Annotated in this window: 53 protein-coding genes and 1 pseudogene (2 of these 54 only partly in view); 7 read left to right on the forward strand and 47 right to left on the reverse strand. The window is 39.3% G+C overall.

The window, feature by feature from the left end:
* A protein-coding gene (locus ACH0AK_RS03425) for an HD domain-containing protein (protein WP_010734969.1) crosses the window boundary here: on the reverse strand, positions 1–310 show its 5' portion. 194 nt of this gene lie to the left of the window's left edge; 310 of the gene's 504 nt are visible here — the first part of the coding sequence; it begins with the start codon at positions 308–310; the stop codon falls past the left edge of the window.
* A 123-nt stretch (positions 311–433) separates the two neighbouring features.
* Complete coding sequence (locus tag ACH0AK_RS03430; protein ID WP_062804929.1) at positions 434–1,195, reverse strand: TrmH family RNA methyltransferase; 762 nt, start codon at positions 1,193–1,195, stop codon at positions 434–436.
* 108 nt (positions 1,196–1,303) lie between these two features.
* Between ACH0AK_RS03430 and ACH0AK_RS03435 the strand changes: the two genes are divergently transcribed.
* Together ACH0AK_RS03435 and yidC are read left to right on the forward strand one after the other, a co-directional pair.
* A complete protein-coding gene (locus ACH0AK_RS03435) occupies positions 1,304–1,579 on the forward strand; it encodes an acylphosphatase (protein WP_023519998.1) in 276 nt (91 codons plus the stop codon).
* 219 nt (positions 1,580–1,798) lie between these two features.
* Positions 1,799–2,737 carry a membrane protein insertase YidC gene (yidC, locus tag ACH0AK_RS03440; protein WP_010734966.1) on the forward strand — a complete coding sequence of 313 codons (939 nt, stop codon included), beginning with the start codon at positions 1,799–1,801 and terminating at the stop codon, positions 2,735–2,737.
* A 60-nt stretch (positions 2,738–2,797) separates the two neighbouring features.
* Here the strand turns inward: yidC and glyS are convergent, their stop codons facing one another.
* The 11 genes from glyS to ACH0AK_RS03495 all read right to left on the reverse strand — a co-directional run bounded on the left by glyS (position 2,798) and on the right by ACH0AK_RS03495 (position 13,806).
* Positions 2,798–4,867 (reverse strand): glycine--tRNA ligase subunit beta, encoded by a 2,070-nt coding sequence (gene glyS, locus ACH0AK_RS03445; RefSeq protein ID WP_023519999.1) that lies wholly within the window; start codon positions 4,865–4,867, stop codon positions 2,798–2,800.
* Between the two features lies 1 nt (position 4,868).
* Complete coding sequence (gene glyQ / locus ACH0AK_RS03450) at positions 4,869–5,786, reverse strand: glycine--tRNA ligase subunit alpha (RefSeq protein ID WP_010734964.1); 918 nt, start codon at positions 5,784–5,786, stop codon at positions 4,869–4,871.
* Positions 5,787–6,161: 375 nt separating this feature from the next.
* Positions 6,162–6,965, reverse strand: a complete 804-nt coding sequence (gene recO / locus ACH0AK_RS03455) for a DNA repair protein RecO (RefSeq protein ID WP_499796731.1) — start codon at positions 6,963–6,965, stop codon at positions 6,162–6,164.
* A 281-nt stretch (positions 6,966–7,246) separates the two neighbouring features.
* Positions 7,247–8,146, reverse strand: a complete 900-nt coding sequence (era, locus tag ACH0AK_RS03460; RefSeq protein ID WP_010734962.1) for a GTPase Era — start codon at positions 8,144–8,146, stop codon at positions 7,247–7,249.
* A gap of 13 nt (positions 8,147–8,159) precedes the next feature.
* The gene (locus ACH0AK_RS03465; protein WP_226075803.1) at positions 8,160–8,567 is read right to left on the reverse strand and encodes a diacylglycerol kinase family protein; all 408 of its coding nucleotides are present in this window, start codon (positions 8,565–8,567) and stop codon (positions 8,160–8,162) included.
* Positions 8,551–9,027 (reverse strand): rRNA maturation RNase YbeY, encoded by a 477-nt coding sequence (ybeY, locus tag ACH0AK_RS03470; RefSeq protein ID WP_010734960.1) that lies wholly within the window; start codon positions 9,025–9,027, stop codon positions 8,551–8,553. The genes ACH0AK_RS03465 and ybeY overlap by 17 nt, the downstream gene beginning before the upstream one ends.
* A gap of 20 nt (positions 9,028–9,047) precedes the next feature.
* The gene (locus ACH0AK_RS03475; RefSeq protein ID WP_010734959.1) at positions 9,048–11,237 is read right to left on the reverse strand and encodes an HD family phosphohydrolase; all 2,190 of its coding nucleotides are present in this window, start codon (positions 11,235–11,237) and stop codon (positions 9,048–9,050) included.
* A 21-nt stretch (positions 11,238–11,258) separates the two neighbouring features.
* Positions 11,259–12,230: a PhoH family protein gene (locus ACH0AK_RS03480; RefSeq protein WP_010734958.1), complete on the reverse strand. Its 972-nt coding sequence runs from the start codon at positions 12,228–12,230 to the stop codon at positions 11,259–11,261.
* Positions 12,231–12,563: 333 nt separating this feature from the next.
* Positions 12,564–13,010 carry a GatB/YqeY domain-containing protein gene (locus ACH0AK_RS03485; RefSeq protein ID WP_010734957.1) on the reverse strand — a complete coding sequence of 149 codons (447 nt, stop codon included), beginning with the start codon at positions 13,008–13,010 and terminating at the stop codon, positions 12,564–12,566.
* A gap of 26 nt (positions 13,011–13,036) precedes the next feature.
* Complete coding sequence (gene rpsU, locus ACH0AK_RS03490) at positions 13,037–13,213, reverse strand: 30S ribosomal protein S21 (RefSeq protein WP_002356740.1); 177 nt, start codon at positions 13,211–13,213, stop codon at positions 13,037–13,039.
* A gap of 164 nt (positions 13,214–13,377) precedes the next feature.
* Positions 13,378–13,806, reverse strand: a complete 429-nt coding sequence (locus tag ACH0AK_RS03495; protein ID WP_010734956.1) for a Fur family transcriptional regulator — start codon at positions 13,804–13,806, stop codon at positions 13,378–13,380.
* Positions 13,807–13,897: 91 nt separating this feature from the next.
* Between ACH0AK_RS03495 and ACH0AK_RS03500 the strand changes: the two genes are divergently transcribed.
* Positions 13,898–14,755 (forward strand): pyruvate, water dikinase regulatory protein, encoded by an 858-nt coding sequence (locus ACH0AK_RS03500; protein WP_010734955.1) that lies wholly within the window; start codon positions 13,898–13,900, stop codon positions 14,753–14,755.
* Between the two features lie 228 nt (positions 14,756–14,983).
* On the opposite strand, the gene ACH0AK_RS03505 is transcribed toward ACH0AK_RS03500, so the two are convergent.
* From ACH0AK_RS03505 to ACH0AK_RS03525, 5 genes are all read right to left on the reverse strand, one after another.
* Positions 14,984–15,283, reverse strand: a complete 300-nt coding sequence (locus tag ACH0AK_RS03505; protein WP_010734954.1) for an ArsR/SmtB family transcription factor — start codon at positions 15,281–15,283, stop codon at positions 14,984–14,986.
* A 65-nt stretch (positions 15,284–15,348) separates the two neighbouring features.
* Positions 15,349–17,076, reverse strand: coding sequence for a phospho-sugar mutase (locus tag ACH0AK_RS03510; protein WP_010734953.1), 1,728 nt, complete (start codon positions 17,074–17,076; stop codon positions 15,349–15,351).
* Between the two features lie 260 nt (positions 17,077–17,336).
* Positions 17,337–18,272, reverse strand: coding sequence for a thioredoxin-disulfide reductase (trxB, locus tag ACH0AK_RS03515; RefSeq protein ID WP_023520004.1), 936 nt, complete (start codon positions 18,270–18,272; stop codon positions 17,337–17,339).
* Positions 18,273–18,415: 143 nt separating this feature from the next.
* Entirely contained in the window at positions 18,416–19,849 is a 1,434-nt protein-coding gene (locus ACH0AK_RS03520) for a 6-phospho-beta-glucosidase (protein WP_023520005.1), read from the reverse strand.
* Between the two features lie 5 nt (positions 19,850–19,854).
* Entirely contained in the window at positions 19,855–21,255 is a 1,401-nt protein-coding gene (locus ACH0AK_RS03525; RefSeq protein WP_023520006.1) for a 6-phospho-beta-glucosidase, read from the reverse strand.
* Between the two features lie 305 nt (positions 21,256–21,560).
* Between ACH0AK_RS03525 and ACH0AK_RS03530 the strand changes: the two genes are divergently transcribed.
* The gene (locus ACH0AK_RS03530) at positions 21,561–22,466 is read left to right on the forward strand and encodes a MurR/RpiR family transcriptional regulator (RefSeq protein WP_023520007.1); all 906 of its coding nucleotides are present in this window, start codon (positions 21,561–21,563) and stop codon (positions 22,464–22,466) included.
* Between the two features lie 246 nt (positions 22,467–22,712).
* On the opposite strand, the gene ACH0AK_RS03535 is transcribed toward ACH0AK_RS03530, so the two are convergent.
* The 5 genes from ACH0AK_RS03535 to ACH0AK_RS03555 all read right to left on the reverse strand — a co-directional run bounded on the left by ACH0AK_RS03535 (position 22,713) and on the right by ACH0AK_RS03555 (position 29,961).
* On the reverse strand, positions 22,713–24,599 hold the full coding sequence (locus tag ACH0AK_RS03535) for a beta-glucoside-specific PTS transporter subunit IIABC (protein WP_023520008.1): 1,887 nt from the start codon (positions 24,597–24,599) through the stop codon (positions 22,713–22,715).
* Between the two features lie 102 nt (positions 24,600–24,701).
* Positions 24,702–25,547: a BglG family transcription antiterminator LicT gene (gene licT / locus ACH0AK_RS03540; protein WP_023520009.1), complete on the reverse strand. Its 846-nt coding sequence runs from the start codon at positions 25,545–25,547 to the stop codon at positions 24,702–24,704.
* Between the two features lie 445 nt (positions 25,548–25,992).
* Positions 25,993–27,771: an ABC transporter ATP-binding protein gene (locus ACH0AK_RS03545; protein WP_010734946.1), complete on the reverse strand. Its 1,779-nt coding sequence runs from the start codon at positions 27,769–27,771 to the stop codon at positions 25,993–25,995.
* The gene (locus ACH0AK_RS03550) at positions 27,771–29,522 is read right to left on the reverse strand and encodes an ABC transporter ATP-binding protein (RefSeq protein WP_023520011.1); all 1,752 of its coding nucleotides are present in this window, start codon (positions 29,520–29,522) and stop codon (positions 27,771–27,773) included. Before ACH0AK_RS03550 ends, ACH0AK_RS03545 begins: the two co-directional genes overlap by 1 nt.
* Positions 29,523–29,736: 214 nt before the next feature.
* Positions 29,737–29,961, reverse strand: coding sequence for a YneF family protein (locus ACH0AK_RS03555; RefSeq protein ID WP_010734944.1), 225 nt, complete (start codon positions 29,959–29,961; stop codon positions 29,737–29,739).
* Positions 29,962–30,205: 244 nt separating this feature from the next.
* Here ACH0AK_RS03555 and ACH0AK_RS03560 point away from each other — a divergent pair, with 244 nt between their 5' ends.
* Complete coding sequence (locus ACH0AK_RS03560) at positions 30,206–31,768, forward strand: Nramp family divalent metal transporter (RefSeq protein ID WP_023520012.1); 1,563 nt, start codon at positions 30,206–30,208, stop codon at positions 31,766–31,768.
* 83 nt (positions 31,769–31,851) lie between these two features.
* Here the strand turns inward: ACH0AK_RS03560 and ACH0AK_RS03565 are convergent.
* The 4 genes and pseudogenes from ACH0AK_RS03565 to ACH0AK_RS03580 form a co-directional block, all read right to left on the reverse strand.
* A pseudogene (locus tag ACH0AK_RS03565) lies at positions 31,852–33,149 on the reverse strand (MFS transporter).
* A gap of 94 nt (positions 33,150–33,243) precedes the next feature.
* Entirely contained in the window at positions 33,244–34,110 is an 867-nt protein-coding gene (locus tag ACH0AK_RS03570; RefSeq protein ID WP_023520016.1) for an aldo/keto reductase, read from the reverse strand.
* 73 nt (positions 34,111–34,183) lie between these two features.
* Positions 34,184–34,603, reverse strand: coding sequence for a MerR family transcriptional regulator (locus ACH0AK_RS03575; RefSeq protein ID WP_010734939.1), 420 nt, complete (start codon positions 34,601–34,603; stop codon positions 34,184–34,186).
* Positions 34,604–34,929: 326 nt separating this feature from the next.
* Complete coding sequence (locus ACH0AK_RS03580; RefSeq protein ID WP_010734938.1) at positions 34,930–35,829, reverse strand: deoxyribonuclease IV; 900 nt, start codon at positions 35,827–35,829, stop codon at positions 34,930–34,932.
* A gap of 261 nt (positions 35,830–36,090) precedes the next feature.
* On the opposite strand from ACH0AK_RS03580, the gene ACH0AK_RS03585 reads away from it, so the two are divergent.
* A complete protein-coding gene (locus tag ACH0AK_RS03585; protein ID WP_023520018.1) occupies positions 36,091–38,436 on the forward strand; it encodes a transglycosylase domain-containing protein in 2,346 nt (781 codons plus the stop codon).
* 225 nt (positions 38,437–38,661) lie between these two features.
* Here ACH0AK_RS03585 and ccpA read toward each other — a convergent pair whose 3' ends face one another.
* Positions 38,662–39,663: a catabolite control protein A gene (ccpA, locus tag ACH0AK_RS03590; RefSeq protein WP_023520019.1), complete on the reverse strand. Its 1,002-nt coding sequence runs from the start codon at positions 39,661–39,663 to the stop codon at positions 38,662–38,664.
* A 213-nt stretch (positions 39,664–39,876) separates the two neighbouring features.
* On the opposite strand from ccpA, the gene ACH0AK_RS03595 reads away from it, so the two are divergent.
* Positions 39,877–40,980 carry an aminopeptidase P family protein gene (locus ACH0AK_RS03595; protein ID WP_438725283.1) on the forward strand — a complete coding sequence of 368 codons (1,104 nt, stop codon included), beginning with the start codon at positions 39,877–39,879 and terminating at the stop codon, positions 40,978–40,980.
* 474 nt (positions 40,981–41,454) lie between these two features.
* Here ACH0AK_RS03595 and ACH0AK_RS03600 read toward each other — a convergent pair whose 3' ends face one another.
* The 19 genes from ACH0AK_RS03600 to cls all read right to left on the reverse strand — a co-directional run.
* Positions 41,455–41,883 (reverse strand): GNAT family N-acetyltransferase, encoded by a 429-nt coding sequence (locus ACH0AK_RS03600; RefSeq protein ID WP_023520021.1) that lies wholly within the window; start codon positions 41,881–41,883, stop codon positions 41,455–41,457.
* A gap of 94 nt (positions 41,884–41,977) precedes the next feature.
* Positions 41,978–42,541, reverse strand: coding sequence for a YtxH domain-containing protein (locus tag ACH0AK_RS03605; RefSeq protein ID WP_010734933.1), 564 nt, complete (start codon positions 42,539–42,541; stop codon positions 41,978–41,980).
* Between the two features lie 2 nt (positions 42,542–42,543).
* Positions 42,544–42,987, reverse strand: a complete 444-nt coding sequence (locus ACH0AK_RS03610) for a DUF948 domain-containing protein (RefSeq protein ID WP_010734932.1) — start codon at positions 42,985–42,987, stop codon at positions 42,544–42,546.
* A 124-nt stretch (positions 42,988–43,111) separates the two neighbouring features.
* Complete coding sequence (galU, locus tag ACH0AK_RS03615; RefSeq protein ID WP_010734931.1) at positions 43,112–44,044, reverse strand: UTP--glucose-1-phosphate uridylyltransferase GalU; 933 nt, start codon at positions 44,042–44,044, stop codon at positions 43,112–43,114.
* Positions 44,045–44,066: 22 nt separating this feature from the next.
* The gene (locus ACH0AK_RS03620; RefSeq protein WP_226075633.1) at positions 44,067–45,080 is read right to left on the reverse strand and encodes an NAD(P)H-dependent glycerol-3-phosphate dehydrogenase; all 1,014 of its coding nucleotides are present in this window, start codon (positions 45,078–45,080) and stop codon (positions 44,067–44,069) included.
* Between the two features lie 43 nt (positions 45,081–45,123).
* Positions 45,124–45,954, reverse strand: coding sequence for a prolipoprotein diacylglyceryl transferase (lgt, locus tag ACH0AK_RS03625; protein ID WP_023520023.1), 831 nt, complete (start codon positions 45,952–45,954; stop codon positions 45,124–45,126).
* A gap of 14 nt (positions 45,955–45,968) precedes the next feature.
* Positions 45,969–46,907 carry an HPr(Ser) kinase/phosphatase gene (gene hprK, locus ACH0AK_RS03630; RefSeq protein ID WP_010734928.1) on the reverse strand — a complete coding sequence of 313 codons (939 nt, stop codon included), beginning with the start codon at positions 46,905–46,907 and terminating at the stop codon, positions 45,969–45,971.
* A gap of 229 nt (positions 46,908–47,136) precedes the next feature.
* The gene (locus tag ACH0AK_RS03635) at positions 47,137–47,493 is read right to left on the reverse strand and encodes a phage holin family protein (protein ID WP_010734927.1); all 357 of its coding nucleotides are present in this window, start codon (positions 47,491–47,493) and stop codon (positions 47,137–47,139) included.
* Positions 47,493–47,798: a PspC domain-containing protein gene (locus ACH0AK_RS03640; RefSeq protein WP_010734926.1), complete on the reverse strand. Its 306-nt coding sequence runs from the start codon at positions 47,796–47,798 to the stop codon at positions 47,493–47,495. Before ACH0AK_RS03640 ends, ACH0AK_RS03635 begins: the two co-directional genes overlap by 1 nt.
* Before the next feature lie 153 nt (positions 47,799–47,951).
* Positions 47,952–49,523 carry a daptomycin-sensing surface protein LiaX gene (gene liaX / locus ACH0AK_RS03645; protein ID WP_023520025.1) on the reverse strand — a complete coding sequence of 524 codons (1,572 nt, stop codon included), beginning with the start codon at positions 49,521–49,523 and terminating at the stop codon, positions 47,952–47,954.
* Positions 49,524–49,634: 111 nt separating this feature from the next.
* Positions 49,635–50,393, reverse strand: coding sequence for a YibE/F family protein (locus tag ACH0AK_RS03650; protein ID WP_023520026.1), 759 nt, complete (start codon positions 50,391–50,393; stop codon positions 49,635–49,637).
* Positions 50,393–51,439: a YibE/F family protein gene (locus tag ACH0AK_RS03655; protein ID WP_226075637.1), complete on the reverse strand. Its 1,047-nt coding sequence runs from the start codon at positions 51,437–51,439 to the stop codon at positions 50,393–50,395. The genes ACH0AK_RS03650 and ACH0AK_RS03655 overlap by 1 nt, the downstream gene beginning before the upstream one ends.
* A gap of 466 nt (positions 51,440–51,905) precedes the next feature.
* Positions 51,906–52,592, reverse strand: coding sequence for a phosphate signaling complex protein PhoU (phoU, locus tag ACH0AK_RS03660; protein ID WP_010734921.1), 687 nt, complete (start codon positions 52,590–52,592; stop codon positions 51,906–51,908).
* A gap of 12 nt (positions 52,593–52,604) precedes the next feature.
* Positions 52,605–53,363 carry a phosphate ABC transporter ATP-binding protein PstB gene (gene pstB / locus ACH0AK_RS03665; protein WP_010734920.1) on the reverse strand — a complete coding sequence of 253 codons (759 nt, stop codon included), beginning with the start codon at positions 53,361–53,363 and terminating at the stop codon, positions 52,605–52,607.
* A 15-nt stretch (positions 53,364–53,378) separates the two neighbouring features.
* Positions 53,379–54,185, reverse strand: a complete 807-nt coding sequence (pstB, locus tag ACH0AK_RS03670; protein ID WP_010734919.1) for a phosphate ABC transporter ATP-binding protein PstB — start codon at positions 54,183–54,185, stop codon at positions 53,379–53,381.
* A 14-nt stretch (positions 54,186–54,199) separates the two neighbouring features.
* A complete protein-coding gene (gene pstA, locus ACH0AK_RS03675) occupies positions 54,200–55,084 on the reverse strand; it encodes a phosphate ABC transporter permease PstA (RefSeq protein ID WP_010734918.1) in 885 nt (294 codons plus the stop codon).
* On the reverse strand, positions 55,084–56,004 hold the full coding sequence (gene pstC / locus ACH0AK_RS03680) for a phosphate ABC transporter permease subunit PstC (RefSeq protein WP_034687410.1): 921 nt from the start codon (positions 56,002–56,004) through the stop codon (positions 55,084–55,086). The genes pstA and pstC overlap by 1 nt, the downstream gene beginning before the upstream one ends.
* A 115-nt stretch (positions 56,005–56,119) precedes the next feature.
* Complete coding sequence (locus ACH0AK_RS03685) at positions 56,120–56,974, reverse strand: phosphate ABC transporter substrate-binding protein PstS (protein WP_010734916.1); 855 nt, start codon at positions 56,972–56,974, stop codon at positions 56,120–56,122.
* A 347-nt stretch (positions 56,975–57,321) separates the two neighbouring features.
* Positions 57,322–57,671, reverse strand: the 3' portion of a protein-coding gene (gene cls / locus ACH0AK_RS03690) for a cardiolipin synthase (RefSeq protein WP_010734915.1). Its footprint extends 1,099 nt past the window's final position; only the last 350 of its 1,449 coding nucleotides appear in the window; its start codon lies beyond the right edge, outside the window — the gene reads right to left on this strand; it ends in the stop codon at positions 57,322–57,324.

The raw sequence follows: 57,671 nt of genomic DNA on the forward strand, positions 1-57,671 counted from the left end.
CAGTAATCTTTTCTGCATTTTTCACAGCGATCCTAGGATGCACATACGCATGTGTGCCTTCATCAAATTTTGTTGTACGCCAGTCATAATAGAATAGGTCATGTAAAAGTCCTGCACGTGCAGTAGCTCTTGCATCTCCACCCCATTTTTTTGCTAATTTGTAACTGTAATAAGAAACACTGATTGAGTGTTCCAATCTTGTCGAATGTACATGTTGGATATAATCAGCTAATTTTTGTACTGCTTCTGTTTCTAATAGATCTTCGATATAAGACATGTATTCTTCGTCTTCACGCCATTTTTCTGTCATAATTTTCGATCTGCCACCTTTTTGAATTTCATTTATCGTTGAAATTGTACATAGTATATCATTCATGTTCGGAATATTCTAGTGAGGTTGATTAAAAATCCAAAAAGCTTAATAGTTCCTTAATCAAGAAGAAAGATGGTACAACAATATGCCGGTAGCTACGCCGACATTCAATGACTCAGCATGGCCATTCATCGGGATGTAGATATTTTTATCAGTTAGCGCCAATAATTCTGATCGCACCCCTTGCCCTTCATTTCCCATAATGATCGTATAATTTTTTGTTGGTACGACGGTTGGAAGAGAAACAGCTTCTTCATTGAGTTCTGTTCCGTATATCGCAAATCCTTTTTCTTTCAATTCAGGAATGAGCGCGTCTAACTCTTGTGAGATAACTGGTAAATGGTAATTGCTTCCCTGCATGCTTCTTAAAACTTTGGTGCTATAAATATCAGCTGAGCCTTTCCCTAAGATCACACCTGCTAAACCAAACGCATCTGCTGTTCGGATCATCGTTCCGACATTTCCAGGATCTTGGACATTGTCTAAAAGCAACCAGCCTCCTGTATCTATTGACACTTGGCTAACTTCTAGCGGCATCACTGCCACGATTCCTTGTGGTGTTGGTAGATCAGAGATCACCGCCATCACCTCATCAGTGACTAAAAAGCAATCCAATGCGTGTTGTTCGACCCATGTCCCCCATTCTGACCAGCCTCGTTCTGTCAGAAAGATCTCTTTAGGTATGACTTTGGCATTCACAGCTTCTTCGATCAAGTGAAAACCTTCAAGCAGGTACTCCTGTCCTTCTTCGCGGTGCTTCTTTTTATGTAATTTTTTTATTTCTTTGATTCTAGGATTTTTTGCTGATTGAATTTTTTTCACGTTTTCCACCTCACTTTATTATAGCATGGAATCAATCGTTGGGCTTGTTAGTTTTATAAAAAATCGTTATCATAAATTTATCAAATAGAGGAAAGAGTGGTGCTTCAAATGAAAAAAGTTAAAATGAATGTGCAAGGGCGTGTCCAAGGTGTAGGTTTTCGTTATATGACAAAAATAGTAGCTGATCAATTGGGCGTGACAGGAACAGTTAAAAACGAAGAAGATGGTTCGGTGACGATCGAAGCCGCTGGTGAGGAGGAAACCATCGATCAGTTCATCAAAGAAGTCAAGCTATCCCCTAGTCCCAGTGGCCGTGTCCAATATGTCGACTTGCAAGAACATCCGATGATGGAAGAACGAAAGAAATTTGATGTGATCGGCTAAATGTTTCTTCTTGAAAGCACATATGAAGAAAGTCGTTGTTGCCGTCTACTGGAAGATAATCGTTTCAATTCTCTGTTCTTTTATGTGCGCTTCCCTGTCCTTCCCATGATCGGTTAAACTTAAGGGAATTATTTGAATTTTCTATGAAGTTCATTGAATTATTCTCATATTTTTAGTATAGTTAAGCTTGTGTAAAAATTTTAAAAGAGGAAGTATTTTATGAATAAATGGAAAAATTGGTTACTAGGTTCTGGTCTTGTAACACTCTTACTTTTCTTATCTGGTTGTGTCAGAATGGATGCTGAAGGAAACCCTGATACATCTGGAATCGTCTATCGCGTATTAGTACAACCTATGGGACAAGCGATTACATATCTCGTGCAGAATTTCAACTGGTCATACGGTTGGGCTGTTATCTTGATGACTGTGATCGTACGAATCATCATTTTACCTTTAGGAATCAGTCAATCGAAAAAGACAATGATCCAATCTGAAAAAATGCAAGCATTGAAACCTCAAGTCAGTGCCGCCCAAGAAAAACTAAAAGCGGCAACGACCCGAGAAGAACAAATGGCTGCACAAGCAGAAATGCAACAAGTGTATCGCGAAAATGGGTTAAGTATGACTGGTGGAATCGGTTGTTTACCTTTATTGATCCAAATGCCGATCTTCTCAGCGCTGTACTTTACTGCTCGCTATACAGAAGGTATCCGTGAATCGACTTTTTATGGTATCGACTTAGGAAATCCAAGTTTAGTCTTAGTTGCGATTGCCGGGATTGCTTACCTAATTCAAGGGTACATCTCAACGATCGGTATTCCTGAAGAACAGAAAAAAACGATGCGCACCATGTTGATCGTTTCACCTGCGATGATCGTCTTCATGTCGATCAGTGCTCCTGCAGGAGTGACCCTTTACTGGGTAGTCGGTGGTATCTTTAGTTGTCTACAAACATTTATCACCAATGTGATCATGAAGCCACGCTTAAAAGCTCAAGTCGCAGAAGAATTGAAACAAAATCCACCGAAACAAGTCGTGACACCTCGAAAAGATGTGACACCTGAAGAAGCGACGAAACCAACGAAAAAAATCAATACACAAGCAACCAAGAAAAATGCTAACGGTCGAAATGCCGGTAAACAGCAACGTAAAAAATAAAAGGTTTGGGATGTTCGCATCCCAAACCTTTTTTTGTTTCAAGCTTTTACTTGATCCGTCTTATTTTGTAATGATTTGATCCAGACTAGCAATACTTAATGCCATATCAGCAATTTGTTGCAACTGTGCTAAACGGTTGTTACGGACAGCTTCATCTTCGACCATGACCATCGTTTGATCAAAATACTGATCGATAACTGGTCTTAAGCTGACTAATTGCTCATAGTTCTCTTTAAGTGTACGTTCCGCAAACTGAGCTTTCACTTTCTCAACTGCTTCGTACAATGCTTGCTCTGCTTCATTTTCAAACAGGCTTGTATCAATCTCATTCGTTGTTCTTTCGGCTTTTTTCGCTAGGTTCATCACACGCGTCAAAGCTTCCATCGATGGTTTGAAGTTTTCATCTTGCAAACGTTCCTTCAACAGACGTGCAGCTGCAAAAACGGTTGTCAAATTACTTTCCTTCGCATTCAAGACAGCATCGATCACATCGTGGCGAATGGCTTTTGTCATCAATCGTTGGCGCAAACGACCTTTGATAAAGTCGATTACATCAGTTCCTTGAACGAAAGCTAACCCGAAACGCTCTTGATTTTCATTGATTGCAGCATTCACTTCTTGTTGTAATTGTGCCAATGGGAAAGCCCATTGTTTTGCTTCAATGATCCGAACGATACCATATGCTTGACGACGTAATGCGTAAGGGTCATTTGAACCACTTGGCACCATTCCTACAGTAAAGAAAGAGAAAATACTATCTAATTTATCGGCAATGGCTAAGACTGCACCAATCGTCGTTTCTGGCAATTCACCTTCACTAGCGATCGGTAAATAATGTTCACGGATCGCTGTCGCAACCGCTGGATCTTCTCCATGCAACAACGCATATTTTTCACCCATGATTCCTTGAAGTTCTGGAAATTCTCCAACCATGTTCGTCACTAGGTCAAACTTATAGATTTCGCCGGCACGTTGTAATGCAGCTAGTTCTTCCCCCGATAAACCGACAGATTTACCGATAACAGATGCAATCACTTGCACACGTTGCATTTTTTCATAAATACTACCGATCTTTTCATGGAAAGTCACTGATTTCAACTTATTGACATAATGCTCGATTGGGAATTTTTTGTCTTCATTGTAAAAGAATTCCGCATCTTCTAAACGCGCAGTCAGTACTTTTTGGTTCCCACGAATAACGTTATCTAGCTTCACACGATCGCCATTTCGTACAGCGATAAAATGTGGTAAGAGTTGACCTTCGGCATTTCGAACATCAAAATAACGTTGGTGTTCCTTCATGGAAGTCACGAGTACTTCTTCCGGTACAGATAGATATTTTTCTTCAAAATCACCAGCAAAGACAGTTGGATACTCCACTAGATTATTGACTTCTTCAAGTAGGTCTTCATCAAAATCGATGTGCCAATCATTTTTTGTTGATAATTGAGTCGCTTGTTCCATGATCATTGCTCTTCTCTTTTGTGGCGAAGCAACTACAAATTGTTCAGATAGCTTTTCTTCGTATTCTGCTGGATGAGCAAATGTCACATCTTCACCTAAGAAACGATGCCCACGAGAAGTACGTCCAGTTTTCACATCTAAAAATTCAAACGGGATCACTTCTTCTCCAAATAGTGCCACGATCCAATGAATCGGGCGAATATATTCAAAGTCAAAAGAAGACCAGTGCATTGTCACAGGGAATGTCATGCTTTTAATCACATCGATCAATCCTGTCAAGACTTCGATTGCTGGTTTTCCTTGAGTATATTTCGTCACATAGACATATTCCACACCTTTGATTTCTCGGAAGGTGATATCGTCTGTCGTCAATCCTTGCCCACGAACAAATCCTTGAGCTGCTTTCGACCAGTTTCCTTCAGCATCTAATGCGATTTTTTTCGCTGGTCCCTTCACTTCTTCTTCACTGTCAGCCTGACGTTCTGGTACATTTGTTACTTTGATCGCCAAACGTCTCGGAGTAGAGAATGTCTCGATTGCATCGTAAGTCAATTGATTGTCCGTTAAAAACGCTGCTGTTTTTTCTTCTAATTGTTTCATGCTTGGTGTCACAACATGCGCTGGCATTTCTTCCAAGCCAATTTCTAATAATAAGTCCTTTGCCATCTTATTCACCTTCCTTAACAGTCGTTGGATTTTCTGATTGATTATTTAGCAATGGGAATCCAAGTTTTTCACGTTCTGCAACAAAGATTTTCGCCACAGATTTCGCCATGTTACGAATGCGAGCCAAGTAACCAGCACGTTCAGTCACAGATACTGCACCACGAGCATCTAATAGATTGAAGGTGTGACTACATTTTAAAATGTAATCATATGCTGGATGGACCAGATTTTCTTCAATACAACGTTTCGCTTCTTTTTCAAAACGATCAAAATTACTTAATAATAATTCTTGATCACTCACTTCAAATGAATATTTTGAGTGTTCATATTCAGGCTGTTTGAAGATCTCACCATATTTGACACCTGCTGACCATTCAAGATCATACACACTTTCCACTTCTTGGATATAAGAAGCTAAGCGCTCTAACCCATAAGTGATTTCTGAAGTGACTGGTTTACATGGCAAACCGCCGACTTGTTGGAAGTACGTAAATTGCGTGATTTCCATGCCATCTAACCAGACTTCCCAACCAACACCGGCACAACCCATCGAAGGGTTCTCCCAGTTGTCCTCAACAAAGCGGATATCATGTTCTAACGGATCGATCCCTAACAAACGCAAGCTTTCCAAGTAAAGTTCTTGGATATTTTCTGGTGATGGCTTCATCACCACTTGGAATTGATGGTGTTGATATAACCGGTTAGGATTCTCACCATAACGACCATCAGCTGGTCGACGTGATGGCTCAACGTAAGCGGCATTCCAAGGTTCTGGACCGATTGCTCGTAAAAACGTGTAAGGGCTCATTGTACCTGCCCCTTTTTCTGTATCGTATGCTTGCATCAGCATACAACCGTTCGATGACCAAAATTTTTGTAATGTCAAAATCATTTCTTGAACTGTTTGCTTCTTACTCATATAATTACCCCTTTCATCTTAACCAAGAATCAAAAATAGTAACAAAAAAAGTCCCTATGTTTGCGTAAACAAACATAGGGACGAATATCTTCGCGGTTCCACCCTACTTCCGAGCGACTCGGCAGCTTCGTTGATCGTACTCACAAGTGCCTCTTCAAAAACCGTTAGCATTCGGCTCACACTCTCCCGAACTCGCTTGTGCCACTTGATTTTCTACTGATCTTGATCATCGTACGTATGTGATTATTGAATATCCTTTATAAATGACATTCGTCTATTGAAAAAACAATAGTTACTATCTAGGCTTTATAATAGACGTTAACCAAGTACTTTGTCAAATATTTTTGAAAAAAATCCATTGTTTCAAACATTTTTTCATTCTTCTGCAGGATTTTCCTTCGTTGTCTCATTGGTCGGTTTCATGATATGTTCCCAACTTTTCATTTGATCAATAAACTTTTTACTTTTCAAATGGATGCCTACGTATTCTTCATATAACAGATCAATCAATTGGCGAATCTTTTGTTTGGTTTCTTCTTTGAGGTCGATCCCGCTGATGCGATCATACGAGATTGCTGAGAAGAGCCGTACGAAGTGAACTGCACGTGGGTCCGCGTGATACCGATAATGATCTAACTCCCAGTGATTTTCACATAAGACGCCACCATATTTGGATGAATAATCAAATTTTCCTTGCGTCTTTCCACACACTGCACAGTGGGTCCAAACTGGCGAGATCCCGAAACGTTGCAATAATTGAATCTCAAAAATATTCGTAATGATCTCTGGGTCATCTCCTTGATCCATGCGTTGCAATGCTTGGTGTGTGAATTGAAATAGATTCGGATCATATTGCCGATCCTCGATCGCCGCATCCACTAAGTTCAACAAATAAGTCCCGTAACCGCTAAGAAAAATATCTTCTTGTATCTTACGAAACGAGTGGACATCTTTTACACTGTTAACAAAGGACAAGCCTTCATTATGAAAATGACCAATATAAATTGCTTCCGTAAAAGGCAACAATGCGGGTGCAATCGGTTGATTTTGACGATGGATCCCCTTGACATAAAACATCATTTTTCCTGCCGATTCTGTAAATATCTTGACTAATTTATCTTTTTCCTTGTAGTTGCGACTAGAAAGGATGATTCCTTTTGATTCTGCAAGCTGACTCATCGTCACCCCTCCTCTGACTTTAACGTAAATTGCTTTTTTAAATTGAAAAGAAGGAAAAAGTCATGCGAGCATCCGTGAAGTCGAGACAAAAGTAACTATTACTTTTATTCCAGACTCTTAATTGCTTCCATGACTTAGTTGTCCTCTAACTTCTGTAACTGGATAACCGGTGCTCAAGAGCAACTCTTCAATAGTAAGGCGAAACGTGAAAAAATATGGAAAGCTATTTTCCCACGTTTCGCCTTACTATTCGGAGCTGACCGGCTTTCTCACAACCTTGTTTAATACTCGTCTTGACGATATCCAAAGTCTTGTAAATAGACTCGTTTGTCTCGCCAATCTTTTTGGACTTTTACCCAAAGTTCTAGAAAGACTTTGTCCCCTAGCAGATTCTCAATATCTCTTCGTGCTTTTGTTCCGATGTCTTTCAGCATCTTACCGCCTTTACCGATTATGATTCCTTTTTGACTATCCCGCTCGACAATGATCGTAGCTTGGATATGGATTTTATTATTCTCATTACGTTTCATCGTATCGATGACTACTGCGACTGAATGGGGTACTTCATCTCGTGTCAAAAACAAGACTTTTTCCCGAATCAATTCAGAAACGATAAAATACTCCGGATGGTCAGTGACTTGATCGTCTGGGAAATATTGCGGGCCTTCAGGCATTTCGTCCACTAAGACCTCCATCAAACGTTCGACATTGTTTCCTTCTGTCGCAGAGATCGGAACAACTTGGGCAAACTCCATTTGTGAGGAATAATCTTCAATGATCCCTAATAACTCATCTGGATGGACTTTGTCGATCTTATTGATCACTAAATATACCGGTGATTGGACATTTTTCAAGCGTTCGATGATGAAATCGTCGCCTTTTCCTCTTTTTTGATCGGCGCTGATCATGAACAATACCGCATCAACTTCACGTAAAGCACTATAAGCTGTTTCTACCATAAAATCGCCTAAGCGATGTTTGGGTTTATGGATTCCAGGTGTATCAATAAAGATCAATTGTGCTTCAGGAGTCGTATACACTCCTTGGATCTTATTTCTTGTCGTTTGCGCTTTATCACTCATGATCGCGATTTTTTGACCAACGATCCGATTGAGCAACGTCGATTTACCAACATTTGGTCGTCCGACGATTGCTACAAATCCAGATTTATGTTCTGACATAATTACTCTCCTTTTAATTAAAAAACAGTTGATAGATTTTTGGACCAAATAAGATGATCCCCACGATTACAGCGAAGCAAGCAGTCAATAACACTGCCCCAGCTGCCATATCTTTGATTTTTTTCCCAATGGGATGAAAATGGAAGTCTGTGAACATATCCACTACATTCTCAAACACAGTGTTCATGATTTCGACGATCCATACGAGAAAGACTGAAAGGAGCAACCATAGCCACTCCATTCGATCCAATTGAAAGATGAACCCCATGATCAGAGCAATGATCCCAAGAGCCACATGTTTCTTCATATTTCTTTCTTCATCAAAAACGGTTTTGACTCCTTGTAAAGCAAACTCCACTGACATCAAAAAATGTTTGTTTTTATCTACTTTTTGTTCTTCTTTTTTATCTTTTAAGTCCATAAGCATCTAAAATCTCTTTCTGTAAGCCAAACATTTCCGCTTCATCTTCAGGTGTCATATGGTCGTAGCCGTTGATGTGTAAAAATCCATGGACGGCTAAGAAGCCTAGTTCGCGATCATAGGAGTGACCATATTCTTCAGCTTGTTCTTTTGCCCGATCGATTGAGATCATGATATCTCCCAATACACGAGGCATTGGCTCATCGTCCTCTTCAAAAATCACTGGGATCTCGTCTTCACCTTCATCTTCTAACGCAAAACTGATCACATCTGTTGGTGCGTCTTTGCCACGGTACGTACGATTGATTTCTTGGATAGACGGATTATCCATGAAGGTCACCGACATTTCCGTCTCATCTGATAAAGAAAGTTTTTTTGCCGCAAATTGAAGCAATTCTTCAATTTCTTTGATTTTCGTTTCAGATACAGTGTTTGTTTCATCGATAAATGTAATATCCATTAGTCATCGCTTCCTTCTTGCTATTCTTTTTCTTGTTTCATTTTTTCTGCTTCAGACTTCATTTTAGGGTATTTGATCCTTGAGTGGAAGGTACTGCTCAATCCACTAACAAGAGATTTTTCAACTTTGCGGATTTCTTTGAGTGTCAATCCACTATCATCAAGCTGACCATCAGAAATCCGTTCTTCAATCAAATTATGCACAAAAGCTTCGATTTTTTCACTGGTTGGATGATCCATCGCTCGCACAGCGGCTTCGCAACTATCCGCAATATTGACGATCCCAGCTTCCCGTGTTTGCGGTCTAGGGCCAGGGTAACGGAATTGTTCCTCTGTTACTTCGGGATTACGTTCTTTTGCTTTGATATAGAAATAACGCATCAAAGTCGTCCCATGATGTTGCTTGCAGATATCGATCACCATTTGTGGCATATCGTACTCTTCTAAAATCTTCGCACCGTCTGTCACATGCCCAAAAATAATTTGTTTACTATCTTCAGGAAGTAAAAAGTTATGGGGATTTTCCGCACCAGAAGGTAAGTTCTCCACGAAAAAGCTGGCATGTTTGATTTTGCCGATGTCATGGTAATAACAAGCCACACGTGTCAACAATGAACGCCCACCGATTTCAGCAACTGCATTCGCACTCAGATTCGCAACCATCATACTATGATGATACGTTCCCGGTGCTTCTTCTAACAATTGCTTCAATAATGGATGGTTCGGGTTACTCAATTCATTTAGAACGATCACACTGTCGTCATTCACTAATAGCTCAATATAAGGGTGCAGACCAATCGTCAGTAAATACGACAGAAATGCGCCCATGAAGCCACATACAAGTGTTAACCAAGTGGTGCCATCGCTAAAGCTCATGCCTTGATAAACCACTAAAACGACATCCATCAATAACGGAAAGACAACGACCCACATGATTGCTGGGAACCATTGTTCTGAAATACGTTGCCGTTTTAAAATGGCTGCTAAAAAGCCGGCAAATAGGTACGAGACCAAAATCACAGTCAAGAAATTCGTACCGATCGAATTGTAAAAAATGAATAGCGCTGAAACTGCTTGGAATAACGCAGCCATGATACCCGCTCTTCGATTCAAGAAAAAGTTTAAGACAAGCGGTACAAACGCTGCTGGGTAAAGTAACGGAATATACGTCGCTTGCTCTGTTTGAAAGACTTGGAAAAATTTCATCAATAAAATACTGATGGACATCGCTGTTACGTAGAAAAGAATATACTCTGTTCGTTTGAATAGATCTTTATACTGTAGTGAATTGTAGAATAACACACCAATTTGCAATAATACCGCTAGAATCATAGCGACAAGAGGAAAAATCGAAGTAGATTGACTCGTCAAACCTAACAACTCTAATTTTTTCATAGCAGCTGCATCGATTTGATTCCCTTCACGAACAATGATCTCCCCTTGGAAAATCATGACGGGTTGGATGGAGTCACGTGCCTCTTGCTTCAACTCTTCTGTTCGTTTTTCATTTAGCACATCATTCACAACAATGCCCTGATCGACTAAATAGCGGATCATTTCTTGTTGTTCTGCCGAAACATTCAAATACTGGATCTTATCATTTGCTTCTTGTTTAAAATTATCTAAATCACTTTCTCGAACTTGCTTACTCATTTGTTCGTCGATCAATTTCAAGCTTTCATCACGAACCGTCGTAATCTCGCTTTCTGACATATTCATGATCGTTGAGTAAAAACTATTTGGTAATTTTTGGTAGAACGCGACATCATCCGCATTTGAACTTTCGAATATTCGTTTCAATGCGGCTATCCGTTCTTCTACTGTTGGCTTTGGAACATTTTCATCTTCTTTTGCCTTACTGACTTTTTCTTCGTATTGTTTGTCGATCGTGTCATTCGCACGATCGATCAAAACAAACAGTTGATTGATCCGACGATCTTGTTCCGAAGCTAGGTCACTTTGGTAGGTGTACTCAGGTGTCACTGCTTCAGCTGCTAATTTCCTTTTTTGTTCGGTTTCTTCCGTGTTCTCAATCGTTTTATTGGCACGGATACTTTCTTCCGCTACTTGTCCCTCTCTAAAATCATTGGGCTTTTGCTTCACGCTGCTAAACGTGATCCCACACATCAATAGAAAGAAAAGCAATAAGAGAAAAGGTGCTGCAGCTTTCCCTAATTTCGCTTGAAGCTGCTGCAATATTTTGTTCAACATGTGGTAATCCTCCTAAAAAAGCTATTCTTGATGAAGATCCGCTTTTTCATAAGCTTTGATGATTTCTGCCACGACAGGGTGACGAACGACATCACTAGCTTCAAAATTCACAAAATCGATTTTTTTGATTTGTTTGAGTGTTCGTTCTGCATGGATCAATCCACTCATTGTCCCTTTTGGTAAATCGATTTGGCTCGTGTCCCCATTGACGATCATTTTTGACTGATAGCCAAGCCGAGTCAAAAACATTTTCATTTGGGCGACTGTTGTGTTTTGCGCCTCATCCAAAATCACAAAGGCATCATCTAACGTTCTACCACGCATATATGCAAGTGGTGCAATCTCGATGATTCCTCGCTCCATCAAACGATTGGTATGATCCAACCCAAAAATCTGGTACAGTGCATCATAAACTGGTCGTAAATATGGATCGACTTTTTCCTTCAGATCTCCAGGTAAGAATCCAAGATTTTCACCTGCTTCGACGGCTGGACGAGTCAAGATGATTTTTTGGACTTCGCCTTTTTTTAAGGCAGCAATCGCTAATACGACAGCCAAAAATGTTTTCCCAGTACCAGCTGGTCCTACGCCAAAGACCACATCATGTTTGGCGACAGAATCGACGTATTTTTTTTGTCCGCTGTTTTTGACACGGATCGGTTTGCCATTGCGATCTTTGACGATCTCTTGTTCATACATCTCAACAAAATAGTCCAATGTCCCTTTTTGAGCCATTTTCAAGGCAGTGACCACATCAGGCATACTGATATGGATCCCTCGTTTGATCAATTCTTGTAACGTTCGGATGACGGAAGCAGCCAAAGAAATATCGGTTTCTTCCCCGATGATCTGGATCACTTCACCTCTTGTGTGGATCGTCGTTTCAGTTGTTTCTTCGATCAGTTTGATATGTTTATCATGTGACCCTAAAAGCATACTGATATCATCAGTTGCTGTTAATCTAATATCCAAAGAACTAGACGCTTCTGTCAAAAATAGACATCTCCTTTATTTCAAATCGTTCTTACCTATTCTACCATAATCATGAAAAACTATATAGCGAATAAAATGAGACGACTTGAGAAAAAAGTTTTAATTTGGATTACTGAGACAAAACGTTCTTCAACTAAAACAACCTAATCATTTAGTAACTAGCAGAGATACCTGACTTTGATCATCAGTTGTCCGATTTATTTTAATCTATGAATCTTTTGTCAAGTAACAACAAACGTTTTTAAACAAAAAAATATTGATCAAAAAACTATTCTTTTAATGAACACAAAAAAACTACAGACACTTTCGCGTCCGTAGTTTCGTTTGCTAAGATTAAGACTGCAATAGTTCTTTTACGATAGCATTTACTTGATTTCCATCAGCTTTTCCTTTGACTTTAGGCATGATAACTCCCATGACTTTACCAAATTCTTTTGCAGATGAAGCACCTGTTTGCGTGATCGCATCTTGAACAAGTTGTCGAATTTCTTCTTCAGAAAGTTGCTCTGGCATATACTTTTCGACTATCACAATTTCACTTTTCACTTTTTCAGCTAAATCGTCACGTCCAGCTTCCTCGAATTCATGCAAAGAATCACGGCGTTGTTTCATTTCGCGAGACAACACTGTTAGTTCTTCTTCTTCTGTCAAGTCGTGACCTTCTTTAATTTGCTCGTTTTGTATAGATGACTTGATCATACGAATCACCTGTAAAGATTCTTTATCTTTAGCTTTCATCGCTGTCTTCATGTCATCGTTCAATCTACTTAGTAGTGACACACTACCAACTCCAATTCATCAAAGAACTAGAATTTTTTGCGTTTTCTAGCTGCTTCAGATTTTTTCTTACGCTTTACACTTGGTTTTTCGTAGAATTCACGTTTACGAGATTCTTGTAAAGTACCCGCTTTTGACACGGAACGTTTGAAGCGACGAAGAGCATCGTCAAGTGATTCGTTTTTGCGAACGACTGTTTTTGACATATTAATTCCCTCCCTCCGAGCTTAAAAAGTAACCGTAATTGTTATTGAAATGTTAATCTCAAGAAACAAGACTGTTCTATAAACATTATAGCTAAAGCAGTTTTGACCGTCAAGAGAATCTTATGATTTTTTTAAATAATCACCTGTTATTTTATTGAAAATTATTATTGACAGCTCTCACAGCGACCAAATATCTCAAAGCGATGCCCTTCAATGGTACACCCACTGAGTTGTTCTTCAAAATAATTCATTGGACACATATGGATTTCTTTTGTCGTCCCACAAACGGTACATATGAAGTGGTGATGATGCCCAATCTCGCCTTGACAACAATGAAAACGGAATTTCATTTCTCCATTTAGATCCGTTTCTTCCAAAAGATCTAACTCTGAAAAGTCATGTAAATTACGATAGATCGTATCATAGCTGACTCCTTTAAATTCCTGACTCATGTAGTCAAAGACTTCTTTTGCAGAGACGTAACGATTTCGTTTGATTAAATATGCGAGTAATGCTTCTCGCTTTTTCGTGTATTTGAACCCGTTATTTTTCAATGTTTCTAAAGATTGTTCGATCAATGTTTGTTTATTCATCATTATCCCCCAAATCAAAATGATTACGAAGTATGTACACTCGAGTATGGTATAATAAACCTAAAAAAAAAGCAAGCGAGGTTTTTTATTTATGACTGCCGAATCAAATGAAGTCGTCACCTTTTTTGTCATTTCAGACTCTGCAGGTGAAACAGCAACAAAATTAGCCCAAGCCACAATGGCGCAATATCCATCTATCGAATTTAGTTTATTTCGACGAACTTTTGTGACTGATCCAGAGACGTTGCAACGCGCACTAAATGATGCATTGTCAGAACAAGCATTAGTTCTCCATACATTGATCAACCAAGAATTGGTGGATTTAACAAATGAATTTTGTCAAAAAAACAAATTATACAGCTTTGATGTATTGACCCCGCCAATTGCAGAAATCGAGCGCTTGACTGGCATCAAACCGACACGTCAACCAGGGGCACTTCACTTATTGAATGAAAATTATTTCAAACGAATCAAAGCGATGGAGTTTGCGGTGAAATATGACGACGGAAAAGATCCTCGAGGTTTTTTGGAAGCCGATGTCGTCTTACTTGGTGTTTCCAGAACTTCTAAAACACCATTAAGTTTGTTTTTAGCCAATAAAAATTTAAAAGTAGCGAATCTCCCACTGATACCTCAAGCACATATCCCTAAACAGTTGTGGGAAATCGATCCGAAGAAGATTGTTGGATTAACAAATAACCCTGATATTTTAAATAACATTCGTAAAGAACGCATGCGTTCATATGGCCTGAATCCAGATACTGCGTACTCCGATATCGAAAAAATTCGTGCAGAATTGGAATTTGCCAATGAACTTTATGAAAAATTAGGGTGTGTCGTCATCAATGTTGCTTCTCTTTCCATTGAAGAAACAGCATCATTGATATTGAATGAGTTAGAGCTGGAAGACCATAGCTATTACGGCACAGAAACTTCGGAAGAGAAATAGCTTTTTATTATCTTTTTAAATGATAAAAATAGGAGTTGATCGAGGTCGGGACAGAAGTGTTCAACCTCGAGAAATAAGGCGCCATCCACGAAAATTGTTCTTCAAATTTTTGTGGATGGCGCCTTATTTCCGAAGTGGTTACTTCTGTTCCCGCCGTTTATTCGGTTTTAGGTGGTACAAGAGGACCAATGTCCCAGACACTTTCAAATCCTTTTTTAATGACTTTAGTTAGCTTTTTTGATGCTCTACATGTTTGATCGTTTGTTCTAAAATATCTAATACATGAAAGTCATCTAAACTGTAAAGGATCGTTTTTCCTTCACGTCGTGATTTCACCACGTGGTTTTCACGTAACAACCGTAATTGATGAGACACAGCCGATTGTTCCATTTGAACAGATTGACTGATCGACGTCACATTTTTTTCACCATCTTTTAAATAAAGTAAAATATTCAAACGTGTCGGATCACTTAATACCTTGAATAATTGACTCACTTTTTCTACTTTAATGTTTTGATTCCCCGACAAACGATTCACCTCCAAAAAAAGACTGACTACTAAAGTGTACCACTTTTTTCGTCAGTCTCAACTGTTTATTCTTCTGTCATTGATTTGATGCTAGCTTCAAGTGCAGCAATTTTTTCTTGTGCTGCTTGGTTTGAATCACCTTTGACACCAATATAAAATTTGATTTTTGGTTCCGTTCCAGAAGGACGGATCGCGATCCAACCGTCTTCTTCTAGTGTATATTTCAATACATCTGAAGGTGGAGTCGTTAGTTTTTCTACATTTCCTTGGTCATCTGTTTTTGTCAGTGCCTTGAAATCTTCTGTTTGTAAAACTTTTTCTCCGGCAAATTCAGTTGGTGCATCTTTTCTGAATTTCTCCATCAGTGCTGCAATTTTCGCTGAACCTTCTTGCCCACTCATTGTGACTGAAATTGTTTTTTCTGCATAATAGCCATACGTTTCAAAAATCGATTGTAACCCATCATAAAGGGTCTTACCTTGTTTTTTATAAAATGCAGCAACTTCTGCTAATAATAATAGTGCTTGAATCGCGTCTTTATCGCGAACGAATGGTTTGACTAAATAACCGTAGCTTTCTTCAAAACCAAACATGAATGTATGCGCCTTGGTTTCTTCAAATTGTTGGATTTTTTCAGCAATAAATTTGAAGCCAGTCAAAACGTTCATCATTTCTACACCATAATGTCTAGCGATTGCTGTCGGTAGTTCACTTGAAACGATTGATTTCAAGACCGCCGCATTTTCTGGCAGTGTTCCTTTTTCTTTGTGAGCTTCTAGGATATATTGGACAAGCAAAGCGCCGATTTGATTTCCAGTCAATACTTTGTATGAACCGTCTGGCAAGCGTACAGCTGCACCTAGACGATCGGCATCTGGATCAGTAGCAATCAATAGATCTGCGCCTTCTTTTTCGCCTAAACGGATTGCGTATTCAAAAGCAGAGTGTTCTTCTGGATTTGGTGATTTGACTGTGGTGAAGTCTGGGTCAGCGACTGCTTGCTCAGGAACCAAGACAAATTGTTCAAATCCCGCTTGAGTCAACGCACGCTCACCTAACATTTTGCCTGTTCCGTGTAACGGCGTGAAGACTAGCTTCAATTCTTTCCCTAATGTTTCTACTAATTCATGATTGATCGTCACTGCTTTGATTTCTTCCAAGTACGCTTGGTCGATTTCTTCGCCGATGATCGTGATCAAATCACTATTTTTTGCTTGTTCTTCTGCTAAAACTTCTACTTTTAATGGATTGCTGATGTTTCGTACATATTTTGTCAATGCGTCTGCATCAGCAGGCGGCATTTGTCCACCATCTTCGCCATAGACTTTATAGCCATTATATGCCGCTGGATTATGAGAAGCTGTAACCATGATCCCAGCGAATGCGTTAAGATGACGAACCGCAAATGAAAGCTCTGGGGTTGGTCGTAAGCTTTCAAATACAAAAGATGGAATACCATGTTGCGCTAAAGTTTTTGCCGCTTCCATTGCAAATTCTGGCGATTGATGACGTGAATCATAAGCAATCGCTACCCCACGTTTTTTTGTTTCTGCTCCTTGTTCATCCATAAATTGTGCAAGCCCTTCTGTTGCTTGACGTACAGTATAGATGTTCATTCGATTGATTCCAGGTCCTAAGATCCCGCGCATTCCTGCTGTACCAAATTCCAAAGGTGCGTAGAACGCATCTTCTAATTTTTCAGGATTTTCACTTAATTCTTTTAATTGTTTTTTTAAATTTTCTTCTAATGATTCTTCAGTTGCCCATTGCTCGTAAACTTGTTTCCAAGACATGAAGCTGACACCTCTTTCTAAAAATATATTCCTTTCTAAGTATAGCATTCTCTATTTAGATAGCAAAGCATAAGAAAAAGAGGTCAGGAAAGAAGTGTTCAGCCTCGAGAAATAGGCGCCATCCACGAAAATTGTTCTTCAAATTTTTGTGGATGGCGCCTTATTTCCGAAGAGGTTACTTCTGTTCCCGCCGTTTATTCGGTTTTAGGTGGCACATGAGGACTAATGTCCCAGACACCTTTCGTTTTTTAAATCATTAGTTATCCTTGAGCGTTTGGCGTTTCTTCTAATGCTTCCAAGTATTTATACACTTGTTGTCCAGCAATCCCGCCATCGCCTACTGCTGTGGTGATTTGGCGTAGATCTTTTTCTCGCACATCGCCAATAGCAAACACACCAGGCATATTCGTACGCATATCTTGATCTGTTGGAATCCAGCCAGCAGCATTCGTGAGTCCTGCTTTGCGGAAAGGTTCAGTTAATGGATCTAGTCCAACGTAGATGAACACACCGTCAGCTGCTAATTCGATTTCTTCCCCTGTTTTTGCGTTGTGCCCTTTGACACCAGTAACGACCATATCATTTCCGATGATCTCATCAGTGATCGTATCCCAAACAAATGAGATTTTTTCGTTCGCAAATGCGCGATCTTGGATGATTTTTTGCGCTCTTAGTTCATCACGACGATGAACGATAACGACTTCTGAAGCAAATTGTGTCAAATACACAGCTTCTTCTACTGCAGAATCGCCACCACCGATCACGACTAAGCGTTTATCACGGAAAAATGCACCGTCACAAACCGCGCAATAAGAAACGCCACGTCCAGCATATTCTTCTTCGCCTGGTACTCCTAGTTTACGATGGATACAACCAGTTGCAATGATGACTGTTTTTGCTTCGTAACTTTTGTCTTCACAGATGACTTCTTTATAGTTGCCATGATCTTTGATATCTTGGACGATACCGTAGACATTTTCAGTTCCAAATCGTGAAACACCTTCATACATTTTATACGCAAGGTCTGGCCCCATGATCGAATCAAATCCAGGATAATTTTCTACTTCTGCGGTGTTGTTCATTTGCCCACCAGGTGCCCCTTGTTCGATCATCGCTACTGATAAGTTTGATCTTGAAGCATACAAAGCAGCGGTCATGCCAGCAGGTCCTGCACCAATTACGATTACATCATACATATGTAGATTCCTCCGTTTTAAAATCAAGTAAGCCTACTTTACAGCCAATCACACAAAAAGTCTATTGTTCTGCCTACGAGTTTCGAATAGATATATTATACTCGAAATCGATAGACAAAAACAATAGACATTCTTATTCTATCCTATTTGTTCGCTAGATTTTCACCATTCGAAGCAATCACTTGTTTATACCAATCAAATGATTTTTTCTTTGTTCGTTTCAATGTACCATTGCCTTCATTGTCACGATCAACGTAGATAAAACCATAGCGTTTCTTCATTTCACCAGTTCCAGCAGAAACTAGATCGATACATCCCCAAGTCGTATAGCCTAAAAGATCAACACCATCTAATTCGACTGCATCTTTCATCGCTTGGATGTGTGAAGCAAGATATGAAATGCGATAGTCATCTTCCACATAGCCATTCTCATCCGGAGTATCTACCGCGCCCAAACCATTTTCGACAATAAACAATGGTTTTTGATAACGATCATAAATATCATTCAAGGTTACCCGTAAACCTAATGGGTCAATTTGCCAGCCCCATTCACTTGCTTCTAAATAAGGGTTTTTCGTTGATTCAAAGATATTTCCTGCGGTTTGTTCTAATAGTTTTGGATCGGTTGTTGAAACACGAGAAGAATAATAAGAGAATGAAATAAAATCAACAGTATGTTGTTTCAATAACTCTAAGTCTCCTGGTTCCATTTTGATCTCGATGCCTTGGCGTTCCATTTCTTTTAGTGCATATGCTGGGTATTCTCCTCTTGACTGCACATCGATAAAGAAGTAGTTTTCACGGTCTGCTTGGCGTGAAGCCCAGACATCTTCTGGTTTACATGAATAAGGATAATAAGCCCCCGCAGCTAACATACAGCCGACTTTATTCTCAGGGTCGACTTCATGCGCGATTTTTGTGGCAATCGCACTCGCTAGTAACTCATGATGAGCTGCTTGATATTTGACTTGCTCTACATTGTCACCTTCTTCAAAATACAAGCCAGCGCCCATGAACGGTGCATGTAAAATCATGTTGATTTCATTAAAGGTCAACCAATATTTTACTAATCCTTTGTAACGGTTAAAGACCACGTGACAAAGGTTTTCATAAAATCCGACTAATTCACGCGAACGCCATGCCCCATATTCCTTGACTAGATGCATCGGGCAGTCAAAATGGGTGATCGTTACTAAGGGTTCGATCCCATACTTTTGACATTCTTTAAAGACATCTTCATAGAATTTCAACCCTTCTTCGTTTGGCTCTTTCTCATCACCTAATGGAAAAATACGGCTCCAGGCAATCGATAGACGGTAGGTTTTAAAGCCCATTTCTGCAAATAAGGCAATATCTTCTTTATAGTGATGGTACATATCGATCGCTTCTTTTGCTGGATAAAAATGTTCGTCATCAAACTCAAACATTTTTTGTTGACCGGTAATCACTGGAAAACGATCTGGACCAATCGGCACGACATCTACATTGGCTAAGCCGCGCCCTCCTTCGTCGTATCCACCTTCACATTGATTGGCAGCTGTTGCGCCACCCCATAAAAAGTCTTTTCTAAATCCCATCGTTGTTATACTCCTTCCACTACACGTTTTTCTGACAATTCTCTTGCTAATTCATCTTGCACTTCGATGCCTTCTGCTGTTAAGCGATCGATGGCTTCTTTAAATTGTGGTAAATACTCTTGATGAGCAATAAATAATTCATCCATCATACGTTTTGCTGTTTTACCAGAACGAACTAATGGGTTGATCGTAAATGCTTGTAACGCCGTCCCGTAATCACCTGTGACAGCTGCTTCGATCGTCAACAACTCCATATTTTTCATCACTTGTAACCAGCCACGTTCTGCTGTAGGTAATGAACCAAAAGCAACACTTCTTGCTCCTTGCGCGCCTACATACGCTGTTACTTCAACGACACAGTCTGCTGGTAGATCAGGCACTGCCCCATTGTTTTTCGTTGAGACAACGATTTGAGTTTCTTTATTGCCATAGATCGAAGCAATCGTTTCACACGCAGCATCCGAATAATAGGCACCACCTCGTTGTTGTAATTGTTCTGGTTTATGATCGAGTTGCGGATCTTTGTATAGCTCAAACAATTCCGCTTCTGTTTGTTTGACTTGTTGTGCTCGCGTTCCGATCGTGTGGTATTCTTCCAACGCATGCTCCAACATTTCTTCTTCACGATAGTAATAGCGGTGATAGCCACAAGGAATCATTTTCATCTGATCGAGTTGTTCTCTAAAGAATGGCACATCGAATATGTTTTTTGGCAACCCGTTATCTTCCGCATAAAGTTGTTCAATCAACTCTTCTGTACGATCATTTCCTTTTGCATCCGCTACTTTGTGCCAATGGAAATGGTTCAGCCCAGCAAATTTATAAATCAACTCTTCTTTCTTTTCACTGATCATGACTGGCTCTGTCATCATTGCCATTACTGGTACATTGCACAATCCAATCACTTTGTCCCATTTCCCATAACGAACGACTGCTTCAGTCACCATACCGCTTGGATTAGCGAAATTGATCAACCAAGCGTTCGGACAGAGGCGTTTCATGTCTTCAACTACTGCTAAAATGACTGGGATCGTACGAAATGCTTTGAACATTCCCCCAGCTCCATTGGTTTCTTGGCCTAACATGCCGTAGTACGCTGGAATGCGTTCGTCTTTTACACGAGCATCCAATTGACCGACCCGAAATTGTGTAGTGACAAAGTCCGCATCTTTCAATGCTTCTTCGCGATCTAAGGTGGCATAGATTTTCACGTCATATGGAGAAGCATCCCACATCCGTTGGGCCATTTCACTGACGATCGCTAGTTTTTCACGCCCAGCTTCGATATCGACTAACCAGATTTCACGAATCGGCAATTCATCGTAACGTTTGATGAATCCTTCCATTAGTTCCGGTGTGTAACTACTTCCGCCACCAATTGTCGCGATCTTGATTCCTTGATTCATACACTCACTCCTTCTTCTTTTTTACAACTCCATTATCATTTTTGTAAATAAAAGTCACAATACTTTTTAACCAATTTGAATAACCATTTACAAAATGCTCGATATTCTTGCATTTTTTTGTAAATTTATTGCGCATAACAAAAAGAAAAATAATGAGAAAATCCAAATAAAACCTAATTTTTCAATCAAAATAAACGAGTAAAGGAATTACTTCTCTTTTTTTTGTTTCATTGACACACTAAATAATACCGTTTACAATTATTTTACATATTTTTAACTAAAAACGTAAAAAAGAGGATCGAATTATGCTATTAAAGGAAAAGCTTAAACAAATCAACTTTTCACCTTCAGAAAGCGAAGTCATCCGTTTTCTCCAAGCCAATGAAACAACTCTGGCCGATCGAACGATTCAACAAATTGCTGAAACTTGCTATGTCCATCCTTCTACTTTGATTCGGATCGCCAAAAAAATGGGTTTTCACGGATGGGTGGATTTTAGAGATGCGTTCATTGCTGAAACAGAATATCTACAAGGAAACTTTCAAGAAGTGGACGCCAATCTCCCTTTTTCCGAAAATGAAGGCATCATGACGATCGCTAATCGGATTGCGGCACTTGAACGTATGACGATCCAAGATACGTTATCCTTGTTGATGCACGACGATCTCCAACAAGCAAAGCAACTTCTGCTGCGATCGAATAAAATCGTATTATTTTCGAGTGATACCAACACATTGATTGCTCAATCATTCAAATTGAAAATGAATCGGATCAAACAAGAAGTGACCATCGTGCCCACATCTGGCGAGTCCTATTACGATGCCTACAATTGTCAGCCTGAAAACTGTGCGATCTTGATCTCTTATACGGGAGAAAATCAGATGATGCTTCGGACTGCTGAAATTTTGAAAGAAAAAAATGTGCCGATTTTATCGTTGACGAGCATCGGTGAGTCCAGTTTGTCCACAGCGAGCGATGTGGTATTACGCCTGACAACACGTGAACGATTGTACTCAAAAATCAGTAGTTTCACGATCAATACGTCGATCTCCTATTTGTTGGATGTGTTATATAGTTGTGTCTTTGCTGAACATTATCGTGAGAACCTCGATTATTTGATCGAAGTCGGGCAAAAAGTCGATACACGGCAGATCAGTTCATCCATTATGAAAGAAGAACTATTTACCGATTCAATCGAAGATGGCGATTAGTCTACTTTTATAGCGGGAACGATCAGAAAGATTCGTTCAGAACAAAGTTGCTCCTTGAAATTTACTCTCTAATTAAATAGCTGAACTTCTAAGAAAATAAGCCGTAACATCCAAAATATGAGAGGAAACCCTCGGATGTTACGACTTTTTTTGGAATCAGGTACTTAGAAACATTCTCCTGTGGAAAAATGCTTTTTAACACTAAGCTAACTTTCTAAAACCTTGATCTAAAGGGCTTTGAACTCATCAAGTCAACGCTGTGATCAACTCATCCCCATTCGTCACGATCTTCGATTGATTCTCGACGATATCGAGGTAATCTGCTGAATTGGTAATGATGACAGGGGTTTCTACACTATAGCCTTCACTTTCGATCGCATTGATATCAAATCGCAATAAGACGTCTCCTTGTTTCACTTTATCCCCTTGTTTCACAAAAGACTCAAAATGTTTCCCTTCCAATTGTACAGTGTCTAACCCAACATGGATCAACAGTTCTAATCCACTTTCAGAAACTAAACCGATCGCATGTTTTGAAGGAAATAACGTCATCACTGTCCCATCGAATGGTGAAACGACTTCCCCTTTTTCTGGATAGATCAAGATTCCTCGTCCTAACGCGCCTTTAGCAAATGCTTGGTCTTTTGCTTCGCTTAAAGATGCAATACCACCTTGGATCGGTGTTTTGACGATTTCTTTGATTTTACTTTCTTTTTTCTCAGACACTACTTCTTCGGTATCTTTCCAGAACAAGAAAGTCGAAGTAAAACCGATTGTTACTGCAATTGCGATACCGATAAAGGCATTGTACATGCCACTTGCATCGCTACCACTAATGAAGTTGACCACTCCGAAGATGCCCAATCCACCCATTGTATAACTTGTCGTACCACTCATCATCAAATAGATACCAGAGATTGCCCCACCAATCATTGAATAAATGAACGGGGTCTTTTTAGGTAGAGTGATTCCATAGATGGCTGGTTCTGTCACACCAAAGATTCCTGAGATAAAGGCAGGCATACATAAGGCTTTCATTTTCTTGTCTTTAAACTTGAAGTACATTGCTAATACCACGGCGGTTTGTGCAAAACTTGCCCCAAAAACACCTACAAGCATTTGACTTGAGCCATTTTGTGCCAACTGCATGATCGCCAAAGGAATGATACTCCAATGTAGACCGAAGATAACTAATACTTGCCAGAAGAAGCCTAGAACCCCACCATATAATGCTGGTGAAAAATCCATCAATGCTTGGAAACCTGCACTCAACCACTCTGTTAACAAGCTAACGATTGGGCCAATCACCAAAAAGCCGATCGGTAGAGCAATCAATAAGACCATAAAAGGAACAACAAATGTTTGGACAACTGTTGGAACGATCTTCTTCGCAAATTTTTGGACTTGTCCGGCAAAAGCAATGATAAAGATGACAGGAATGACACTTGATGTATAAGAAGCTCCTACCCAGGGAATACCCAAGAAACTTTCATATGCAGGTAATCCTAAAAGGCTAAGCGGCGCTGCAGCACCTTGATTGGCTGCTTCAAAACTACTTTGTAATGCGGGACCTTGCACGGTCGGATAGACAAGGGCTGCACCGATGACGATGCCGACCATTGGATTCAATTTGAATTTTTTAGCTGCTGTATACCCTAGAATAACTGGCATGAAATAAAAGATCGAATCACCGATCCCATTTAACATGATATAAGTTCCGGAAGTCTGCTCATAAAATCCTAAAAAGATAAATAATGCATTCAATCCTTTGACCATCCCGGCAGCTGCTAAAGCTCCTAAGAAGGGTTGGAAACAACCACTTAAAATATCGATCAAACGATTAAATATATTGCCTTTCGCAGGGGCTAATTCCGCATCTTCTGAAATCCCTGCTACACTTAATACATCTGCATATACGTCTGGTACATGATTACCAATGACTACTTGGTATTGCCCACCGCTTTTCATGACGGTCACGACACCATCCATATTCTTCAATGTCTCGTCATCTGCTTTACTTTCGTCTTTTAACCGAAAACGCAAGCGAGTCACACAGTGCGTCAAACTACTGATATTTTCTTTTCCTCCAACATATTTCACGATTTCTTTTGCTAAATCTTGGTATTTTCCCATGTTCTTTTCCTCCAATTGTTTGATTGAAGGTTTAGCCAACTCAATGTCACTATCCTTTGGTACTCATTCGTTGAATCCACGGCCCTCCTTTTAGTGATTTTTTTAATGATTATTATCTGCCAAACGAGCCAGATGGATCGTTAAGTAGACAATTTCATCGTCTGACATATGATAATTAAATGTTTCCTGTAAGAATAAAGCGATTTTGTCCACGCAGCCAGAAGCCGTTTGGTATTTTCGCTGGATCATCTGGATCAATTCCTCCTCGACCTCACCTTCTTGGGTAAGGGACGTGTTCATCACACGGCTAAGAAAAAAACGAAGATGCGTGACAAATCGGAAAAAATAAAGCGATTCTTCATCAAAGGGTGTTTGATAATAATAGCGAACGATATTCAAAATATCTTGAATGGTTTTCGTAAACTGGTACATATTGTTCATACTATCTTGTTCTGATTGTGCATTGACTAAATGAAGGGCAATGAATCCAGCTTCATTTTCGGATAAATCAAATCCATATTTATGATGGACTTTTTCAATCGTTTTTTTACCTATTTGGTATTCTCTCGGAAATAATTGCTTGATATCATATAATAAAACATTAGGTAATCCAACGCCGGTTTTATAACGTTTGATCGCATTGTATAAATGATCGGTCAATGAAATATAAATGGATTCATTCAATGTCACATCTAACTTTTCTTTCGTATACTCAATGATCTCGTAGGAGAGTTCGAGGTATTCCATCGGGATATCCTCCGCTAATTTTTGAAAATGTCTCGACAGTCGATCATCTGTCAAATGAAATTCTTTATCCACACCCGCTTCTAAAATAGCATCACCAATCTTTTTTTTGAATGCTAATCCTTTTCCCATAACGATCATTTCTCGATTTAATTTGTCCCTTGTGACAACGACATTATTATTTAGAATTTTTTCAATCCGCATAATATCCCCTTTCTATGATTGTCACTCCTAAAAAAACAAAAAAACCCAAAAAGTCAGCCATGGAATCGTTTCATGGTGACTGATTAGGTTTAGCTTGCGTGATGCAATCACTATCCAACAGTATGTTCTTTTCTTCATAGTAGCGAAACAATTTTAAAATGTCAACGCTTTCTTTTGTATTATTCCTATATTTCTAAAAAAAATTCTTTCACGTTAACATGGAAACTACCACTCCCCCAGAACAGCCATTAACTAGACAGTAAGAATAGCCGATTGACTTTTTTGATTTGAATCACACCGCTATCAATCAAGTCATAAAAAAAAGCCTTGATCCCCAAAAGTTGGCATGTTTTTGGGGATTCAAGACTTATGAGTTGAGGCTAACTATTTTTATCACGGCTTACGATACAAGTGTTTCAAAAACAGATGCCTTTATTCTTCCCTGTTACTCACTTTGTAATTTGTACATATCTGCGTATAGCCCTTCTTCCGCTAAAAGTGTTTCATGATTCCCGCGCTCCACGATATGTCCTTTATCTAATACGAGGATCAACTCTGCATCACGGATCGTTGACAGACGATGGGCGATAGCAATCGTTGTCCGACCTTGACGCATCTTCGCAAGTCCTTCTTGGATCAACACTTCTGTTTCTGTGTCGATATTCGCCGTTGCTTCATCCAGAACTAAGATTTTAGGATCCGTTACAATCGTTCTGGCAAACGTGATCAATTGGCGTTGCCCACTTGAATAGCTCGCCCCTCTTTCAATCACTTTTGAATGATACCCTTTCGGTAAGTCTTCAATGAACTGATTCGCTTGGACAAACTCAGCGGCTTCACGTATTTGTTCGTCTGTGATCTCTGGATTCATCATTCGGATGTTTCCAGCGATATCCCCATAAAATAAGAACGCATCCTGTAATACTAGACCCATTTTATTGCGTAATTCAGCGATCGGATATTCACGAATGTCATGGTCATCAATCAAGATCTGCCCTTCGTAAAACTCATAAAAACGCATCAACACATTGATGATCGAACTTTTCCCACTTCCTGTATGTCCGACTAATGCGACAGTTTCTCCTGGATTAGCAACAAATGAAATATTGTTCAATACATTGTTTTTTCCATCATAAGAGAAACTGACATTACGAAATTCGATTTTTCCAGCAGTGATCGTCCGATCCGCTGATTCCTTTTGCTGTGGTGCATATTCTTCCGTGTCCATGATTTTCAAGATACGACTTCCTGCGACTGTTCCGTCCGTAAAGACACTCAAGAAGTCCATCATTTGCGACATCGGATTAAAGAATCCTTGAACATAGGTGGTGAAGGCAAAGATCAAACCGACTTCAACTGGTGAATGTAACGCGTCGAGTCCGAACAACGTCAAAGTCAAGGCAACTGCTAAAGCATATAAAAAACTGATGATTGGACTCAAAAGAATCGAATTTGTCTTGATCATGGCATAGCGAGTCGCTAGATACTCTTCATTGACTTCCTCAAATTCTTTTGCTAAACGCGATTCTTGACGAAATTGTTGGATGATCCGCATCCCAGAAATCGATTCATTTAATTTTGTGTTCAATTGACTCAAGCGCTCACGCATATTTCGATAGATCCTTGAACTGAATTTTTGATAATACCAAATCACTACTCCTAAAATCGGTAAAAAGATCAGACACCATAGCGCGATTTTTTGATTGATTTGAAACATCGCAATAAATGAAGAAATCACGGCAAAAATTCCTGTTAAAACCATCAGAAAGACATACCAAAATTCAAACAGTGTTTCTGTGTCATTAGTCACACGAGAAACAGTCGATCCAGCTGGCGTTTGGTCAAAGTACCGCATTCCTAGTGTATGAAGTTTCTCAAACAACTTTACACGGATATGTTGGTAGGTCTTCAATGACGCCATCGAATATAGATACCATTGGAAAAACCAGATGATACTTTTGACAATGACCCCAAATAGATAAAGCCCTGCAAAGAAAAGGATGACTTGTGTCGTTGCTGACTGCTTCGCTAGATGCTCATCCATGAATGTTTGGATGATCCTTGGCAATAGCACATTGATGACTGATAATACTAAAGCAAATAAAATCGCAATGATGAATGTCGAGCGAAAGGGTTTAGCAAATTGCATCAACCGTTTAATGATCGAAGCTTGTTCTTTATAGGTCATGGATTTTGACCATTCCGACTGATATTGATCTTCCATTATTCGCCACCTCCTTCAATTTTTGCTTCTAATTGTTGTTTCTGCCACATTTGTTCGTACCAACCGCCAAGAGCTAACAACTCTTGATGTGTGCCACGTTCAATGATCCGACCATGATCGATGACGATGATTTCATTGGCGTGCATGACACTACTTAAACGATGGGCCGCAATGATCGTGGTTTTGTTTTTCCGTTCTGCTTTAAGGTTACGTAAGATTGCTTCTTCTGTCTTAGCATCAACAGCGGATAATGCGTCATCCAAAATCAATAATTCGGGACTTTGGATCAATGCACGAGCAATCGACAACCGTTGCTTCTGTCCACCAGAAAGGGAGACTCCACGTTCACCGACCATTGTCTGGTACCCTTCTGGCAGTCCTTTGATTTCTGTGTTGATATACGCCAATTCCGCTGCTTCTTCCACTTCTTCTGGTGATTTCTGTGGATTGGAGAAGCGAATATTATCTAGGATCGTCATCGAAAACAAGAAATGATCTTGTGGCACATAACCAATCGAGCGCAACCAGGCATCTAGTGAGTAGTCTCTGATCGTTCGTCCGCCAAATTTGATTTCTCCTTGATAATGGTCATACTCACGCATCAATAATTTGATGATCGTCGTCTTACCGGCACCTGTTTTACCAACGATACCTAACGTATCACCTTCATTGATCGCAAATTTGATGTGTTCTAATGCTGGCTGTTCATCGTCTGGATAGGTAAATTGTGTGATTGCCACATTCAACTCACCTTTTGCTGGTGTCATTTCTGCTCCTACTTTTTCGACGATATGTGTTTTCTCATGCAATAGTTCATTGACACGATCATACGAAGCATTCCCTCTCTCTAGTACATTGAACAGACGTCCAATCGCAAACATCGGCCAGACAAGCATACCGATATAACTGATAAAGGAAACCATCTGTCCAATTGAGATCGTACCATCCAAGACATAACGTCCACCTAAAATAATTGTCGCCACATATGACAAGCCAATGATCAATGTGATGAATGGATCAAAAAGCGCATCTAAAAAGTTTACTCGCTTATTTTTCTCAATGGCATCATCGATCTTTTCTTGGAAATCTTCCAAGTCTTGTTTTTCTTGACCAAATGTTTTGATGACTTTGATACCTGTGATACTTTCTTGCGTTTTATCGTTGATACTTGAAAAGGCTTCTTGTGAGTCACGAAACGCATCATGTAATTTTGAGCCTAAGATCCTTGAAGTAACCGCTAATAATGGCAATGGGATCAATGCAATCAACGTTAACCGCCAATCAACGAATAGAACCATCGCAATGATCGTCGTTCCTCCAGTGATCACTGAATCTGCAAATGTTAAAATTCCTGCACCAGCTACATTTTGAATCGCGTTCAAATCATTCGTTGCATGAGCCATCAAATCACCCGTCCGGTATTTTTGATAGAACAAACTATCCATTCGCGTAAAATGAGCAAATAGACGCTGGCGTAATTCTTTTTCAAGTCTAGCTGCACTGCCCCAAATGTTCATTCGCCAAATATAGCGAAAAAGATATTGCAAAAAAGCTGCAATGATCAATACACCTATCCACAATGCAATGATTTGCATCGAGATATTTTGATCGGCGATTTCATCGATAATGATCCCGATGACTTTAGGTGGGATCAACTGCACTATTGCCACCGCGAACAAAGAAAATACGCCAATCAAATAGTGCTTTTTCTCTTGTTTAAAAAACCAACCCAATTTTCTGAAAATCGACATATACTTCCTCCTTCTAACTCCTAAAAATTTCATTTATTTCCGAGGTTGAATTGCATCCTCAGATATCGTTGATCACAATCGAAAAAATATGATCGTCATACAATTTATAAAAAATAATCATTGATCGGCATGAATGCGCTTTTCTCAAATGGAGAAAAAGAAAAAAGCGAGCTGAAATCAATCAGCCCGCTTTTTGATGTTGTCGAATAAGAACCTACTTCTTCCCTTGGTTCTTCATCTGTTGCATCATCTGACGAATTTTCTTTTCAGATGGTTTTTGCCCCATAGACATCATCATTGATCTTAACATTTCCTCATTAACGGGAGGATTTTTTTCTAAGTAATCTTTCATATATTTACGCGCAAGAAAGAATCCACCGACTGCGCCGATTAACAATGCAATAACTGCAATAAGTACAACGATTCCGTTTGATACCATGTAAATCTCTCCTTTCCTTTTCCTAATTGCTCTCAATGATTCATTTTACTAAAACTTACAAAAAAAAGAAAGGCGTTTTCTTAAGAATATGTAAAAAAAGTCATTTTTATTTCATGATTATACAAAAATACCTATTTAGAAAGTGAGCCACATTTAATTTTCAGGTTAGCCGAATTTTTTTCTTTTATTTTTTCGTCTCTGGGTGTAGAATGAATTCGAAAAGAAATAGAAGGGTGGTTTTCATTTGAATAATCACGAGAATAAACATAAATGGATTGAACACACTAATGGGTTATCCCTTTCAGAAGTAAACGGTACGGTTAAAGTACCAAAAGGAAAAAGTTTCTTCCGCACCTTACTTGCCTATTCCGGACCTGGTGCACTCGTAGCAGTCGGCTATATGGACCCAGGTAATTGGTCAACATCGATCACCGGTGGCCAAAATTTCCAATACTTATTGATGTCAGTTATTCTGATGTCCAGCTTGATTGCTATGTTACTACAATATATGGCGGCCAAACTTGGGATCGTCAGCCAAATGGATCTGGCACAGGCGATTCGTGCTCGTACGAGTAAAACGCTAGGGGTCATTCTTTGGATCTTGACCGAATTAGCGATCATGGCGACAGATATCGCTGAAGTCATTGGTGCAGCGATCGCTTTATATTTATTATTTGATATTCCTTTGGCAATTGCTGTCTTTATTACCGTCTTGGATGTCTTTGTCTTGCTTCTTTTGACAAAGATCGGTTTTCGTAAAATCGAAGCGTTAGTCGTCTGTTTGATTTTCGTTATCCTATTTGTCTTTGTCTACCAAGTGGCGCTTTCAAACCCTGATTGGAGCAGTCTCTTCAAAGGCTTTATTCCTAATAGCCAAACATTTGCTGAAGAACCAAAAATCGGTGGAGAGACCCCATTGACTGGAGCTTTAGGGATCATTGGTGCAACTGTGATGCCTCACAATCTCTATTTGCACTCTGCTGTTTCCCAAACCCGCGAGATCGATCGAAAAGATCCAGAAGATATTGCAAGAGCGGTTCGTTTCTCAACATGGGATTCCAATATTCAATTAACGATGGCTTTCGTTGTCAATGCACTTCTATTGATCATGGGGGTTGCCGTCTTTAAAACTGGTGCAGTTCAAGATCCCTCTTTCTTTGGTTTATATGAAGCACTTTCCGATCCATCTGCGATGAGTAACGGCGTCTTGATCGCCGTAGCTAAATCAGGCATTTTATCAACCTTATTTGCAGTAGCACTGCTTGCTTCTGGTCAAAATTCAACGATTACCGGTACATTGACTGGACAAGTCATTATGGAAGGCTTTATCCATATGCGCATGCCGATCTGGTTACGCCGTTTAGTCACTCGACTATTGTCCGTCATTCCAGTACTACTTTGTGTCTTGTTCACTAGCTCCAAAGGCACGATCGAAGAACATACAGCACTTAATAATCTAATGAATGAGTCCCAAGTATTCTTAGCTTTTGCCTTACCTTTTTCAATGATTCCTTTATTGATGATGACCAACAGCCAAGCAGAAATGGGCGCCCGTTTCAAAAATTCACTGATCGTCAAAATACTTGGTTGGTTTTCTGTCATCAGTTTGACGTATTTAAACTTGCGCGGACTCCCTGGACAAATCGAAGCTTTCTTCGGCGATCAAGCTTCTACTGCGTCAATCGCCCTTGCTGATCGGATCGCTTACATCATCATCGTTGCAGTTCTCGCCTTACTCGCTTGGACGATCGTTGATCTTTACAAGGGAAATAAACGCTATGAACAACGTTTACAAGAGTTGTCGTGAGCCATTCCCCCCTCTAAGCAGGAAAAAAAGAAGCATAGGTTTTGACCTATGCTTCTTTTTTGTGGTTACTAAATTAGAAAGTTCTATTTTTCATCATGAAGATAAATAGCTACCACGGCAATAGCTATGATTGTAAAAGCAACCATCCACCAGATCTCAGTTTGAAAATTAGTAGTAGTCGAGACAATCAATGACAAACCAATTGGTCCACCAATTTGGTGCATGGTATTCGTCAAACCACTTGCGATACCTGCTAATTCGTCAGGTGCTTCATGGATACCAGCAGATGTCACTGGCGCTAAAATCATTCCTTGTCCTAATCCAAGGATCATCATAGGAACAAAGATCGTTTGCCAATAACCATTAAACGGGTTCGAAACCGCCAGTAAAATCAACCCTATTACTAGTATTATTTCTCCAACAAACAATATCCTATTATTTCCAAATCGTGCAGTCATTCTCGGCAACTGCATCGCAATAATAAAATGAACTATCGTTAGTGGTAGAAAAGCAAATCCTGATTGTAACGCTGAGAATCCATATTGACTTTGCATCATTTGAGGTAAAAAGAACCAAAATGGCAGCATCGCCATCATAAATAAGAGACGAGTAGCATAGGCACCAGAACGTATCTTATTTTTAAAAAGTTCGAGGGGAAGCATTGGCGAAGAAGTCCTTCGCTCCCATAAAATAAACAAACCTAAAAACATGATACCTATGAATAAAAAGTTGCTTTTTCCTTCAGTAAGACCGTAGATGATTCCTATCAATCCGAGGATCGATAATAAACTTCCTAAATAATCAATACGTTCCCTTCGACGTTCCGAAGGTCTCACATATTTCAATGTTAAAACCACTAACAAAAGAGTAAATGGCACATTTATTAAGAAACCAGCGCGCCAAGAAATCAAGCTAGTCAGTCCCCCACCAACTAACAAACCAATACTTGAACCAATTCCCGCCGTTGCTCCATAATAAGAGATCGCACGTTGCCTCATATTATTTTGATAAGCATCCATGAGCAGTGCTAAAGATGTCGGAGCAATAATGGAACTACCTACTCCTTGGACACCACGCATCATGATCAACGTTCCTGCTGTTTGTGATAATCCAATAAGCAGTGAACTTATCCCAAAATAAATAAACCAACTAAAAAAATCTTTTTTCTTCCGAATAAATCAGAAAGGCGACCACTTAATAGTAAAAAACCACCAAAAGTAAGCGTATATGCACTTGATACCCATGAAAGTGCTCTTGCAGATAAACCTAAACTTTCTCCTATCTTCATAGAACTTGTAAAAATAATAGAATTATCCATTAAAATCAAAAAATAGGATAATAAAGTAATTGGTAAAATGACACCAAATTTTTCTCTCTTCAAATTTCCTAACTTCTTTCTATTGCTTTTATTATTTCGTCCTTTCACATTCGATTCTTTTAAACTTTTATCCTTTTCACAGATCAATAGTTTTCTATCATTCTTCTGTAGCCAACATTCTCTCCATAAACCATTCCACTTGTTGTGGTGCATCATGGTCAAAGAAGGCAGACTCTTTCATATCTAAAGCGGCTATTTTTTCAACATCTTCATTCGAAAGTTCAAAATCAAAGATATCAATATTTTCAGCCATTCTCTCTGGTCGAACAGATTTTGCTAGAGCAACGATCCCTCTTTGCATCAACCAACGAAGAACAACTTGTCCGACTGTTTTATCATATTTTTTACCGATTTCTGCTAATTCAGGATTTGTGAACAACTCGTGACGACCTTCAGCAAATGGTGCCCAAGCTTCGATTTGTACGCCATATTTTTCATGCCATTCTTGATCTTCTACACGTTGGTTCCAAGGATTTACTTCTATTTGATTGATTTGAGGTTTCACATCATTCAAACCAACAAATTCGATCATTTTAGCCGATTTGAAATTGGAAATCCCAATTGCACGTAATTTCTCTGCTTTTTGAGCAGCAACCATTGCACGCCATGCGCCATAGATATCTCCATAGGGTTGATGAATTAGATATAAATCAAGATACTCTAACCCCATTGCCTCCAGAGAATGTTCGATCGTTTCAGTTGCTTTTTCTTCTGGAGTTTGTAGAATAAATAATTTAGAAGTGACAAAAAGTTCATCACGCTTTACAATTCCTTCGGCGATCGCACGTCGGATTCCTTCACCAGTTTCTTTTTCATTTCCGTAAATAAATGCTGTGTCGATCAAACGATATCCTGCATTAATGGCTTGATAAACCGCTTCTGCTGTTTCTTCTAGTGGAATTTGATAAACCCCAAATCCTAGTTGAGGCATCTCTACACCATTGTTCAATTTTATTGTGTTCATGTTATTTCCTCCTTTTCTTCTTTACCTTTTCTATCCTAAACCTTGAAGTTAGATCCATAGCAAGAAAAAATTTTTACTTTTTTCGTTCCCATAATTTTTCGACTTTATCTGGAGTCATTTCCCCAGCCTTGAACTTCGCAATATGTTCATCATACGTTTCGATCTTATAAACCAGCAATTCTCTCACTTCCTGCATCTCCTCTAGTTTTCTATCTAGTTCTTCTAACTGATCAACTAAAATCTGCTTTTGCGCTTTTTCCACGTTTTGTGCTTCGCGTAATTGAGCCAAGTGAGCAAATTCAATGAGAGATTCTACAGACAAACCCGCGTTACGTAAATTTTTTGCTAAATAAATCCAATTTAGGTCATTTGTTGTGTAATCCCGATACCCACTCTCATTACGACTAACCGGCGGGATGACTCCTACACGTTCATAGTAACGGAGTGTATCCACACTCAAATCAAACATGTCAGCTGCTTTTTTTATATTCATTCCATCACCCTCCACTTTTATATAGGTTATCATAAACCCTAAAGTCAACTCCAAGGCAAATGATAATCAACAAATTTTCTTTATTTGATTGGTTTTCTTTTATCATCCGTTTCTTTCAAAATAAACATAACCTTATCTTTTTAATTTAAAATCAAGTTAACAACGAGAAGAGAAGCAACTTCTTCAAAAAATAAGGCACCATCCACAAAAATTTGAAGAACAATTTTCGTGGATGGTGCCTTATTTCTCGAGGCTGAACACTTCTGTCCCGACCTCATGTCATTCGATCCTAAAAATCAATTTATTTAATAAAGAATATGACTTACTTAGCCTTCTACATCTGCTAATAATTCTGGGAATACTTCTGGGTTGAAGGTTTCAGCTTTGAACATCGCGATTTCTTTCCCATAAGGGGCATAAGCTAATTTTTTATCTTTTCCGACATATGGTGTTTCAAGAATCTTTGAAACATCTTTGAACATTGGTTCATGGACGATTTTATTCAATGCATCAAAACCGATCGTACCAAAGCCGATATTGGCGTGGCGGTCTTTATGTGAACCTTGTGGATTTTTTGAATCATTGATGTGTAGTACTTTTAAGCGATCTAAACCAATCACTTTATCAAACGTTTCAATGACGCCATAAAAATCATTCGCTACATCATAGCCGGCATCATTCGTGTGGCACGTGTCAAAGGTGACTGATAGCTTTTCATTCAATGTCACTCCATCAATGATCTGTGCCAACTCTTCGAACGTTCTGCCGATCTCTGTACCTTTTCCTGCCATTGTCTCTAAGGCGATTTGTGCGGTCTGTTCTTTCGTCAAGACTTCATTTAGCCCTTCAATGATCCTTGCAATCCCTGCCTCTGCTCCAGCACCGACATGTGCGCCTGGATGCAATGTGATCTGAGTTGCTCCTAATGCTTCCGCTCGAACGATTTCTTCTCTTAAAAACTGTACAGCAAAAGGAAACATCTCTGGTTTCGTTGTATTTCCTAAATTAATGATATACGGTGCATGGACCACTATATTCTTCAATCCATTTTCTTCCATATATTGTTTTCCAGCTTCAATATTCATTTCTTCAATTGGTTTTCTACGGGTATTTTGTGGTGCGCCTGTATAGATCATAAAAGTAGAAGCACCATAGCTGGCTGCTTCTTCTGCTGCACCTAGTAACATCTTTTTACCGCTCATACTGACATGTGAACCTAATAACATCTTACTCCTCCTATAAAGCCCTCTCGGCTAGTCACTCAGTGAATGGATTTGTTCACTCTCCTTTTATCTTAACTGAAACGAATTTGAAAGAAAAGTTTGAAATCTGTCCAATGATCCGAGCAGATACAAAATAACTAGAAGAATTTTTAATGTTTTCTCAAAACCAAAGGTCAAATAAGACACAAAAAAAGCCATGTCTGTTTTTTTGTTCTATTATTTGCTATAATTAGCGAAATAAAACCATTAGTTGAGGTGAAACCTTTGCCACGTAATAATACACGAAGAAAACAAGCACGACGAACAAAAGAAAAGTGGTTTGTTCCTAAGGTCATTTTTCGCGTTTTTCAATCATTAACCGTTTTTATCATGGTTCTTATCATTCTATTCGCTGCATTAGGTGTGGGAGTCGGTGCCGGCTATTTTGCGTATCTAGTTGAAGATACAAAGCTACCTTCCAAATCTGAGTTACAATCTGAGTTAGGCAATATAACCGAAACATCAAAACTTGTTTATGCCGATAATACAGAGATCTCGACGATCCAAACTGATTTGATGCGGACAACCGTCCCTTCAGATCAAATGTCGCCTTATTTAAAATCTGCGATCATCAGCACAGAGGATGAATATTTTGAAGAACATAAAGGCTATGTTCCTAAAGCGGTGATCCGAGCACTTTTCTCTGAAGCAACCGGGATCGGCTCATCTGGAGGATCAACACTGACCCAGCAGTTAGTCAAGCAACAGATTTTGACCGATGAAACAACCTTTAAACGTAAAGCAAATGAGATCTTATTGGCTGCTCAAGTCGAGAAACATTTTACAAAAGACGAAATCATCTCCACTTATTTGAATGTTTCACCTTTCGGAAGAAACAATAAAGGCCAAAATATTGCCGGTGCCCAAGAAGCTGCGCAAGGGATCTTCGGAGTCAATGCGAGCGATTTAACCTTACCACAAGCGGCATTTATCGCAGGTTTACCACAAAGTCCGATCACTTATAGCCCTTATACCAATACAGGTGCATTGAAAGAAGACCTTACTGCCGGCTTAGAAAGAAAAGACATCGTGCTATTTAGCATGTACCGTGAACACCAAATCACAAAAGAGCAATATGAAGAAGCAAAAGCCTATGACTTAACAAAAGATTTCTTAGGTCAACAAGTGGCAGAACAAACTGACCGTGACTTCTTATATTACACGGTCATGAATGCCGCGACCGATATCATTGCTAGACAATTGGGAGAAAAAGATAACGCAGATCTATCCGATACAGACGTCTACAATGCCTACTATCAACGTGCAGAACAAACGATCCAAAATCAAGGGTACACGATTCATTCAACGATCGATAAAGGCATCTATGATGCGATGCAAGCAGGTGTTGCCAATTATGGTTACTTACTTGATGACGGAAAAGGCACACCTGTTGAGACTGGTAACGTTCTGATGGATAATAAAACCGGTCGAGTTTATGGATTTGTCGGTGGTCGTAATTATGCGCTGAACCAAAATAATCATGCCTTTGATACTCAAAGACAAGCCGGGTCATCGATCAAGCCGATGTTGGTTTATGGTCCAGCGATCGATATGGGCTTAGTTGGTTCAGAATCACGTGTTTCTGACTATGCAACTACTTGGCAAGAAGGCTCAAATGCGGGAGAAGACATCGTCAATGCGACGAATAAAGGATCAAATACCTTCCAAACGGTTCGTGAATCATTGGAATGGTCGAACAATATCCCTGCTTACCATTTATATCAAGATGTTTTGAACAATGGCGGCTCAAAACAATACGCCTACGAAACGTATCTATCAAAAATGAACTATCCCGCAAATGCCAACTGGGGCGTTGAATCGGCACCACTGGGAACAGTCGATGTCACCACTCTTCAACAAACCAATGGCTTCCAGGCATTAGCAAATAATGGCGAATTCCAGCAAGCGTATATCATTGATGCAATCACTGACAACGAGGGGAATGTCATTTATCAACACGAAGTTAAACCAGTGCGCGTCTTTTCCGAAGCCGCAGCTTCGATCGTCAATGATATGTTGCGTAGCGTTATCAATGAAAAGATCACCACACCATTCAAAGATGATATCACTAGTCTCAATGGCAGCTTAGGTCAAGCGGACTGGATCGGTAAAACTGGTTCAACGAATGATTACCGAGATTCATGGTTAGTTGTCTCCACACCCTCTGTCACGATCAGTAGTTGGGCAGGACACGATGATAATACCGGAATGGATGCCCAAGCAAGATTGCGTTCATCCAAATATTTAGCGAATTTAATCAATCAAGTGTATCAAGTAAACCCAACGATTTTTGGTACCGATCAGAAATTCACACTTGCTTCTGATGTGAAGAAAGAAGACGTTTCTGCCTTCACAGGACAATTACCTGGAAAAGTGACCGTTGACCGAAGATCGATCAATACACCTAGCAAAACTGTCGAGTCACTTTGGGCAAAAAATGGTCCTGAGAAAAGCACCTTCAAATTTGGTGTAGGTGGAACGGATGAAAATTACAAAGATTACTGGAATACTGTCGGAACATTCGAACGTGAAAATCCACAGAACAAAGAGGATGACAAAGACGACGATTAACGAAACAATCTGAGTCCACTACTCTTTCTCAAAAAAAAATGAGTCAGATCTTGATAAATGATATCAAGATCCGGCTCATTTTTTTTTCGTTTTTACTTATCTTTGGTGAAGCTTTGCCCCTGTTATTTCCATAAAAAAGTAGCTGAAACGACTATTCTTTGTCATTTCAGCTACTTTTAGTTATCGTTTTATTTGATCAATCGCTTGATGTTTATCTCAATCGATTTATTTCGTTGAACCTTTTTCTTCAATTCCATAAGGTAAGATGATTGTTTTTTCTTCTACTTCTTCTTTGTTCATCATTTTTGTCAATAGACGCATTGATACCGCACCTAAGTCATATAATGGTTGCGTAATACTTGTCAAGCGTGGGCGAGCAACTTCAGTCAATAAAGAATTGTTGCTTGTGATGATCTCAAATTCTTCTGGTACTTTGACACCACGGTCAATCAAGCCATCTAAAATACCGATTGCTAGTTCATCATCCGTTACATAAACAGCAGTTGCTCCACTATTGTGGATACGTTCTACTAATGACAAGCCATCTCTAAAATTATAGCTTGATTCAAAGATCAAACCTTCACTATAAGTCAGTCCGTTTTCTTTCAACGCTTCTTTGTAGCCTTTCAAACGGTTTTGGCCATTGATCGGGTCAATCAATGCACCACTTACAAAGGCAATTTTTTTATTGCCGTTTTTAGCTAATTTAGTTACTGCATCTTTTGTCGCTGAAGTATAGTCGATATTGACACTTCCTACTTGTTCGTCTGGATCGATCGAACCAGCTAAAACAACTGGAGTTTTTGAACGTGAGAATTCGCCACGGATTTCATCTGTGATATGATGCCCCATGAAAATCACACCGTCAACTTGTTTGGCTAAAAGATTGTTCAGTACGTTGACTTCTTTTTGGTCATTTCCGTCTGAATTTGCCAAAATGATATTATATTTGTACATCGTTGCCACATCATCGATCCCACGTGCTAATGAAGCAAAGAACATATTGCTGACATCTGGGATGATGACCCCAACCGTCGTTGTTTTTTTACTTGCAAGACCACGAGCTACAGCATTTGGGCGATAATCTAAGCGGTCAATGACTTCCAATACTTTTTTTCTTGTAGCTGGTTTTACATTTGGATTCCCATTGACAACACGTGAAACAGTAGCCATAGAAACATTTGCCTCTCTCGCTACGTCATAAATAGTGATAGTTTGTTTTTCCATCGTTGTTCTCCTATTCTGTTTTTATATCTTTTCTGAAAATACGATTTACATTTCTAAAACAGGATATCAAAGATTGACAGAAATTGCAACCGTTTTACTAGCGTTTTCATGAAAAAAATCACCTTTTTCACTTTTAGTCAATTGGTCTTTTTTTACAAGAGTGGTACAATGAATTATCGAAACATGCCATAAATGCGAAAGAAGGATGTCCAAATGAATCTTGAAAAAATCAATGAATTACGCCAATGGATGGCTCAAAAAGAAATCGACCTTGCTTATATCAGTGATCCAGGTCATATCGCCTATTTTGCTGGTTATGAAAGTGAACCCCACGAACGTGTACTAGCTCTATTTCTTCCACTTGACCAAGATCCTTTCTTGTTTACACCAGCCTTAGAAGTAGAAGATGCACAAAATAGTCCTTGGGCCTATGATGTCCGTGGTTATCTTGATAGTGAAGATCCTTGGCTATTGATCGGGCAAGAGATCCGCACCCGTTATCCACAAATAAAAACGATCGGGATCGAAAAAAATGCATTGACGGTTGATCGCTTTGACGCATTATCGCTACAAATGACAAGCAGCGTCCGATTTGCTGACCTGACTCCGGTCATCCAACGTCTGCAATTGATCAAAACAAAAAAAGAAAAAGAGCAATTGATTGCGGCAGGAAAATGGGCAGATGTAGCTTTTGAAATTGGTTTTCGCTCCATCAAAGAAGGCGTAACGGAACAAGCGATTATTGCTGAAATCGAATATCAACTAAAAAAACAAGGGGTATCTCAAATGTCTTTTGACACGCTAGTTTTAGCGGGGACAAATGCAGCAAGCCCTCATGGAACACCTGGAAGTACTACGATCCAACCAAATGAACTTGTCTTGTTCGATCTAGGCGTCGTATGGGATGGCTATTGTAGTGATGCGACACGAACAGTTGCCTTCCAAAAACCGACAGAATTTCAAGAGAAAATCTACCAAATCACGCTTGAAGCCCAATTAGCAGCTCAAGAAGCTGTTCGTCCAGGCGTCACAGCCGCTGAACTTGATCAAGTCGCACGTAACGTCATTGAAAGCTACGGCTACGGCGAATACTTCAATCATCGTCTAGGTCATGGTATTGGTACAACTGTTCATGAATATCCCTCATTAGTGGCAGGCAATGATCTAGTGATCGAAGAAGGCATGTGCTTCTCATTAGAACCAGGTATTTATATCCCTGATCAAGTAGGCGTAAGAATCGAAGATTGCGTCTATGTCACAAGTGACGGTTGCATCCCATTTACAACAACACCAAAAGAATTATTAGTAGTGGAGTAAGGTTGTGAAAGAAGCGTTTTGACCTGAGCAGTAAGAGGGGAAATCAGAAAATAGCTTTCCATATTTTTTGATTTCTCAGCTTAATGTTGAAGGTCAGCTTCTTGAACACCGTTCATCGAGGTTGTGAGAAAGCCGTTCTGCTCCGAGTATTAAGACAGAACTTGAGAAAATAGCTTCTCATATTTTTTCAAGTTTTGACTTAATATTGAAGGAGCTGGCTTTCGAACACCGTTTATCTAGGTTGTGAAAGAAGCGCTCAACACTGAGTAATAAGGGCAAAAAACCAAAATGGCTTTTTTCATTTTGGTTTTTTTGACTTATTATTGAAGTGTTGCTTCTTGAACACCGTTTATCATAGGTTGTGAAAGAAGCGTTTTGACCTGTAAATAAGCGATAACCCCAAAGTAGAAACTATTTTCGGGTTATCGCTTATTTTTTTAGTTGCTTTTTCTGATATCCGTTAGTTGTCGATACCTATTCATTTGCTATTTGTTGCTTTAAATAGAATTTCGTTGTGCCAACAAAAGGCATATTTTCCACCGAAGCAAACACCTCAAAGCCATGCCTTTCGTAGAACTCTCGAGCTTGATAATCTTGCGTATTGACGGTCATATACAAACACTGGTTTTCCAATGCTGTTTGTTGAACCGCTTCTATTAATCGCGATCCGATGCCTTCGTGACGGTACGATTGATCTACGGCGAGCAATGATAGATGCAAGGTATTACCAAATAAAGATGCTACTGCGCCACCGATCCACTTCTCATCCTTAGATGCACTGATTGAAATGATTTGAGTTGTTAAGTGTTCATTTGTAGAAAATGATTGCATATATTGTTCGTTCAGCAGACCAATGATTTTCTTTTCTGTTTCTTCGGAATCGCTTTTCTTGATCTCAATCATTTACAATATCCTCTCCACGTAAGATTAGAGAAAAAAGGACACGAATCAGGTTGTTTCCTGATCGTGCCTTTTCTTGCTCACTTTTTAGTGTTGCTTATTTAAATGTATCTTTTAAATCTTCTTTCGCAGTAGCTGCATCTTCTTTTGCCATCTCAGACAAGATTTTTGCATCTTCAGCTACTGGTTTAGCTTCGTCAATGCCTTCTTTTACAGTACTACCTGCTTGGTCTGCTGTATCTTTGATGTCGATCATGATGTCTTCTTTCGCAGCAGCTGCTGTGTCGCCTAAATCAGCAGCTGATTTTTTGAAACGATCAGATAAATCAGCTGATTGCTCTTTCAATGTCACTAAAATATCTTCTGATTCGTCTCCTGCGTCGGCTGTTGCGTCTGAGACTGTTTGTTTGACATTACCAGCTAAATCGCCTGCTTGTTGTGAAAGATCATGCGCTTTGTCTTTTGCGATACTTGTCAATTCAGTTGATTTTTCTTTTACCATCTCTGTATAATCAGAAGCCATATCTAGAAAATCATCCGCTTGTGCTGCTAATTCATCACGTAATTCTTTACCAGATTTTGGTGCAAGTAGCAATGCTGCCACTGCTGCGGCTGTACCACCAATCACTGCACCTAGTAAAAATCCACCTTTTTTTGCCATGATTATTTTCCTCCTGTCGTATCTGTTGTTGGTTTTTTATGTTTAAAGAATTTCACTGCAGTCCCACCGACTTTGCTGGCAACAGTTGCTTTTGCTGTTGTTTTACCGATGCCACCAACTTTTGTAACGATGTGTTTGCTTGAAGAATTCAATTCTGATACACTCTCGCTCAAATCAGCGACAGCTGTAAATAAAGGATCGATCGTTGCTACTTTTCCGTTGATATCATTCAACAATTCGTTGCTTTTCACTAACAAGCCTTCGACTTGTCTCGATAAAAGATCAACATCTTTGGTAACGACTTCAATCGTTGTGTTTGCTTCTGTTACTGTTTGTTCTGCTTTTTCAATCGTTTTTGCTAATCGAATCAATACACGTACTAGAAAGACCACAAGTATTGCAAAAGCAATTGCTGCAATCAAGCCAGCAATTTCTCCAACTGTCATAATCAAGCCTCCTTCTCCTCTTCTTGCTATAAGGATAGCATTTTCATATTTTTTAAACAAATAAAAAATAGCAAAAAGCTTCAACTACCTACATTTTGATCAGCAGCTGAAGCATCTCGCTTGTTTACTTTTTGTTAGTTGGTTCAGAAGTTTCTGTTGATTGATTGAAAGATGAAGGCGTCTCTGCTGCTAAAGACTTGCCTAATGATAGAATGTATTCTCTTAATGGTCCACCCACTTCTGGATGTGTCAATCCATATTCGATACTTGTTTTCATAAAACCAAATTTGTCGCCGACATCATAACGTTTACCCGTAAATTTACGTGCGAATACGCGTTGTGTCTTATTCAATGTATCGATTGCATCGGTCAATTGGATCTCATTACCTGCACCTGGTTTTTGCTCTGCTAAGACATCAAAGATTTCGGGTGTCAATAAATAGCGTCCAATAATTGCTAAATCACTTGGTGCTTTACTTGGTTCAGGCTTTTCAACAAAATCTTTGACATTGAATAAGCCGTCTTCTAGTTCTTCTCCTGGATTGATGATCCCATATTTAGATGTATCTTTGTGAGGTACTTGCATCACGGCGATCGTTGAAGCATGTGTACGCTCATAATCGTCGATCAGTTGTTGTGTCAATGGGATTTCATCTTCCATGATGTCATCACCTAACATGACAACAAACGGTTCATTTCCGATGAATGCTCTTGCTTGCAACACAGCGTGTCCTAACCCTTTAGGATGCGATTGACGAATAAAATGAAGGTTTACATCCGTTGTTTCTTCCACTAATTTTAGTAATTCAGTTTTTCCTTTTTCGCCTAAGTTCGTTTCTAATTCGATATTTGAGTCAAAATGATCTTCAATTGGGCGTTTTGCTTTCCCTGTGACGATCAAAATATCTTCAATCCCTGATTTTAACGCTTCTTCTACGATAAATTGAATCGTTGGTTTATCAACGATCGGCAACATTTCTTTTGCCATCGCTTTTGTTGCAGGTAAAAATCTTGTTCCTAAACCTGCTGCTGGAATCACTGCTTTTTTTACTTTCATTTTTTTCTCTCCCTTAAAAATGTTAGTGAAATTCATTCTCTTTTTTGCCATCGCGCAACATGATCTCTGTCGCTGCTTCATTTATGTTCTTGTGCTCATATAGCACTTCATAAATCGTTTGAGTGATCGGCATCTCGATCCCCATGGTCTCAGCTAACTCTTTAGCAGCTCGTGTGGTCTGGACACCTTCCACGACCATGCCCATATTATCCAAGACTTCGCTTAATTCATGGTCTTGTCCAAGCAGATTACCGGTACGCCAATTTCTCGAGTGGATACTTGTACAAGTGACAATTAAATCACCGACACCGCTCAGTCCGATGAAGGTCAACGGATTTGCTCCCATAGCAACACCTAAGCGGCTGATTTCTGCTAATCCTCTTGTCATGATAGCTGCCTTTGCATTATCCCCAAAACCTAAGCCATGGATTGCACCTGCACCGATTGCGATAATGTTTTTTAAAGCGGCACCCATTTCGACCCCAATAACATCAGGATTCGTATAGATTCGGAAATAATGATTCAAAAATAGTGTTTGAACAAATTTAGCAGCATCTGCTTCCGTGCTTGCAGCAGTGATCGTCGTAATATCGTGACGAGCCACTTCTTCTGCATGACTTGGACCCGATAAAACAGCAATTGCTTGTCTCTTTTCTGCTGGGATCTCTTCTGCCAGGACTTCTGAGATCCGCTTGTGTGTTCCTTGTTCTAAGCCTTTACTTGCATGGATGATCACTGGTTTTGTTTGCAAGACCTCAACGAGTTCTTGACATACCGAACGAATCGCCTTAGTCGGTACAACGAACAAAACAGCATCTACATCAGAAACAGCCTTCGCCATGTCCGAGTATGCGATGATCGTTTTGGGCAATTGGTGTTTTGGTAAATAATGCTCATTGGTATGCTTTTGGTTGATTTCATTAACCTGTGAGGCACGGTGACTCCAGAGTCGAACGTCATGACCATTTTCAGCAAGCACTTGTGCTAATGCTGTTCCCCACGAGCCAGCACCTAAAACCGCTACCCTATATTTCATTTTACCACTCCTGCAAATTTTTTCATTTTTTTCGACTTGGACTTTAGATAATGAATTGATTTTTCCCTAAAGATCGGTCGTAATCTGGTAAGTTGCCTTTTTTCCGACGCCAGATGAATAGAACGATTGCTCCAATGAATAGCACAGCAGATAAAAGCTGTGACACACGGATCGTATCTAAAAAGTAAAGACTATCCGTTCTCATTCCTTCGATGAAGAAACGACCAAAACTATACCATATCAAGTAAAGCAGTGCGATTTCCCCTTTTTTCAAAAGATGCGTTTTCTTCCGTAGTAATAAGAGGATGATCACGCCAATAAGGCTCCATACTGATTCATAAAGGAAAGTTGGCTGTCGATAGATCCCATCGATATACATATTATCAATAATAAAATTCGGTAAATATAGACTTTCTAAGAAACTCCTTGTTGTATCTGGTCCAAATGCTTCATGGTTCATGAAATTTCCCCAGCGCCCAATTGCTTGTGCTAATAAAACACTAGGTGCAGCAATGTCCAAGAACGTCCAGACATCAATGAAGTGATATTTCGTGTAAAAATATAATGTGATACCGCCTGCAATCAGACCACCATAAATCGCTAGACCGCCTGAACGGATATTGAATATTTGGATCGGATTTGCAATATACTGTGGTAAATCGAACAAGATGTAATACAAGCGTGCGCCAATGATCGATAGCGGTAATCCCCATAACATAAAGTCAGTGACGTCTTCTGCTTTCATTCCTACTCTTACTGCTTCTCGACTGCTTAACCACATGGCGATGATAATGCCTGAAACAATGATCAATGCATACCAGTAAATAGGAACTCCTAAAAGGTCAAAAGCGACCCGATTGATTTGTGCAATCATACTTTCACTCCTAGCTATTGTCCGTTTGAATTTTCTTCAATCAAACGGCTCAATCTTTCTTCAAATGTCTTCGTTGCATCGAATCCCATCGTTTTCGCACGGAAATTCATCGCAGCAACTTCAATGATGATCGCGACATTTCGTCCAGTTTTCACAGGTATTTTGATTTGGGGGATACCTACTTCCGCAATTTCAACAGAAGTATCTTCAGACCCTAAACGATCGTATTTTTTCTCTTTTGCCCAAGCTTCTAAGTAGACAGCTAATTGGACTTGCATCGATCCTCTGACTGCACTGGCACCAAAAAGATTCATCACATCAATGATCCCGATTCCGCGAATCTCAATCAAATGTTCAAGGATTTTTGGTGGCTCTCCAATAACAGTTAGCTCATCTTGTTGATACACATCCACTCGATCATCTGCAATCAATCGATGGCCTCTTTTGATCAGTTCTAACGCTGTCTCACTCTTCCCAATACCACTATCTCCTTGGATCAAGACACCTAGTCCATAGACATCGACTAAGACGCCGTGAACACTTGTCCTAGGTGCTAATCGTCCATCTAAATAACTTGATAACTCACCAAGTAAACGTGAGGTTGAGATTGGCGAACGCAAAACGGCCATGCCATGTTCATTTGCTGCTTGAATCATTTCTTCTGGTGCAGCTAAACCTCTAGAGATGATAAAGGCTGGCATGTCTTCACTGCATAAACGACGCATGATCATCAAACGCTCTTCCGGCATCATCCGTTCTGCGAAGCTGATTTCTTTGCTCCCAAATAACTGTAGTCGATCATGCGAATAATAATTAAAATAACCGGTCAATTCCAGTCCAGGTCTGGAGATATCACCGGTTACGATGACACGATTTAAACTTTGCTCGTCACCAGTGACGATTTCTAATGATAGTTTTTCTACTAATTGGCTAACTTTTACCATTTCTGCCATTCGTATACCTCATTTCTATTAAACTGTTCTCTTTTATTTTATCATTCTATCGGTAAAAGTACTACCAATAAAAAAAACAAGGGATATCCTTTTCATTACACTCGTTTTTTATGGCAAGCACCGATCAAGAAATCGCTGTCATTTCTTTAGAAATAAGAAGAGGAAGCGACAATTGCCACTTCCTCTTTCCACTTATTTGATTGTGCTTTATTGTCCTTTGCATTGTTTTCTAACGATTCCTGTTCATATTACGATTGCTAACGATGATATTTACGAATGACATGATCACTGCAATCATTATAGCTGATCCAAATGACGAAAAGCTAAAATTAGCTGCTCCGACAAAGAAGGAGGTCATTTGTAAAATCAATGCGTTGATCACAAAAGTGAATAATCCAAACGTCAACAAGGTAAAGGGGATCGATAAAAACATAATGAATGGCTTGACTAATAGATTCAGCACAGAAAGAACAAAACTCGCCACAACTGCGGTCCAAATACTATTCACAAATATCATATTTGGAAAAATAACTGCCAGAGAGATAAACGTCAGCGTACTAACAACAATACGTTGAAGATAAGACATTAAAAGTCACTCCATTCGTCATCGTTGATTTTCTCTGCCTCTTTTCGTTTATTCGTTTGTTCTCTGTAGTTGTTTTTTTGATAATAGTCGTTGTCATGTCCATAACGACGTTGATTATTCTTTCCTGAAGGCACAAGCAAAGCCAACAGAATGTATAAAATAATTGGGCTTCCGAATGCAACTAAACTTAAGAAGACGTAAATGACACGAACAACTGTTGGATCAATCCCAAGATATTCAGCAATCCCAGCTAAAGTACCAGTCAATACAATATTTTTATTTGATTTTGTCAACTTTTTTTTCATTTTCTTTCACCTCTGTTCTCCTATTTTAATTGAAGAAAGATGCTAAAACAATCTTACTTCGGAAGATTTATTGAAATAATAAACCTATTGTTTGTTTCTTATAAGTATGATTTTCGCTTCGCCTTCCTCTTTCAGAAGGTCGAAGCGAAAAAATTATTTATCTGTATCTTTTAAATAGATACTACCAGTTGTAGTAGACAATTCAATTTTCGCCATTTCATTTTCAGAAACGCGACGGAATTCTAACATTTGATTCGTGCGCTCTTTCTTTTCACGGATCACTTCATAATCAGACAGGCGGCTATTGATACTGCCGAGACTTGTTTTTGCATGACCGTCCATACCGATGGTTGTTGGCAATGCAACTTTGACGTTACCATTGACTGAGCTTGCTTCGATTTTCTTCAAACGATCTTCTTTCACTGTCAAACGAACATCCCCATTGACTAATGAAATCGCTAAGTTTTCTGGTGTTGCGCCAAAAGTAACTGTACCGTTGACTGTTTCAATGATTGAATCTAAAATATCTCCATTACGGACATCGATATTCCCATTGACTCCACCAATCTCAAGCATCGTTGCAGCCATTTGCTCAACCAAGATATTACCGTTTGTTGATTTCATATAAATATCTTTTACATCTAAATCTTCAACTACAATATTACCATTGAGTAATTTGATTGCTGTATGGTCATACGTGCGTTTTGGTAAGTAGAAGACTAAATCGGCACGTACACGTTTGTTCGGGATTTGGAAAGAAATGTGTTCATCATTGACTTCGATTTGACTGCGTTCAGCAAAAGCTTCATAAGGCTCTGCACCCATTTTTCCATAAAGCTTGATTTTCGCTTCGACTTTTACGTCTTCGCTATCCCAAGTTTTCAAGGTGACATTCCCATTAGCCGCTTTGATGTCGATAATACTTGCTTGTGGCGCGCTATAGTAAAATTCGTGTTCAAATTTAGTTGTAGCGATCCCAGGTACTCGTAAACTGACATCTTTCCATTCCATATTATCATTCACTGTTACGGAAACATTTTGGAAGGTTTTCTTTAAGAATTTACCTAGTTGACTCCCAGCTTCAGTCATTTTTTCGCCGACTTGGTTCAATGTGTCATTTGCTTGTTCTTTCCAATCCTCTGGCAAGTCAAATTTCTCAGCAAAGGTGTCTTTTTTCTCAGACCATTGGCTTTTACGGATATCTTTTAATTCAGCTTCAAGCTTGATCCGCTCTTCAGATAAGAGATCTCCGGCTGCTTCAAGTTCTTTGACTTCTTGCTCCAATTGTTGACGTTGTGTCAATTCTTCTTCTGTTAGTTGATCCAACTCTTCTTTTGTATTCAATTGCATCAATGTTTCCTGTTTTTCATTGCGTGCAATTTTATTTTCAAAAAGTTTTGCGTTGACTTCATCTAAGTGAGCAGAAGTTTTGTTCGCTTCAGTCGCCAATTCATCTAAGATTTTTTCTAGATTCTCTTTGTCTTCTTGCTCTTTTTGTCTTGGATCTGGTTCTACTGCTTCACGTTCAGCTTTGCCATTTTCAAGTTCATCGATCAAACGACTTGCTTCATCTTTTTCTTTACGATCAGCATGTACACGATCTGCCTCTTTTGCGATTTGCTTTTCATCTTTTTCAGTTGCCATACTCTCCAATAGGTCTAAACCTTCTTCAGTTGAAAGGATGCCTTTTTTAACTAATTCTAAAATACGTTCTCTTTCTTTCATGGAAATTGCCTCCTTATAGCAAAAATTGTTTGCAAGCTTTTCCTTACATACATATTATGCAATGATTTGAAGAAAAAGTCATAGGACTTAAGTTGTAACTTTCTCTCATTCTTAGGATGATTTTTTCTGTCGAGTAAATAAAATTGAAGAAATGACTGATGTTATCGGTAAAACAAGGATCGCTGCGCTTGTCGTGACTACTACAGTTACATACTCCAAAACGAAAGTTTTTTCGTTGATCAACTGGCCAAAAGACAATTCTAGATCAATGAACCACAATATCAGGGCTAAACAATTTCCCATAAAAGCAAAAACCAAGGTCGTTACTGTTGTAGCTAAAATTTTTCTGCCGATCCGTATACTCGATTTTACTAATTCCCGATAGCTTTGTAATGGATCTGTCAGATATACTTCATACGTCGCACTAGCGATGGACACACTTGCATCTAATACGGCTCCACTCACACTGATCAATAAAATTGCTCGCGTCAATGCGAAAAAATCCAAGGGTACATGCAAATCGAACCCTGTCAGTTCATCTAATTCAATCCTTGTAAACCCTTGGATCGCTAATTCAGAAAGAAACGGCGTCACCACTAAGAAAACCACTAAAAAAAGCAATACACTAAGAAAAGCTGCTTTCATCTTGAGATTATAGCCATTAACAAAAAACAATGTGACACTAGTGATCAATAAAAAGATCACGATGGCACTTGGTAATATTGGCAACCGAAAATGATAGAGGAGTAATAGAAGGAAAAACAACAGGACGTTGATGAACAGACCTAAGATCGTATAGAGCCCATTTTTCCCACCAACCAGTAAAATCAATAGCACTAAGAGAAGTGCTAAGAGCAAAAGTACATTCATCAAATCGCCCTCCGATACTTCAAATGGCCTAAATAGCATAAAAGTGTAATGGGAATCGAAAGGACAATGCCTAGACTTCCGCTGATCACACGTAGCAATTCCAACGAGAGATGTAGCTCAATCGCATCTCTCAAGGGCCAACCATTGTTAAAGTAAACAAGTAACATCGGGATCGTCCCACTGACGTATACGAATAGTAAGATATTCGTCATGGAGCCAATTACATCTTGTCCTACCATTTGACCAGACTGCCACAATCGTTTCATCGTTATTTTTGGTTTTTTATTCACCAACTCATCTAAAGTTGTCGTGACTGTGACAACTGTATCCAATACCCCACCTGTCATCCCTACTAATAAACTAGCTAAAAAAACGGAACGATACGGTCGAGTCAAGTAACTCATTTCCTCATAACGTAATCCTTGATCGTTCAAATAATCCATTGCGAACAAACAAATTAGAAAAGCTACACCTACACTCGTCATGGTTGCGACGATTTTTATCCGTCCACCTTGTTGCCAACCATCTAAGGCAAAAACGCAAATGACCGTTCCTAGAAAGACAAAAAGGACACTCGTCATCACCAAAGATATCCCTTGGATCTGCGTGAAACCCTGAAGAAGTAAAATCAATAACAAGAGATTGAGTCCTACACTGATCAAAGTGAATATGCCTGCTTTTCCGCCTACGAACAAGAGCGCACAGATAAATAAACTTGTAAAAAGGAATAACCAGCCGTCATTTTTTTTGCTGAGTATCTGCCATTCATCCCCGATTTTCCGTACGAGATAAAGTTGATTCGTCTTAGCTTTTGCATGTTCGATCTGATTTTCTTGGTGCGGAATAAACAGAGTGAGTTCTGTTCCTTTCGCTTGCGTATTCATCAATTCTCCTTTGATTACTTGTTGTTCATTTTCTAGCGATACTTGCTGTACTTGCATGATTGGGTCTTCGTACCATTCAGTGGCATGTTGGATTACCCATGCGGCCACAAAACAACTACAAAGAATCAAACATTTGATCAATAATCGTTTTTTTTTGTACATACGCCTTCCTTTCTAAGGTTGTGAAAGAAGTGCTCAGCTCCGAGAAATAAGCGTGAAGAACCGAAAATTGTTCTTCAAATTTTTGGGGGTTCACGCTTATTTCTGAAGGAGCTACTTCTTGAACACCGTTTATTCTAAGGTTGTGAAAGAAGCGGTCAGTACTAAGGCATAAGGCAGAAAAATCGAAAATGGCTTTTTCATTTTTTATTTTTTTGACTTATGTCCGAAGTGTTGCTTCTTGAACACCATTTATTCATTTTTAGAAGGAACAGGATATCTAATGTACCCGATCCTTAAAATTTATGAAATGGATAACAACAAACAATTAATCATCGCCAAATCTCGAATAATTGTCTTCTATATTAATAAAAAAGCCAACTTCCAAAAATATATCTCTCTTTTCGGAAGTTGGCGCTTATTTCTCAGAAATACTGATCAGCATTTGACAAAAATCAGCGAATGATTTTTATCTTTGATTAGTCTCTTCGTTATGATTTGTGTTCAACTCAGTGATTTTACCTGTAGCTAGATACACGATCCATTCACAGATATTTGTTACGTAATCACCGATCCGCTCTAAATAACTTGCTACGTTGACATAGTCCGTTCCACTGATAACAGTTTCGGGATTTGCTTGCATATTTTTGATCGTTGCATTGTAGATCCGATTGAATGATTCATTGACACGATGATCCATATTTGCAATCGTACGTGCATCCTTTTCATCTGTTTTAACGTAAGCGACTAAGACATTATCTACCATTTTTTTGACATAATCAGACATATCAGAGATTTCTTTTTCGATTTCAGGAATTCTTGTTTCTCCTTTAAGACGAATCGTTGACTTGGCGATTGATACTGCGTGGTCAGCCATACGCTCTAAATCTGAACTTGCTTTCATGACTGTGATGATCGTTCGTAGATCAGTTGTCACCGGTTGTTGCAAAGCAATCATTTCAAAACTTTTTTTCTCTAATCGTGTTTCCATATCATTGATTGTAATGTCATTTTCAATTACTTCTTTTGCAAGAACTTTGTCGTGTTTTGTATAAGAGCGCACTGATTTATGCACGGCATTACTAACCATCATTCCCATTTCGTAAAATTGATTATGAAGGTTCAATAATTCTTCTTCAAATTGTGTTCGTAACATCCTCTTTCCTCCTTATCCGAATCGTCCTGAGATATAATCTTCCGTTTCTTTTTTATCAGGATTCATAAATATTTTTTTCGTATTGTTGAACTCGATCAAATTGCCATCTAAGAAGAAAGCTGTTTTGTCTGAGATACGTGATGCTTGTGACATATTGTGAGTCACAATGATCATCGTATAGCGTTCTCTTAATTCTAATAACATACTTTCTATTTTACCAGTAGAGACTGGATCTAAGGCACTAGTTGGCTCATCTAATAAAATAATTTCTGGATTGACAGCTAACACACGGGCAATACACACTCGCTGTTGTTGTCCACCTGATAAAGACAACGCACTTTTATGCAATTTATCTTTGACATCTTCCCAAACAGATGCTGCTTTCAAGCTCTCTTCTACTACTTGGTCTAACACTTTTTTGTCTTTTTCACCTTTGATTTTCAACCCATAAATGACATTTTCATAGATGGAGAATGGAAAAGGATTTGGTTGTTGGAACACCATACCGATTTCTTTACGTAGTCCAACGATATCCGTTTTAGGACTGTAGATATCATTGCCCTTGTAAACGACACTACCAGTGATCGTTACACCTGGGATCAAATCATTCATACGATTCAATGAACGTAAATAAGTAGATTTCCCACAACCAGATGGTCCGATCATTGCAGTGATCTCGCCTTTATTGAAACTTAGATCAATGCCTTTCAAGGCTTCTTTTTCCCCATAATACAGATGAAGATCTTTTGATGAGATAATTTCTTTTGTCATAGCAAGTCCTCCGTCTTAACCAAAATGACCGGACACATAGTCTTCAGTTGCCTGAATCTTAGGTCTAGTAAATATCTTATTCGTCTTGTCATACTCGATCACATTTCCAAGATAGAAGAACGCAGTGTAATCGCTGATCCGGGCAGCTTGTTGCATATTGTGAGTCACAATAATAATCGTATAATCTTCTTTTAAGTTGACTAACGTTTCTTCAACAGTCCCAGTAGAAATCGGGTCTAACGCACTCGCTGGTTCATCAAGCAATAAAATATCTGGTTTCATCGCGATTGCACGAGCGATACAAAGACGTTGCTGTTGTCCACCTGATAACGCCAAAGCACTTTTATTCAAACTATCTTTGACTTGATCCCATAATGCCGCTTGCTTCAAACTAGTTTCGACGATCTCATCTAGTTTTTGTTTGTTTTTCTCACCATGCTGTTTCAAGGCAAACGTAATATTGTCATAGATTGATTTACTAAAAGGATTCGGACGTTGGAACACCATGCCGATTCGTTTGCGCATTTCGTAAACGTCGATTTGTGGTGCATTGACATCGACTTCTTTATACATGATCTTTCCAGTGATCTTCGTGTTTGCGATCCCATCGTTCATTCGATTCAATGAACGTAGATAAGTGGACTTCCCACACCCTGATGGTCCGATCAATGCAGTGATTTTATTCTTTTCAAATTCAAGATTGACACCTTTAATGGCTTCGTTATCGCCATACCATACATGCAAATCATCTGTATATAGCGCGATATCTTTTTCAGCGCCCATTTTGATGATGTTGGTTTCATTCATATTATATTCTTTCATTCTGCTTCTTCTCCTTAAGCTGAAGTCATTTTACGGTGCAGACGTTTTCCAATTGCTCGAGCACCAAAGTTGAATAGTAACACAGCGATGATCAATACTGCAGAAGCTCCTGCCGAAACGGAAACCCCATCGGGCATCGTTCCTTCTGTATTGATTTTCCAAATGTGGACAGCTAGTGTTTCAGCTTGTCGGAAGATACCGATCGGGCTGGAAATGCTAAATGGATTCCAGTTAGTAAAATCTAAGGCTGGCGCACTTTGACCAGCGGTATAGATCAACGCTGCGGCCTCACCGAAAATACGGCCAGAACTCAAGATGACCCCCGTCAAAATACCTGGTGTCGCTTCAGGAACAACGACACGAAGCACTGTTTCCCAACGAGACAATCCTAGAGCTAAACCAGCTTCGCGTTGTGTGTAATGAACTGCTTGTAAAGATTCTTCGACTGTCCGAGTCAATAAAGGCAAGTTGAATACGGTTAATGCCAAGGCACCTGAAATGATCGAGAACCCATATTGGAATTGGATAACGAAAACCAAGAAACCAAAGAGACCGACAACGACAGAAGGCAATGAGCTAAGAATCTCAATGGATGTGCGGATGACATCTGTCAACCAGTTTTTACCTGCATACTCAGACAAGTAGATTCCTGCACCCAGTGAAATCGGAAAACTGATGATCATTGTGATGATCAGTAAATAGATAGAGTTGAATAATTGGATTCCAATTCCTCCGCCAGTTTGATACGCTTTTGACGGTTCAGTCAAAAATGCCCAAGAGATATGTGGAATACCGCGAACTAAGATATAAAGAAGCAACGCAGCGAGGATCAGGACGATGATGCCTGAAATCACATATAAGACACCTGTTGCTATTTTATCAGAACGTTTTGCATTCATTATTTCAATTCTCCCTTCTTACCAATCAAGCGGATAACGATATTAAAGAATAATGACATCAAGAGTAGGATCAAGGCTAGAGACCACAAAACGTTGTTTTCAACGGTACCCATGATCGTATTTCCGATACCCATCGTCAAGATCGATGTCAGCGTTGCAGCTGGAGTGGTAAAGCTTGTTGGCATCAATGCCGCATTACCGATAACCATTTGGATCGCTAAGGCTTCACCAAAGGCACGAGCCATCCCAAAGACGATAGCTGTCAAGATTCCTGGAATTGCTGCGCGTAAGACTACTTTATATGTGGTTTGCCATCTCGTTGCTCCTAATGCAAGAGAAGCTTCACGATAGTGTCTTGGTACGGCTTTTAACGCATCGACTGTCATCGTCGTAACCGTTGGTAAGATCATTACGAACAACACAAATGTTCCGGCTAAAATACCAAAACCCGTTCCGCCAAAAATGCCGCGAATGAATGGAACGATGACGGATAGACCGATAAACCCATAAACAACTGAAGGAATACCTACAAGTAGTTCAATGACCGGTTGTAAAATCTTTGTTCCGTTTTTCGGAGAGATTTCTGTCATGAACACAGCTGCTCCGATGGCAAAAGGTGTTGCAATGATCGCAGATAAAAAAGTAACGATAAACGAACCCGCGATCATTGGTAGAGCTCCTACCATTGGTTTTCCATCCGGCCCGAGTGCGCTTGGATTCCAATTTGTTCCAAATAAGAAATCAAAAACATTGATTTTATCAACAAAAAAGGTCGCTAACCCTTTGCTGGCAACAAAATAAAATATTGCTAAAACAACCACTACAATCAATGCAATACATAAAAAGCTGATAAACTTTCCACGTTGTTCCATTTTCGAGCGCTTGGATTTAGTTACTAGTGCTTTTTTTACATCTTCCACAGATGATTCCTCCTTGGTCCTTTAACATACCTATACAGTCTACTAAGCGAATATCAATTTGATTTTAATAACATGTAAATTTTTTGCTAACTTTGTAAATTTTGTGTAAAGATGGTTAATTCACCACATTACCTTCCCAATCGCGTTCAACTTTCATACTCGACACTGGAATATAGCCTAAATCTCCAACGATATTTTTTTGCACTTCATCTGATAAGATATAAGCTAAAAAGTCTTTCGTTAATTGACTTGTCTCTTTTCGCGTATACATATGCTCATAAGCCCAAATCGTCCAATCATTTGTTGTGACATTCTTGTCTGTTGGCTCGACTCCGTCGATTTTCAGTGTATCCACATCTTTTGATACATAAGAGAATGCGACATAGCTGATTGCTCCTGGGGTATCCGCAACGATTTGACGGACCATTCCACTAGAATCTTGTTCTTGGGAACGAATCGCTGTTTCACCGTCTAAGACCCATTTTTCAAAAGTTGCTCTCGTTCCACTACCTGCTGCACGGTTCAAGATCACGATTGGCTGATCTTTCCCACCTAGTTGTTTCCAGTTCGTCAGTTCACCAGTAAATACTTTTTTCAAGTCTTCCATCGAAATGTTGTCAATGCCGACTTCTTTGTTGACAATTGGTGTAATGCCCACTACTGCTACTCGATGGTCAATCAGCGCGGACGCATCGATCCCTGATTTCTCCTCTGCGAACAAATCAGAATTACCGATCTCAACAGCACCTGATTGGACTTGCGATAAACCAGTACCACTTCCGCCACCTTGTACATTGATAAATTTGCCGGGATTTTCTGATTGATATGTCTCAGCAACCGTTTCAACTAAAGGTTGTAAAGCGGATGATCCCACCGCTGTGATCGATTCACCTTGGTCGACCAGGTTTGAACACCCAGACATTGTTATAAATAGTGCTATCATTGGTATTAATAATCGTAATTTTTTCATTAGAAATCTCCTTCAATCCTAAAGTATTTCCATTTTAACATTTTCACTATTACTTGAAAATCAATTGATTTTATTAAATAACAAATAATTTAATTTAATTAAAAAAAATACTATCTCAATAAATTTTTCTATGCTATACTGGCATTGAAATGTGTCTCTGTACCAAGCAAGCATTAACTTATTTCTTGCTTTCCCCAAAAAACAAGAAATACCCCAAAAGTTAATTCCCGCTCTTGCGAGACGCTTTCTCCATTTCTTGTAATAAAACTACAGAAATGGCCCCGATAGAAAAGGACATGAAAATCTGCTCTTATGAGTCTATTTCATGTCCTTTTTTGTTCAGTTTTTTACAAGAGTGGTGAAACAAGTCGAGCCAATCCCTCTTTTAGCTTGATCATCCAGCCCCGAGCCTCGTAACGTTCTTTTGTCAAACGCTCAGAAACTTTTGCATCTTCAAAAAATGCCCCTCGCACTTGAGTTGCGAGCCGTTCGTCATAGATCAGTGTATTGACCTCAAAATCTAAACGGAAAGAACGAACGTCGATGTTTGCTGAACCTACGGAAACGATTCCGCTATCGATGATCATTGTCTTCGCATGAATAAATCCATTTTCATAAGTTTCGATGACAGCACCATATTCGATCAATTCAGCAGCAAAAGAATACGTTGCCCAATACACTAATGGGTGATCTGGTT

This window comes from Enterococcus pernyi, from assembly GCF_045371165.1.
Taxonomy (GTDB): domain Bacteria; phylum Bacillota; class Bacilli; order Lactobacillales; family Enterococcaceae; genus Enterococcus_B; species Enterococcus_B pernyi.

Excerpts from the sequence above, each read along its gene's own strand:
- ACH0AK_RS03435 (WP_023519998.1), top strand. The coding sequence starts at position 1,304 with ATGAAAAAAGTTAAAATGAATGTGCAAGGGCGTGTCCAAGGTGTAGGT.
- yidC (WP_010734966.1), top strand. The coding sequence starts at position 1,799 with ATGAATAAATGGAAAAATTGGTTACTAGGTTCTGGTCTTGTAACACTC.
- glyS (WP_023519999.1), bottom strand. The coding sequence starts at position 4,867 with ATGGCAAAGGACTTATTATTAGAAATTGGCTTGGAAGAAATGCCAGCG.
- glyQ (WP_010734964.1), bottom strand. The coding sequence starts at position 5,786 with ATGAGTAAGAAGCAAACAGTTCAAGAAATGATTTTGACATTACAAAAA.
- recO (WP_499796731.1), bottom strand. The coding sequence starts at position 6,965 with ATGAGTCAGCTTGCAGAATCAAAAGGAATCATCCTTTCTAGTCGCAAC.
- era (WP_010734962.1), bottom strand. The coding sequence starts at position 8,146 with ATGTCAGAACATAAATCTGGATTTGTAGCAATCGTCGGACGACCAAAT.
- ACH0AK_RS03465 (WP_226075803.1), bottom strand. The coding sequence starts at position 8,567 with ATGGACTTAAAAGATAAAAAAGAAGAACAAAAAGTAGATAAAAACAAA.
- ybeY (WP_010734960.1), bottom strand. The coding sequence starts at position 9,027 with ATGGATATTACATTTATCGATGAAACAAACACTGTATCTGAAACGAAA.
- ACH0AK_RS03475 (WP_010734959.1), bottom strand. The coding sequence starts at position 11,237 with ATGTTGAACAAAATATTGCAGCAGCTTCAAGCGAAATTAGGGAAAGCT.
- rpsU (WP_002356740.1), bottom strand. The coding sequence starts at position 13,213 with ATGTCAAAAACAGTCGTTCGCAAAAACGAATCACTTGACGATGCTCTT.
- ACH0AK_RS03495 (WP_010734956.1), bottom strand. The coding sequence starts at position 13,806 with ATGAATAAACAAACATTGATCGAACAATCTTTAGAAACATTGAAAAAT.
- ACH0AK_RS03500 (WP_010734955.1), top strand. The coding sequence starts at position 13,898 with ATGACTGCCGAATCAAATGAAGTCGTCACCTTTTTTGTCATTTCAGAC.
- ACH0AK_RS03510 (WP_010734953.1), bottom strand. The coding sequence starts at position 17,076 with ATGTCTTGGAAACAAGTTTACGAGCAATGGGCAACTGAAGAATCATTA.
- trxB (WP_023520004.1), bottom strand. The coding sequence starts at position 18,272 with ATGTATGATGTAATCGTAATTGGTGCAGGACCTGCTGGCATGACCGCT.
- ACH0AK_RS03520 (WP_023520005.1), bottom strand. The coding sequence starts at position 19,849 with ATGGGATTTAGAAAAGACTTTTTATGGGGTGGCGCAACAGCTGCCAAT.
- ACH0AK_RS03525 (WP_023520006.1), bottom strand. The coding sequence starts at position 21,255 with ATGAATCAAGGAATCAAGATCGCGACAATTGGTGGCGGAAGTAGTTAC.
- ACH0AK_RS03530 (WP_023520007.1), top strand. The coding sequence starts at position 21,561 with ATGCTATTAAAGGAAAAGCTTAAACAAATCAACTTTTCACCTTCAGAA.
- ACH0AK_RS03535 (WP_023520008.1), bottom strand. The coding sequence starts at position 24,599 with ATGGGAAAATACCAAGATTTAGCAAAAGAAATCGTGAAATATGTTGGA.
- licT (WP_023520009.1), bottom strand. The coding sequence starts at position 25,547 with ATGCGGATTGAAAAAATTCTAAATAATAATGTCGTTGTCACAAGGGAC.
- ACH0AK_RS03545 (WP_010734946.1), bottom strand. The coding sequence starts at position 27,771 with ATGGAAGATCAATATCAGTCGGAATGGTCAAAATCCATGACCTATAAA.
- ACH0AK_RS03550 (WP_023520011.1), bottom strand. The coding sequence starts at position 29,522 with ATGTCGATTTTCAGAAAATTGGGTTGGTTTTTTAAACAAGAGAAAAAG.
- ACH0AK_RS03555 (WP_010734944.1), bottom strand. The coding sequence starts at position 29,961 with ATGGTATCAAACGGAATCGTTGTACTTATTGCAGTTATTGCATTGTTA.
- ACH0AK_RS03570 (WP_023520016.1), bottom strand. The coding sequence starts at position 34,110 with ATGAACACAATAAAATTGAACAATGGTGTAGAGATGCCTCAACTAGGA.
- ACH0AK_RS03575 (WP_010734939.1), bottom strand. The coding sequence starts at position 34,603 with ATGAATATAAAAAAAGCAGCTGACATGTTTGATTTGAGTGTGGATACA.
- ACH0AK_RS03580 (WP_010734938.1), bottom strand. The coding sequence starts at position 35,829 with ATGTTATTAGGTTCACATGTCAGTATGAGCGGTAAAAAGATGTTACTA.
- ccpA (WP_023520019.1), bottom strand. The coding sequence starts at position 39,663 with ATGGAAAAACAAACTATCACTATTTATGACGTAGCGAGAGAGGCAAAT.
- ACH0AK_RS03595 (WP_438725283.1), top strand. The coding sequence starts at position 39,877 with ATGAATCTTGAAAAAATCAATGAATTACGCCAATGGATGGCTCAAAAA.
- ACH0AK_RS03600 (WP_023520021.1), bottom strand. The coding sequence starts at position 41,883 with ATGATTGAGATCAAGAAAAGCGATTCCGAAGAAACAGAAAAGAAAATC.
- ACH0AK_RS03605 (WP_010734933.1), bottom strand. The coding sequence starts at position 42,541 with ATGGCAAAAAAAGGTGGATTTTTACTAGGTGCAGTGATTGGTGGTACA.
- ACH0AK_RS03610 (WP_010734932.1), bottom strand. The coding sequence starts at position 42,987 with ATGACAGTTGGAGAAATTGCTGGCTTGATTGCAGCAATTGCTTTTGCA.
- galU (WP_010734931.1), bottom strand. The coding sequence starts at position 44,044 with ATGAAAGTAAAAAAAGCAGTGATTCCAGCAGCAGGTTTAGGAACAAGA.
- ACH0AK_RS03620 (WP_226075633.1), bottom strand. The coding sequence starts at position 45,080 with ATGAAATATAGGGTAGCGGTTTTAGGTGCTGGCTCGTGGGGAACAGCA.
- lgt (WP_023520023.1), bottom strand. The coding sequence starts at position 45,954 with ATGATTGCACAAATCAATCGGGTCGCTTTTGACCTTTTAGGAGTTCCT.
- hprK (WP_010734928.1), bottom strand. The coding sequence starts at position 46,907 with ATGGCAGAAATGGTAAAAGTTAGCCAATTAGTAGAAAAACTATCATTA.
- ACH0AK_RS03635 (WP_010734927.1), bottom strand. The coding sequence starts at position 47,493 with ATGTCTTATCTTCAACGTATTGTTGTTAGTACGCTGACGTTTATCTCT.
- ACH0AK_RS03640 (WP_010734926.1), bottom strand. The coding sequence starts at position 47,798 with ATGAAAAAAAAGTTGACAAAATCAAATAAAAATATTGTATTGACTGGT.
- liaX (WP_023520025.1), bottom strand. The coding sequence starts at position 49,523 with ATGAAAGAAAGAGAACGTATTTTAGAATTAGTTAAAAAAGGCATCCTT.
- ACH0AK_RS03650 (WP_023520026.1), bottom strand. The coding sequence starts at position 50,393 with ATGAATGTACTTTTGCTCTTAGCACTTCTCTTAGTGCTATTGATTTTA.
- ACH0AK_RS03655 (WP_226075637.1), bottom strand. The coding sequence starts at position 51,439 with ATGTACAAAAAAAAACGATTATTGATCAAATGTTTGATTCTTTGTAGT.
- phoU (WP_010734921.1), bottom strand. The coding sequence starts at position 52,592 with ATGTTACGAACACAATTTGAAGAAGAATTATTGAACCTTCATAATCAA.
- pstB (WP_010734920.1), bottom strand. The coding sequence starts at position 53,363 with ATGACAAAAGAAATTATCTCATCAAAAGATCTTCATCTGTATTATGGG.
- pstB (WP_010734919.1), bottom strand. The coding sequence starts at position 54,185 with ATGAAAGAATATAATATGAATGAAACCAACATCATCAAAATGGGCGCT.
- pstA (WP_010734918.1), bottom strand. The coding sequence starts at position 55,084 with ATGAATGCAAAACGTTCTGATAAAATAGCAACAGGTGTCTTATATGTG.
- ACH0AK_RS03685 (WP_010734916.1), bottom strand. The coding sequence starts at position 56,974 with ATGAAAAAATTACGATTATTAATACCAATGATAGCACTATTTATAACA.